This is a genomic window from Micromonospora sp. NPDC051006 (assembly GCF_044456245.1).
Taxonomy (GTDB): domain Bacteria; phylum Actinomycetota; class Actinomycetes; order Mycobacteriales; family Micromonosporaceae; genus Micromonospora.
In genome coordinates, this window is record NZ_JBITFP010000001.1 from 355,433 (window position 1) to 410,960 (window position 55,528).

At 73.1% G+C, this 55,528-nt stretch carries 57 protein-coding genes (2 of these 57 cut by a window edge); 27 read left to right on the forward strand and 30 right to left on the reverse strand.

The annotated features are described in order from the left end of the window. Both ACIBBA_RS01650 and ACIBBA_RS01655 read right to left on the reverse strand, forming a co-directional pair. On the reverse strand, nucleotides 1–837 hold the 5' portion of the coding sequence (locus ACIBBA_RS01650; protein ID WP_396692744.1) for a glutamyl-tRNA reductase. Its footprint begins 507 nt before the window's first position; only the first 837 of its 1,344 coding nucleotides appear in the window; its start codon is at nucleotides 835–837; the stop codon falls past the left edge of the window. After that, nucleotides 834–1,604 (reverse strand): redox-sensing transcriptional repressor Rex, encoded by a 771-nt coding sequence (locus tag ACIBBA_RS01655; protein ID WP_350875672.1) that lies wholly within the window; start codon nucleotides 1,602–1,604, stop codon nucleotides 834–836. The genes ACIBBA_RS01650 and ACIBBA_RS01655 overlap by 4 nt, the downstream gene beginning before the upstream one ends. Nucleotides 1,605–1,971: 367 nt before the next feature. Here ACIBBA_RS01655 and ACIBBA_RS01660 point away from each other — a divergent pair, with 367 nt between their 5' ends. Then, nucleotides 1,972–3,270, forward strand: a complete 1,299-nt coding sequence (locus ACIBBA_RS01660) for a sensor histidine kinase (RefSeq protein ID WP_396692746.1) — start codon at nucleotides 1,972–1,974, stop codon at nucleotides 3,268–3,270. A gap of 25 nt (nucleotides 3,271–3,295) precedes the next feature. Then, complete coding sequence (locus tag ACIBBA_RS01665) at nucleotides 3,296–3,949, forward strand: response regulator transcription factor (RefSeq protein ID WP_350875676.1); 654 nt, start codon at nucleotides 3,296–3,298, stop codon at nucleotides 3,947–3,949. 7 nt (nucleotides 3,950–3,956) lie between these two features. On the opposite strand, the gene ACIBBA_RS01670 is transcribed toward ACIBBA_RS01665, so the two are convergent. The 3 genes from ACIBBA_RS01670 to ACIBBA_RS01680 are packed head-to-tail and all read right to left on the reverse strand — an operon-like array spanning nucleotide 3,957 to nucleotide 6,493. Then, nucleotides 3,957–4,607 carry an HAD family hydrolase gene (locus ACIBBA_RS01670; RefSeq protein ID WP_396692749.1) on the reverse strand — a complete coding sequence of 217 codons (651 nt, stop codon included), beginning with the start codon at nucleotides 4,605–4,607 and terminating at the stop codon, nucleotides 3,957–3,959. A gap of 22 nt (nucleotides 4,608–4,629) precedes the next feature. Beyond that, nucleotides 4,630–4,884, reverse strand: coding sequence for a glutaredoxin family protein (locus ACIBBA_RS01675; protein WP_350875680.1), 255 nt, complete (start codon nucleotides 4,882–4,884; stop codon nucleotides 4,630–4,632). Beyond that, nucleotides 4,874–6,493: an AMP-binding protein gene (locus tag ACIBBA_RS01680; protein ID WP_396692751.1), complete on the reverse strand. Its 1,620-nt coding sequence runs from the start codon at nucleotides 6,491–6,493 to the stop codon at nucleotides 4,874–4,876. The genes ACIBBA_RS01675 and ACIBBA_RS01680 overlap by 11 nt, the downstream gene beginning before the upstream one ends. 580 nt (nucleotides 6,494–7,073) lie before the next feature. Between ACIBBA_RS01680 and ACIBBA_RS01685 the strand changes: the two genes are divergently transcribed. The 3 genes from ACIBBA_RS01685 to ACIBBA_RS01695 all read left to right on the forward strand — a co-directional run bounded on the left by ACIBBA_RS01685 (nucleotide 7,074) and on the right by ACIBBA_RS01695 (nucleotide 10,185). Further along, a complete protein-coding gene (locus ACIBBA_RS01685) occupies nucleotides 7,074–8,039 on the forward strand; it encodes an ECF subfamily RNA polymerase sigma factor, BldN family (protein WP_396692753.1) in 966 nt (321 codons plus the stop codon). 286 nt (nucleotides 8,040–8,325) lie between these two features. Then, on the forward strand, nucleotides 8,326–9,219 hold the full coding sequence (locus tag ACIBBA_RS01690) for a DUF5667 domain-containing protein (protein WP_396692755.1): 894 nt from the start codon (nucleotides 8,326–8,328) through the stop codon (nucleotides 9,217–9,219). A gap of 93 nt (nucleotides 9,220–9,312) precedes the next feature. After that, on the forward strand, nucleotides 9,313–10,185 hold the full coding sequence (locus tag ACIBBA_RS01695; RefSeq protein WP_396692757.1) for an HAD family hydrolase: 873 nt from the start codon (nucleotides 9,313–9,315) through the stop codon (nucleotides 10,183–10,185). Between the two features lie 6 nt (nucleotides 10,186–10,191). Here the strand turns inward: ACIBBA_RS01695 and ACIBBA_RS01700 are convergent, their stop codons facing one another. From ACIBBA_RS01700 to ACIBBA_RS01755, 12 genes are all read right to left on the reverse strand, one after another. Then, complete coding sequence (locus ACIBBA_RS01700) at nucleotides 10,192–11,049, reverse strand: lysophospholipid acyltransferase family protein (protein ID WP_350875831.1); 858 nt, start codon at nucleotides 11,047–11,049, stop codon at nucleotides 10,192–10,194. 152 nt (nucleotides 11,050–11,201) lie between these two features. Beyond that, the gene (locus ACIBBA_RS01705) at nucleotides 11,202–12,275 is read right to left on the reverse strand and encodes an NAD-dependent epimerase/dehydratase family protein (RefSeq protein ID WP_357056235.1); all 1,074 of its coding nucleotides are present in this window, start codon (nucleotides 12,273–12,275) and stop codon (nucleotides 11,202–11,204) included. A 120-nt stretch (nucleotides 12,276–12,395) separates the two neighbouring features. After that, complete coding sequence (locus ACIBBA_RS01710) at nucleotides 12,396–12,497, reverse strand: 30S ribosomal protein bS22 (RefSeq protein WP_007465623.1); 102 nt, start codon at nucleotides 12,495–12,497, stop codon at nucleotides 12,396–12,398. Nucleotides 12,498–12,803: 306 nt separating this feature from the next. After that, nucleotides 12,804–13,013, reverse strand: a complete 210-nt coding sequence (locus ACIBBA_RS01715) for a helix-turn-helix domain-containing protein (RefSeq protein WP_007465625.1) — start codon at nucleotides 13,011–13,013, stop codon at nucleotides 12,804–12,806. A 269-nt stretch (nucleotides 13,014–13,282) separates the two neighbouring features. Next, on the reverse strand, nucleotides 13,283–14,467 hold the full coding sequence (locus ACIBBA_RS01720; RefSeq protein ID WP_357056232.1) for an ABC transporter permease: 1,185 nt from the start codon (nucleotides 14,465–14,467) through the stop codon (nucleotides 13,283–13,285). After that, nucleotides 14,464–15,360 (reverse strand): ABC transporter ATP-binding protein, encoded by an 897-nt coding sequence (locus ACIBBA_RS01725; protein ID WP_396692758.1) that lies wholly within the window; start codon nucleotides 15,358–15,360, stop codon nucleotides 14,464–14,466. Before ACIBBA_RS01725 ends, ACIBBA_RS01720 begins: the two co-directional genes overlap by 4 nt. After that, entirely contained in the window at nucleotides 15,357–16,751 is a 1,395-nt protein-coding gene (locus tag ACIBBA_RS01730; RefSeq protein ID WP_396692759.1) for an efflux RND transporter periplasmic adaptor subunit, read from the reverse strand. Before ACIBBA_RS01730 ends, ACIBBA_RS01725 begins: the two co-directional genes overlap by 4 nt. A gap of 73 nt (nucleotides 16,752–16,824) precedes the next feature. Next, nucleotides 16,825–18,114: a hypothetical protein gene (locus tag ACIBBA_RS01735; RefSeq protein ID WP_396692761.1), complete on the reverse strand. Its 1,290-nt coding sequence runs from the start codon at nucleotides 18,112–18,114 to the stop codon at nucleotides 16,825–16,827. Between the two features lie 91 nt (nucleotides 18,115–18,205). Then, on the reverse strand, nucleotides 18,206–18,544 hold the full coding sequence (locus ACIBBA_RS01740; RefSeq protein WP_396692763.1) for a DUF2568 domain-containing protein: 339 nt from the start codon (nucleotides 18,542–18,544) through the stop codon (nucleotides 18,206–18,208). Further along, nucleotides 18,541–19,116, reverse strand: coding sequence for a TetR-like C-terminal domain-containing protein (locus ACIBBA_RS01745; protein ID WP_357056217.1), 576 nt, complete (start codon nucleotides 19,114–19,116; stop codon nucleotides 18,541–18,543). The genes ACIBBA_RS01740 and ACIBBA_RS01745 overlap by 4 nt, the downstream gene beginning before the upstream one ends. Further along, entirely contained in the window at nucleotides 19,109–19,903 is a 795-nt protein-coding gene (locus ACIBBA_RS01750) for an alpha/beta fold hydrolase (RefSeq protein WP_396692766.1), read from the reverse strand. Before ACIBBA_RS01750 ends, ACIBBA_RS01745 begins: the two co-directional genes overlap by 8 nt. A 106-nt stretch (nucleotides 19,904–20,009) precedes the next feature. Next, nucleotides 20,010–20,930: a proline dehydrogenase family protein gene (locus ACIBBA_RS01755; protein ID WP_396692768.1), complete on the reverse strand. Its 921-nt coding sequence runs from the start codon at nucleotides 20,928–20,930 to the stop codon at nucleotides 20,010–20,012. A 107-nt stretch (nucleotides 20,931–21,037) separates the two neighbouring features. Here ACIBBA_RS01755 and ACIBBA_RS01760 point away from each other — a divergent pair, with 107 nt between their 5' ends. From ACIBBA_RS01760 to ACIBBA_RS01770, 3 genes are read left to right on the forward strand one after another with little or no spacing between them, the layout of a single operon-like run. Further along, entirely contained in the window at nucleotides 21,038–21,310 is a 273-nt protein-coding gene (locus ACIBBA_RS01760) for a hypothetical protein (RefSeq protein ID WP_396692770.1), read from the forward strand. 1 nt (nucleotide 21,311) lies between these two features. Then, nucleotides 21,312–22,478, forward strand: a complete 1,167-nt coding sequence (locus ACIBBA_RS01765) for a glutathionylspermidine synthase family protein (RefSeq protein ID WP_396692772.1) — start codon at nucleotides 21,312–21,314, stop codon at nucleotides 22,476–22,478. A gap of 18 nt (nucleotides 22,479–22,496) precedes the next feature. Next, nucleotides 22,497–23,084, forward strand: a complete 588-nt coding sequence (locus ACIBBA_RS01770; RefSeq protein WP_350875709.1) for a CGNR zinc finger domain-containing protein — start codon at nucleotides 22,497–22,499, stop codon at nucleotides 23,082–23,084. A gap of 49 nt (nucleotides 23,085–23,133) precedes the next feature. On the opposite strand, the gene ACIBBA_RS01775 is transcribed toward ACIBBA_RS01770, so the two are convergent. Together ACIBBA_RS01775 and ACIBBA_RS01780 are read right to left on the reverse strand one after the other, a co-directional pair. Continuing rightward, nucleotides 23,134–23,940: a sugar phosphate isomerase/epimerase gene (locus ACIBBA_RS01775; RefSeq protein ID WP_350875710.1), complete on the reverse strand. Its 807-nt coding sequence runs from the start codon at nucleotides 23,938–23,940 to the stop codon at nucleotides 23,134–23,136. Between the two features lie 76 nt (nucleotides 23,941–24,016). Further along, nucleotides 24,017–24,961 (reverse strand): Ppx/GppA phosphatase family protein, encoded by a 945-nt coding sequence (locus ACIBBA_RS01780; protein ID WP_396692775.1) that lies wholly within the window; start codon nucleotides 24,959–24,961, stop codon nucleotides 24,017–24,019. A 79-nt stretch (nucleotides 24,962–25,040) separates the two neighbouring features. On the opposite strand from ACIBBA_RS01780, the gene ACIBBA_RS01785 reads away from it, so the two are divergent. Continuing rightward, a complete protein-coding gene (locus ACIBBA_RS01785; RefSeq protein WP_396693409.1) occupies nucleotides 25,041–25,838 on the forward strand; it encodes a hypothetical protein in 798 nt (265 codons plus the stop codon). Between the two features lie 421 nt (nucleotides 25,839–26,259). Here ACIBBA_RS01785 and ACIBBA_RS01790 read toward each other — a convergent pair whose 3' ends face one another. Together ACIBBA_RS01790 and ACIBBA_RS01795 are read right to left on the reverse strand one after the other, a co-directional pair. Further along, a complete protein-coding gene (locus ACIBBA_RS01790) occupies nucleotides 26,260–26,943 on the reverse strand; it encodes a response regulator transcription factor (protein ID WP_350875712.1) in 684 nt (227 codons plus the stop codon). Nucleotides 26,944–26,966: 23 nt separating this feature from the next. After that, nucleotides 26,967–28,250, reverse strand: a complete 1,284-nt coding sequence (locus tag ACIBBA_RS01795; RefSeq protein WP_396692778.1) for a sensor histidine kinase — start codon at nucleotides 28,248–28,250, stop codon at nucleotides 26,967–26,969. Nucleotides 28,251–28,452: 202 nt separating this feature from the next. Between ACIBBA_RS01795 and phoU the strand changes: the two genes are divergently transcribed. Next, a complete protein-coding gene (gene phoU, locus ACIBBA_RS01800; RefSeq protein ID WP_350875717.1) occupies nucleotides 28,453–29,106 on the forward strand; it encodes a phosphate signaling complex protein PhoU in 654 nt (217 codons plus the stop codon). A 52-nt stretch (nucleotides 29,107–29,158) separates the two neighbouring features. Here phoU and ACIBBA_RS01805 read toward each other — a convergent pair whose 3' ends face one another. Beyond that, complete coding sequence (locus ACIBBA_RS01805) at nucleotides 29,159–29,926, reverse strand: phosphoglyceromutase (protein ID WP_396692780.1); 768 nt, start codon at nucleotides 29,924–29,926, stop codon at nucleotides 29,159–29,161. Between the two features lie 149 nt (nucleotides 29,927–30,075). Here ACIBBA_RS01805 and ACIBBA_RS01810 point away from each other — a divergent pair, with 149 nt between their 5' ends. Then, nucleotides 30,076–31,413 (forward strand): MDR family MFS transporter, encoded by a 1,338-nt coding sequence (locus ACIBBA_RS01810; RefSeq protein WP_396692782.1) that lies wholly within the window; start codon nucleotides 30,076–30,078, stop codon nucleotides 31,411–31,413. A 100-nt stretch (nucleotides 31,414–31,513) separates the two neighbouring features. Next, entirely contained in the window at nucleotides 31,514–32,848 is a 1,335-nt protein-coding gene (locus tag ACIBBA_RS01815; protein WP_396692787.1) for an MFS transporter, read from the forward strand. 429 nt (nucleotides 32,849–33,277) lie between these two features. Here ACIBBA_RS01815 and ACIBBA_RS01820 read toward each other — a convergent pair whose 3' ends face one another. From ACIBBA_RS01820 to mshA, 3 genes are all read right to left on the reverse strand, one after another. Further along, nucleotides 33,278–34,078: a hypothetical protein gene (locus tag ACIBBA_RS01820; protein ID WP_396693411.1), complete on the reverse strand. Its 801-nt coding sequence runs from the start codon at nucleotides 34,076–34,078 to the stop codon at nucleotides 33,278–33,280. Nucleotides 34,079–34,544: 466 nt separating this feature from the next. Then, complete coding sequence (locus ACIBBA_RS01825; protein ID WP_396692788.1) at nucleotides 34,545–35,057, reverse strand: YbjN domain-containing protein; 513 nt, start codon at nucleotides 35,055–35,057, stop codon at nucleotides 34,545–34,547. Nucleotides 35,058–35,132: 75 nt separating this feature from the next. After that, nucleotides 35,133–36,497, reverse strand: a complete 1,365-nt coding sequence (mshA, locus tag ACIBBA_RS01830; protein ID WP_396692789.1) for a D-inositol-3-phosphate glycosyltransferase — start codon at nucleotides 36,495–36,497, stop codon at nucleotides 35,133–35,135. A gap of 190 nt (nucleotides 36,498–36,687) precedes the next feature. Here mshA and ACIBBA_RS01835 point away from each other — a divergent pair, with 190 nt between their 5' ends. Both ACIBBA_RS01835 and ACIBBA_RS01840 read left to right on the forward strand, forming a co-directional pair. After that, complete coding sequence (locus tag ACIBBA_RS01835; protein ID WP_396692791.1) at nucleotides 36,688–37,455, forward strand: SDR family oxidoreductase; 768 nt, start codon at nucleotides 36,688–36,690, stop codon at nucleotides 37,453–37,455. Nucleotides 37,456–37,462: 7 nt separating this feature from the next. Next, nucleotides 37,463–38,260, forward strand: a complete 798-nt coding sequence (locus ACIBBA_RS01840; protein WP_396692793.1) for a class I SAM-dependent methyltransferase — start codon at nucleotides 37,463–37,465, stop codon at nucleotides 38,258–38,260. 226 nt (nucleotides 38,261–38,486) lie between these two features. On the opposite strand, the gene ACIBBA_RS01845 is transcribed toward ACIBBA_RS01840, so the two are convergent. Continuing rightward, nucleotides 38,487–39,578 carry a UDP-N-acetylmuramate dehydrogenase gene (locus tag ACIBBA_RS01845; protein WP_396692795.1) on the reverse strand — a complete coding sequence of 364 codons (1,092 nt, stop codon included), beginning with the start codon at nucleotides 39,576–39,578 and terminating at the stop codon, nucleotides 38,487–38,489. Nucleotides 39,579–39,648: 70 nt separating this feature from the next. On the opposite strand from ACIBBA_RS01845, the gene ACIBBA_RS01850 reads away from it, so the two are divergent. From ACIBBA_RS01850 to ACIBBA_RS01875, 6 genes are all read left to right on the forward strand, one after another. After that, on the forward strand, nucleotides 39,649–40,410 hold the full coding sequence (locus ACIBBA_RS01850; RefSeq protein WP_396692797.1) for a maleylpyruvate isomerase family mycothiol-dependent enzyme: 762 nt from the start codon (nucleotides 39,649–39,651) through the stop codon (nucleotides 40,408–40,410). Between the two features lie 201 nt (nucleotides 40,411–40,611). After that, the gene (locus tag ACIBBA_RS01855) at nucleotides 40,612–41,916 is read left to right on the forward strand and encodes an ABC transporter substrate-binding protein (protein ID WP_396692799.1); all 1,305 of its coding nucleotides are present in this window, start codon (nucleotides 40,612–40,614) and stop codon (nucleotides 41,914–41,916) included. 70 nt (nucleotides 41,917–41,986) lie between these two features. Further along, on the forward strand, nucleotides 41,987–42,988 hold the full coding sequence (locus ACIBBA_RS01860; RefSeq protein ID WP_396692801.1) for a carbohydrate ABC transporter permease: 1,002 nt from the start codon (nucleotides 41,987–41,989) through the stop codon (nucleotides 42,986–42,988). Next, on the forward strand, nucleotides 42,985–43,818 hold the full coding sequence (locus tag ACIBBA_RS01865) for a carbohydrate ABC transporter permease (RefSeq protein ID WP_350875740.1): 834 nt from the start codon (nucleotides 42,985–42,987) through the stop codon (nucleotides 43,816–43,818). The genes ACIBBA_RS01860 and ACIBBA_RS01865 overlap by 4 nt, the downstream gene beginning before the upstream one ends. After that, a complete protein-coding gene (locus tag ACIBBA_RS01870) occupies nucleotides 43,815–45,200 on the forward strand; it encodes a GH1 family beta-glucosidase (RefSeq protein WP_396692803.1) in 1,386 nt (461 codons plus the stop codon). Before ACIBBA_RS01865 ends, ACIBBA_RS01870 begins: the two co-directional genes overlap by 4 nt. A 16-nt stretch (nucleotides 45,201–45,216) precedes the next feature. After that, entirely contained in the window at nucleotides 45,217–46,224 is a 1,008-nt protein-coding gene (locus ACIBBA_RS01875; RefSeq protein ID WP_396692805.1) for a LacI family DNA-binding transcriptional regulator, read from the forward strand. A gap of 125 nt (nucleotides 46,225–46,349) precedes the next feature. Here the strand turns inward: ACIBBA_RS01875 and ACIBBA_RS01880 are convergent, their stop codons facing one another. Further along, the gene (locus tag ACIBBA_RS01880) at nucleotides 46,350–47,432 is read right to left on the reverse strand and encodes a hypothetical protein (protein WP_396692807.1); all 1,083 of its coding nucleotides are present in this window, start codon (nucleotides 47,430–47,432) and stop codon (nucleotides 46,350–46,352) included. Between the two features lie 207 nt (nucleotides 47,433–47,639). Here ACIBBA_RS01880 and ACIBBA_RS01885 point away from each other — a divergent pair, with 207 nt between their 5' ends. Both ACIBBA_RS01885 and ACIBBA_RS01890 read left to right on the forward strand, forming a co-directional pair. Beyond that, a complete protein-coding gene (locus ACIBBA_RS01885) occupies nucleotides 47,640–48,050 on the forward strand; it encodes a RidA family protein (RefSeq protein ID WP_396692809.1) in 411 nt (136 codons plus the stop codon). Continuing rightward, nucleotides 48,043–48,948 (forward strand): GNAT family N-acetyltransferase, encoded by a 906-nt coding sequence (locus ACIBBA_RS01890; RefSeq protein WP_396692811.1) that lies wholly within the window; start codon nucleotides 48,043–48,045, stop codon nucleotides 48,946–48,948. Before ACIBBA_RS01885 ends, ACIBBA_RS01890 begins: the two co-directional genes overlap by 8 nt. A 24-nt stretch (nucleotides 48,949–48,972) precedes the next feature. Here the strand turns inward: ACIBBA_RS01890 and ACIBBA_RS01895 are convergent, their stop codons facing one another. Both ACIBBA_RS01895 and ACIBBA_RS01900 read right to left on the reverse strand, forming a co-directional pair. Further along, the gene (locus ACIBBA_RS01895) at nucleotides 48,973–49,485 is read right to left on the reverse strand and encodes an O-acetyl-ADP-ribose deacetylase (RefSeq protein ID WP_396692813.1); all 513 of its coding nucleotides are present in this window, start codon (nucleotides 49,483–49,485) and stop codon (nucleotides 48,973–48,975) included. 1 nt (nucleotide 49,486) lies between these two features. Beyond that, nucleotides 49,487–50,338 (reverse strand): EI24 domain-containing protein, encoded by an 852-nt coding sequence (locus tag ACIBBA_RS01900; protein WP_396692815.1) that lies wholly within the window; start codon nucleotides 50,336–50,338, stop codon nucleotides 49,487–49,489. A gap of 125 nt (nucleotides 50,339–50,463) precedes the next feature. On the opposite strand from ACIBBA_RS01900, the gene ACIBBA_RS01905 reads away from it, so the two are divergent. From ACIBBA_RS01905 to ACIBBA_RS01925, 5 genes are read left to right on the forward strand one after another with little or no spacing between them, the layout of a single operon-like run. After that, on the forward strand, nucleotides 50,464–51,372 hold the full coding sequence (locus ACIBBA_RS01905; RefSeq protein WP_396692817.1) for an ABC transporter ATP-binding protein: 909 nt from the start codon (nucleotides 50,464–50,466) through the stop codon (nucleotides 51,370–51,372). A gap of 13 nt (nucleotides 51,373–51,385) precedes the next feature. Then, nucleotides 51,386–52,120, forward strand: coding sequence for an ABC transporter permease (locus ACIBBA_RS01910; RefSeq protein WP_396692819.1), 735 nt, complete (start codon nucleotides 51,386–51,388; stop codon nucleotides 52,118–52,120). Between the two features lie 10 nt (nucleotides 52,121–52,130). Next, entirely contained in the window at nucleotides 52,131–53,402 is a 1,272-nt protein-coding gene (locus tag ACIBBA_RS01915; RefSeq protein WP_396692821.1) for a sensor histidine kinase, read from the forward strand. After that, a complete protein-coding gene (locus ACIBBA_RS01920) occupies nucleotides 53,399–54,040 on the forward strand; it encodes a response regulator (protein ID WP_396692823.1) in 642 nt (213 codons plus the stop codon). Before ACIBBA_RS01915 ends, ACIBBA_RS01920 begins: the two co-directional genes overlap by 4 nt. A gap of 18 nt (nucleotides 54,041–54,058) precedes the next feature. Further along, nucleotides 54,059–55,066, forward strand: coding sequence for a helix-turn-helix transcriptional regulator (locus tag ACIBBA_RS01925; protein ID WP_396692825.1), 1,008 nt, complete (start codon nucleotides 54,059–54,061; stop codon nucleotides 55,064–55,066). Here ACIBBA_RS01925 and ACIBBA_RS01930 read toward each other — a convergent pair. Beyond that, a protein-coding gene (locus ACIBBA_RS01930; RefSeq protein WP_396692826.1) for an SDR family oxidoreductase crosses the window boundary here: on the reverse strand, nucleotides 55,057–55,528 show its 3' portion. The gene runs 443 nt beyond the window's last position; only the last 472 of its 915 coding nucleotides appear in the window; its start codon lies beyond the right edge, outside the window; its stop codon occupies nucleotides 55,057–55,059. The genes ACIBBA_RS01925 and ACIBBA_RS01930 overlap by 10 nt on opposite strands.

Consider the following 55,528-nt stretch of genomic DNA (forward strand, 5'->3'; position numbering starts at 1 on the left):
CAGGACCAGCGGCCCTCGGGCCGGGTCCCGGTCGGCGAGCGCCCGGGCCACCACCGGTCGGGTGAGGACCGGTTCGGTGGCGGCGGTGGCGGCCACTACGATGTCCACTGTGGAGAGCGCGGCGGTCAGCTCGGCCATCGGGACGGCGCTGGCCCCGTACGACTCGGCCAGCCGGACGGCCCGGTCGGCCCCCCGGTTGGTCACGGTGAGCGGCCCGGCGCCGAGCCGGGACAGCGTCGCGACTCCGAGTGAGCCCATCGCGCCGGCCCCGATCACCAGGGCGGGCCGGCCGGTCAGGTCGCCGTCGAGGTGACCGGCGGCCAGCTCCAGCGCGGCGGTGACCACGCTCTGGCCGGCGCGGTCGATGCCGGTCTCGGCGTGCGCCCGCTTGCCGACCCGCAGCGCCTGCTGCATCAGCTCGTGCAGCAGCCGGCTGGCCGAGTCGGCGCCGGTGGCCCAGTGGTACGCGTCACGGAGCTGGCCGAGGATCTGCGCCTCGCCGACCACCATCGAGTCGAGACCGGTGGCGACCCGGAAGACGTGGTCCACCGCCGCGGCGTCGTAGTGCACGTAGAGGTGGTTGGCGAGCGCCGCCGGCGCGCAGCCGGCCTGCTCGGCCAGGACGGCGCAGACGTCGCCGAGACCGCCGTGGAAACCGGACACGGCGGCGTAGACCTCGACCCGGTTGCAGGTGGAGACGAGCACGGCCTCGCTCACGTAGGGCTGGGCGACCAGGCGGTCCAGGGTCCGGGTGAGCTCGGCGGTGGGCACCGCCAGCTGCTCCAGCGTGGCTACCGGGGCGGTGCGGTAGGACGCGCCGACGACGAGCAGTTTCACGTGCCGATCGCCTCCTGGGTGTCGGTGGCCGCGAGCCCACCGGGCAGAGCGGTGAGGGCGGACCCGCCGGTGGCGGGCAGCGCGGTCAGCGACGCCTTGCGGTGCTCGTGGAAGGACAGGATCTGCAGCTCGATGGCGAGGTCGACCTTGCGCACGTCGACCCCCTCCGGAACCGAGAGTACGCACGGCGCGAAGTTCAGAATGCTGGTCACGCCGACCGCGACCAGTTGGTCGGCCACCCCCTGGGCGGCGCCGGCCGGGGTGGCGATCACGCCGATGGCGATGGACTCCTCGGCGACGACCTGGGGCAGCTCGTCGACGTGCCGGACGATCATGCCGTTGATCTCCTCGCCGACCCGGGCCGGATCGGCGTCGAGGAGCGCGGCGATCCGGAATCCGCGGCTGGCGAAGCCGTCGTAGCCGGCCAGGGCGTGACCGAGATTACCCACGCCGACCAGGGCTACGGCCCGGCGCTGGGTGAGCCCGAGCACGTACTCGATCTGCTCGATCAGCAGCGCCACGTCGTAGCCGACCCCGCGGGTGCCGTACGAGCCGAGGTGGGAGAGGTCCTTGCGCAGCTTGGCCGAGTTGACCCCGGCGGCGCTGGCCAGCCCCTCGCTGGAGACCGTCTCGTGGCCGCTGTCGGCGACGTTGTGCAGCGCGCGCAGGTATTCCGGGAGCCGCGCGACGGTCGCCTCGGGCAGGTCCGGGAGCGCCGGTACGGCACCGGCGCGGCCGGGCGCGCCAGGGTGACGATGCTGACTCATGAGACTCCGTGCGGTGCGATCCTCGGCCAACTCCGCTGGTCGGCCGCTTCGGGACTCCCGCTGGCGACCGAGATTGCCGGCTGTGCTAGCAGGGCGCGTCGGAATCACAGAGTAGGCGCTTGTGAAGACGTGCACAAATCGCGATCTTGTCAGCTCGCGACGCGGCTTCACCTGGCCCTCCATTCCGCAAGATCGATCCGGCGGCCTTCGCCGGCGCCGCCCGGCAATTATTGCTCAATCCCGACTTCTCTGACCAATCCCGCGCCGGTGGCCAAGACGGGTACGGGCGGCGGTAGGGCCAGCCCTACGGCGGAGAGGCTGGCCGACGGGATGGGGCGACAGTTCCCCGCTGCCTAGCCTTTGAGGCATGACCGCCGTTCCCGCCGCCGCCGGCCACCCGACCCTGGCGCCGAGCATCCCCCGCCAGCTCTTCCTCGACTCCGGCTACGTGCTGCTCGGATTTCCCCTGGCGCTGACCAGCTTCGTCGTCCTGCTGGTCGGCCTCTCGCTCGGCGTCGGGCTGGTGGTGACGGTGATCGGGCTGCCCATCCTCAGCGGCACCCTCTACGCCGCCCGGGGCTTCGCCGACATCGAACGGCTGCGGCTGCCGGCCGTGCTGCGCCAGCCGCGGGTCCGCCCGCGCTACCGGCTGGCCGAGCCGGGGGCCAGCGCCTGGCGGCGGATCTTCATCCCGATGGGCGACGCGCAGTCCTGGCTCGACCTGGCGCACGGCGTCCTCAGGCTGATCGTGGCCGTGGTCACCTTCGTCCTGACGCTGTCCTGGTGGGCGGGGGCGATCACCGGCACGCTCTACTGGGCGTACGACTGGGCGCTGCCGCGCGGTGGCGACGACAGCGATTTGGCGCAGCTGCTCGGCCTGGGCGACTCGGCCCTGGCCCGGGTCGGCCTGAACACCGCCATCGGGCTCTTCTTCCTGATCACCCTGCCGATCGTGGCCCGGGGCTGCGCGCTGCTCCAGGCCAGCTTCGGTCGGGCGATGCTGACCGGGGTGGCCGAGATGCGCAACCGGATCACCGTGCTGGAGGAGCAGAAGCGGGCCGCGGTCTCCGCCGAGGCGGCCGCGCTGCGCCGACTCGAGCGGGACATCCACGACGGTCCGCAGCAGCGGCTGGTCCGGTTGGCGATGGACCTCAGCCGGGCGCGCCAGCAGCTCGCCACCGACCCCGAGGCGGCCGGGCGGACGCTGGACGAGGCGGTCACCCAGACCCGGGACACCCTGGCCGAGCTGCGCTCGCTCTCCCGCGGCATCGCCCCGCCGATCCTGGTCGACCGCGGCCTGCCCAGCGCCCTGGCCGCGCTGGCCGGGCGGGGGCTGATCCCGATCGAGCTGCGGGTGGACCCCGAGCTGGGCACCCCGGACGGCCGGCTCGACGCGGCGGTGGAGAGCACCGCCTACTTCGTCGTCGCCGAGGCGCTGACCAACGTGGCGAAGCACAGCCGGGCGACCGCGTGCCAGGTCAGCGTCCTCCAGTCGGAGCGGCGACTGGCGGTGAGCGTGGGCGACGACGGCCAGGGCGGCGCGCACCTGGCGAAGGGACACGGGCTGGTGGGCATCGCCGACCGGGTCCGGGCCGCCGGCGGCGAACTGGCGGTGGTCAGCCCGCCCGGCGGGCCCACCGAGATCCGTGCCGACCTCCCGCTCTGAGGTCGACGTGGTAGACAACACCATCATGCAGATCGTCATCGCGGACGACGCCGTCCTGCTCCGGGAGGGGCTGGTCCGGCTACTGACCGAACACGGGCACCAGGTGGTGGCCGTGGTCGGGGACGGCGACGCGCTGGTCGAGGCGGTGGTGGCCCACCGGCCGGACGTCTCGATCGTCGACGTGCGGATGCCGCCGTCGCACACCGACGAGGGGCTGCGGGCGGCGGTGGAGGCCCGGCGCCTCGTGCCGCGCAGCCCGATCCTGGTCCTCTCCCAGTACGTCGAGGTCTCGTACGCCGACGACCTGTTGGCCACCACCGGCGGCGCCGGCGGCGGGATCGGCTACCTGCTCAAGGACCGGGTGGCGGCGATCGACGAGTTCCTCGACGCGCTGGCCCGGGTGGCCGCCGGGGGCACCGTGCTCGACCCGGAGGTGGTCGGCCAGCTCTTCGCCCGACGCCGCCGGGACGACCCGCTGCGCGAGCTGACCCCGCGCGAGCGGGAGGTGCTCGCCCTGATGGCCGAGGGGCGCTCCAACACGGCCATCGCACGCACCCTGGTGGTCAGCGACGGCGCGGTGGAGAAGCACGTCCGCAACATCTTCACCAAGCTCAACCTGCCGCCCGACACCGAGCAGCACCGCCGGGTCCTCGCCGTGCTCGCCTACCTGCGCAACTGACCCCGGCTCAGAAGAGGGTCCAGGCGAGGGTGACGGCCTCGGTGAGGGTGTCGGCGACCGGGTGGCCGGAGGCGCGCAGCCGGGTCGGGTCGGTGAAGCCGCCGGTGTAGAGCACGGCCCGGCCGCCCACCGCGGCGGCGGCGTCGGCGTCGTCGATCGAGTCGCCGATCAGCACCACCGAGCCGCCGTCCACGCCCAGCTCGGCGAGGTGCAGCCGGAGGGACTCCGCCTTCCGGTCGCCGCCGACCGTGCCGCGCAGCCCGTCCACCCGTACGAAGTGCCCGGTGAGGCCGTAGGTGTGCACGGTCGGCACCAGCTCCTCGTGGAACCACATGGAGAGCAGGGACTGCTCCCCCGGCCACGCCGCCATCGCGTCGCGCGCGTCGGCGGCCAGCTCGCAGGTGGTCAGCCCGCTGCGGTACGCGTCGTGGAAGATCCGGTCCAGCTTGCCGAACTGCTCGTCGTCGACGGCCTGCCCGAGCACCTCGGCGTAGTACTCGGCGACCGGCCGGCGGAACCGCACCCGGTGCTCGTCGGCGGTGACCGTCGGGCCGCCGACGGTGGCGAAGACGGCGTTGGTGGAGGCCACCACGAGGCTGAGGTCGTTGAGCAGCGTGCCGTTCCAGTCCCACACCAGGTGCGGTCGTACAGGGGTCATCGCCGCACCTTATCGCCCCCGCTCAGAGCTGCGGCGTGGTCAGGTCGCGCAGCAGCCGGTCCTCCTCGACCCGCCAGTAGCCGTGCTCCTTGCCGTCCAGCAGCACCACCGGGAGCCGGTCGCCGTACTCGCGCTCCAGCTCCAGGTCGTCGGTGACGTCCCACTCGACCCACTGGTCGCCGGTGACCGCGACCACCCGCCCCAGCGCGTCCCGCGCCTCGTCGCAGAGGTGGCAACCGGGCCGGGTGATGAGGGTGAGCCGAGGGTCAGTGGACATCGGGTACCTCCGTGCGCGGGTCGATCGGGGCGGTCGCCGGGCGGAGCTGGGTCTTGCGGACCTTGCCGATCACCGAGTGTGGCAGGGCGTCGACGAACTCGACGCCGGTGGGGCACTTGAACCGGGCCAGGTTCCGCGCGCAGTGGGCGAGCAGGTCCTCCGCGGTCACCGGCTCACCGGGCGTCCGCACCACGTACGCCCGGACAGTCTCGCCGGTCCGCGGGTGCGGCACACCCAGTACCGCCGACTCGGCCACCCCCGGGTGCGCCCCGAGCGCCAGCTCCACCTCGTGCGGATAGACGTTGAAGCCGTTGACCAGGATCAACTCGCCGAGCCGGTCGACCAGGAAGAGATCGCCGTCGTCGTCGGCGTAGGCCACGTCGCCGGTCGCCCACCAGCCGGCCGCGTCCGGGCCGCCCCGGCCGTCCGGCCAGTAGCCGGCGAACAGGTTCGCGCCCCGGACCACGATCTGCCCCGGGTCGGTGCCCGGCGCGACGTCGCTGAGATCCAGCTCGTCCGGGTCGTCGTCGGGCTCCACCGCGCCGTCGCGCCACAGGTCCGTGCCGTCCGCCCCGACCAGGCGCAGTTCCACGCCGGGCAGCGGCCGGCCGATCGAGCCGGTCTTGGGCACCCCACCGACCAGGGTGGAGGTGAGCACCGGCGCGGTCTCGGTGAGGCCGTAGCCGACGTGCACCGGCCGGCCGGCGATCTCGGCGAAGCGGGCCGCGACGGCGGGCTCCAGCGGCGCCGCGCCGCAGACCACCATCCGGACCGACGCCATCGCCGCGGCGAGCGCGTCGGCGTCCGCCGCGCACCAGGCCAGCACCATCGACGGTACGCCGACCAGCACGCTCGCCCGGTGCCGGGCGATCTCGGCGAGCCCGGCGTCTGGGCCGAGGTCGTCCACGAGCACACCGGTCGCGCCATGGTGGACCACCGCACCGAGCCCCGAGTTGAGCCCGTACGCGTGAAAGAGCGGCAGCGCCAGCAGCACGGTGTCGGCCGGCCCGACCACCGGCGGGTCGATCCGGCCGATCTGCTCGTGGTTGGCCAGCAGCACGGCGTGCGAGAGCATCGCCCCCTTGGGCCGGCCCTCGGTGCCCGAGGTGTAGAGCAGTACGGCCAGGTCGTCGCCGCCCCGGGCGGGGAACCCGGCGGCGTCGGGCACCGCGACGGTCGGCGGTCTGCCGTGTACGGCGGTGAGCGCGGGCAGCTCTGCGGCCACCGCGGCGACCAGGTCACGGACCCGGTCGGTGGCGATCAGCACCGACGCGCCCGAGTCGGCGAGCACGTGCCGTAGCTCGGGGGTGGTGAAGCCGGGGTTGACGGGCACCGCGATCAGTCCGGCGCGCAGGGCGCCGAGGTAGCTGACCACGAAGTCGGGCGAGTTGGGCAGGGCGATTGCCACCCGCGCCGGATGGCCGGCGGCATCCGGGGCCGGCGTGGCGGCGGCCAGGGCAGCCGCCACCGCAGTCACCGTTTCGTCCAGTTCGGACCAGTCGATCGTGCGGTCCCGCCAGTGCAGCGCGGGTCGGTCGCCGTGGGCGACGGCCGCCGCGCGTACCCGGTCGGCGAGGTTCGGCGCGGGGCTGCTCGCTGCGTCCTGCACGGTCGCTGAGTCTGGCACAGCGGACGGCCGACGGCCATGCCCCGCCGTCGGCCGTCGTCCGGCGGAAGGGTCCCGTACACGGGACACATTGGTGTGCCGCCGGTGGTGCAATCAGGTCTCATCGATGGGACGTGCGACACGCCGGGGGACGGCCCTCTCCAGTGCTGTCGGCTAGCTGACCGAGCCGCCCCGGCCACACCCGCCATCGCGGCACTGACCTGGCGTTCCATTGCAGACCACCGGAACCGTCGAAAGTCAACCACCCGCGACGGACAACCGGTCCGCCATCGGTGCGACACAGCGGGAAATACTTCCGCCCTGTGTAACGGACTTGCCACGCGCGGGTGACGTTGGCCCTATCATCACTCGGGTCGGCTCACCCCATTTTGCCGTGAGTCGACACCCCTCAGCCCGAGGAGGCCCCCGTGCCCGTGAGCGCATTGGACCAGCACCTCAAGGGGAAATGCCGCCCGTCGGCATACCCCGGAACCGCCCTGCCCGACCGCGGCCCAGCCGCTCGGGCCGCCCGCGCGGCGTGTCGACCGGCTCGGCCGGCGACCAGCGGGACGGAGGCGGCGCGGTGACCACCTTCGGCTACGCGGAACGACCGCTCGGCCTGACCGGACCGACGGTTCGCGCCACGGTCAACGAACGACCGGCGCCGGAAGACCCGGGCGGCACCGCCGTACGGAGCGACGCGGGCAAGCGCCTCCGCAGCCGGCCCCACCACAACGAGCCGCCCGCCCGCCCCGCGGTGCCCGGCGGGAACGCGATGCCGACCGGCGGACGGGTGGCGGTGCCGGCTCGGCCGACGATGCCGGCCCAGAGTCGCCGGGTCGGCGACTCACCAGCCGTGACCGACCCGTCCGCGAGCGAGACCGCCGTGCTGCCCGCAGTGCCGGCCGCCGCCGCGCCGGTGGCCGCCACGCCCGCCGGGACCGGCAGCACCACCGGCTACCCGAGCCGCCCCGACCCGTCCGACCCGGCGACCGAGGTCTGGGGGCTGGTCGAACGTGCCCAGGCCGGCGAGGCCGAGGCGTTCGGCCTGATCTACGACCGGTATGTCGACACCGTCTTCCGGTTCGTCTACTTCCGGGTCGGCAACCGGCAACTGGCCGAGGACCTGACCTCCGACACCTTCCTGCGGGCGCTCAAGCGGATCGGCAGCTTCACCTGGCAGGGCCGCGACCTGGGGGCCTGGCTGGTCACCATCGCCCGCAACCTGGTCGCCGACCACTTCAAGTCCGGCCGGTACCGGCTGGAGGTGACCACCGGCGACGTGCTCGACGCCGACCGCGAGGATCGCGGTCCGGAGGGCAGCCCGGAAGCCGCGGTGGTCGAGCACATCACCAACGTCGCCCTGCTCACCGCCGTCAAGCAGCTCAACCCGGAACAGCAGGAGTGCATCGTGCTCCGGTTCCTGCAGGGCTTCTCGGTCGCCGAGACGGCGCGGGCGATGGGCAAGAACGAGGGCGCGATCAAGGCGCTGCAGTACCGCGCGGTCCGGGCGCTGGCCCGCCTCCTGCCTGACGGTTTCCAACCGTAGTCCCGTTGCCGGGACCGGTGACGAGGCCCGATTCTGCGAAATCGCAGGTCAGGCTCTGTCACGCGGGGTGACGCCGGTCACTTTCTGTGATTTCCGCCCCGCCGGCCCCGTAACCCGTGCCCGGCACGAACCGTTTCTCCGGGTGCGACCGGTGGTTGCCCCGGCATCCCCCCGGGCTCCCGAGGTCGACGGCGCACCCGCGCCGCGACCTCGCCTCCCGCGGCGTCACGTTGCCGCCGGTCGCTGGCTACGACGGCGGCCGACCGGCCGTGACCAGCGAGAGGAGGTGCCCGCGGTGGATAACATCCTCTTCTCCCGCCGGCGCGCCGAGCGCTTCGCACAGCTGCTCGACGAGGCCAACGGCGGCCGGCGGCATCATGTCCGGTCCCGGGTCGACGACCAGCTCGCACCGCTCGTCGCGGTCGGGCAGCGGCTCAGCGCCGAGCGCCCCAGCGTCGAGGTGGACCCGGAGTTCCGCACCGGCCTACGGGCGATGCTCCTGGCCACCGCGGAGCGCGAGGGCCTCGGCACACCGGCGGCCAGCACGGCGGCCGACCCGGACGGCAAGCGCACCACGGGGAGCACCCGTGGCTCGTTGCTGCCCGCGGTCACCGCGCGTCGGGCCCGGGCCCGGGGCGCCATCCTGGTCGGCATCGCGGCCGGCGCCGTCGCGGTCTCCGGCATCTCCGCGGCCAGCGAGAACGCGGTGCCGGGCGACGCCCTCTACGGGATGAAGCGCTCCACCGAGCGCGCCCAGCTCGCCCTGGCCAGCTCGGACATCAGCCGCGGCCAGCTCTTCCTCGACTTCGCCCGGACCCGCCTCGGCGAGGCCGCCGAACTGCGCGGCGACCAGGTCGGGTTCAGTGCCGTGCTCGACGACATGGACGCCGACACCCGCCAGGGCGTACGACTGCTGACCACCACGGCCGTGCAGCGCTCCGACGCGGCCGGCCTGGACGCGGTCAACACCTTCGTCACCGGGCAGCGCCGTGCGGTGAGCGATCTGCTCGACGGCGCCGGCCGGGCCGACCGGGAACGCACCCGCCGCTCGCTGACCCTGCTCGACGCGGTCCGCGAACGCTCCGACGCGCTGCGCGCCGCCATCGGCTGCGGCCTCCCCGCGCCGGTGGCCAGCGACACCCTGGGTCCGGCCCCGGCCAGCTGCCCCGCCGACCGCTGATCCGCCGGCTCGCCCGGACTTCCCGCTCCCTCGGCGAGGTGCGGCTACCCTCGATCGAGGCGCACGTCGCGCCGGTCGAGGAAGGGTGGTCGCGTGGCCCGCAGCCGCAAGGTGACGGTGAGCACCGACGCCCACGGTCACACCGCCGGCTGGGCCGAGGCCGGGCCGGCGGCGACACCGCCGGAGCCCGACCCGACCGCGGCGGCCTTCTTCGACGTGGACAACACGATGATGCGGGGCGCCTCGATCTACTGGTTCGCCCGCGGACTCGCCGCCCGCGACTACTTCACCACCGGCGACCTGGCCCGGTTCGGCTGGCAGCAGCTCCGGTTCCGCCTGCTGGCGCGGGAGCACGCCGGCGACATGTCACAGGCCAAGCAGGCCGCGCTCGCCTTCATCGAGGGTTGGCGGGTGGACGACGTGGAGCGGCTCGCCGAGGAGATCTTCGACGAGTTGATGGCGCCACGGATCTGGGCCGGCACCCGTGGGCTCGCCCAACGCCACCTCGACTCCGGTGAGCGGGTCTGGCTGGTCAGCGCCGCCCCGGTGGAGATCGGCCGGGTGATCGCGACGCGGCTCGGGCTGACCGGCGCGATCGGCACGGTCGCGGAGATCGTCGACGGCGCCTACACCGGCCGGCTGGTCGGCGATCTCATGCACGGGCCGGCGAAGGCCGAAGCGGTGACCCAACTCGCCGCGGTGGAAGGGCTCGACCTTGCCCGGTGCGCCGCCTACAGCGACTCCGCCAACGATTTGCCGCTGCTCTCCACCGTCGGCCGCGCGGTCGCGGTGAACCCCGACGGCGTGCTGCTGCGACGGGCCCGGGAGCACGGCTGGGAGGTACGCGACTTCCGCACCGGGCGGCGGGCGGTCAAGGTCGCCGTCCCGTCGACCGCGGCGGCCGGGCTGCTGGCCGGTGCGGTCAGCGCCGGACTGGCGCTGCACCGCCGTCGTCGCGCCGACTGAGCCGGCTCACGGGCCGAACGGGTCCGGGCGCCGCTCCAGCAGCCGGTGCAGCGTCTGCTGGATGGTCTCCCGCACCTGGTCGGCGAGGTTGAACACGACCAGCGGGTCGTCGGCGGAGTCGGTCAGGTGCGCCGTCGGGATCGGCGGGCAGAACTCGATCAGCCATTTGCTCGGCAGCGGGACCATGCCCAGCGGCCCGAGCCAGGGGAAGGTCGGGGTGACCGGGAAGTAGGGCAGCTTCAGCAGCCGCGCGAGGGGCTTGATGTCGGCGAGCATCGGATAGATCTCCTCGCCCCCGACGATCGCCACCGGCACGATCGGGGTGCCGGTACGCAGCGCGGCCGAGACGAACCCGCCCCGGCCGAAGCGTTGCAGCTTGTAGCGCTCGGAGTAGAGCTTGCCGATGCCCTTGAAGCCCTCGGGGAAGACGCCGACCAGCTCGCCGGTGCCGAGCAGGCGCTCGGCGTCGGGGTTGCAGGCCACCGTGCCACCCGACTTGCGGGCCAGCTCGGAGACGATCGGCATCCGGAAGACCAGGTCCGCGCCGAGCAGCCGGAGGAAGCGGTGCGCGGGGTGCTGGTCGTGCAGGGCGGCCGAGAGGATCAGCGCGTCCAGCGCCACGGTGCCCGAGTGGTTGCCGACGATCAGGCCGGCGCCGTCGGCGGGCACATGTTCGATGCCGGTCACCTCCGTGCGGAACCAGTCCCGGTAGAGCAGCCGCAGCACGGGGTGGAAGACGGACTCGGTCAGCTCCGGGTCGAAGCCGAACTCGTCGACCTCGTAGTCGCCGGCGAGCCGGCGGCGCAGGAACGCCAGGCCGCTCGCCACCTTGCGGTCCCAGGGGTCCCCCGGCCGGTCGGCCACCGCCGGCCCGTCCGGCCGCGACGCCGCGCCGGGGGCGGCCGGGCCGGCGTGCCGGTGCCCGTTGCGCCGCGCCGGCTCCGCGTCCGGGCCGGGCGGGTCCGGTGGTACGTCGAACCGGCCGCCCAGCTCGGCGCCGTCGCGCCCCAGCCCGTTCACGGCCGCTCCCGTACGGCGGCCCGCACCTGCCGGATGCCGTCCAGCACCAGTTGCTCGGCGACGGCCAGGTGGCCGCGGGTCACCACCGCGCCGCCGTGGTGCGCCCGGATGAAGTCGTCGAACGCGGCGGCGGTGGAGCGTGGGGTGAAGCCGTACTCGCGCTCCAGCCGGCTGGTGTCGACCACCCGGCCGTGCACGAAGAGGTCGACCTGGTCGAGGCCGTAGCGGCCGAAGCCGAGGTTGCGGGCGAGCGCGGCGGCCCCGGAGAGACCGGGCTCCAGCACCGGCAGGGTCACCCGGCCGGCCCGCCGGATCGCCTGGGTGAGGTTGAGGACACCCGGGCCGGCCACGTTGTAGGTGCCCGGATGCTCCTCGACGACCGACCGGTGCAGCACCTCGAGCGCGTCGTCGAAGTGCAGGAACTGCAGCCGCGGATCACGGCCGAAGACGGTGGGCACCACCGGCTGGGAGAAGTAGCGGGTCAGCGTGGTGTCGGCGGTCGAGCCGATGAACGGCGCGAAGCGCAGCACCGTCGCGGTGACGTCGGGCCGGCGCCGGCGAAAGCCGCGGACGTACCCCTCGATGTCGAGGATGTCGCGGCCAAAGCCGCCGCGCGGCACCTCGCGCGGCTCGGTCTCCTCCGTGAAGACGGCCGGGTCGCGGAAGGACGCCCCGTACGCGGCGGTCGAGGAGCGGACGACCAGCTTGCGCAGCCGGGGCGCGCGCTGACAGGCGGCGAGCAGCTGCATGGTGCCGATGACGTTCTGGTCCTTCATGGCGGACCGGCCACCGTGCTGCTGGTCGGGGGCGGTGACCAGCGCGAGGTGCACCACCGCGTCGACCTCGAGGTCGGCGAGGAGGCCGCCGAGCGAGCCGGGGTCGATCCGGATCCGCTCGACCCCGTCGAGCAGCTCGGCGAACTCGTTGCCGGACTCCGCCGGGTCGATGCCGATCACCCGCTCGATCCGCTCGTCGCCGGCGAGCCGGGCGGCCACGTGCGCGCCGAGGTAGCGGCCCACCCCGGTCACGACGACGACCCCCGGGGCACCTGGGGTGCCACCGGGGGTCATCCTTCGCACCTCCCCCGGCAGGCGTGATCGAGCCGGGACATCCGCGGCCTGATCACCTGAGCCTCCGAGGGTCGACAGTTGGCAAGTGACGCCGTTGCCGGGCCGCGGGCCCGGCGTGGGTCACTTGCCGAGACGGCGACGCTGGACGCGGGTCTTGCGCAGCAGCTTGCGGTGCTTCTTCTTAGCCATGCGCTTGCGGCGCTTCTTGACCACCGAGCCCATACGACAGCCTTTCGATACAACGTGCGGGGCGGACCGGGTGACGCCACGCGGGTGGCATCGGCGACCGCTTGCGGACAACGGACCGGACCAGGTCGGGCGGCAAGGCGCACGGGGTGCGGTCACGGTCGGGGTCCAGGGTAGCGGGAGAGCCTCATCAGGACCAACGCGCCCCCGTCGATGCACCCGCCGGGGCGATCCCGCGTTCAGGGCCGCGGGCCCGCGCGGTCACTCCTCGCGCTCACATGAGCTGGGCCGGCTCGCGACTGCGGGGCCCGTCAGGTTGGGGGCGAGGGGCTGTCCGGTGACTCAGGCGGTCTCCTGAAAGGCGCCCCGGAGATATTCGTGCACCGCGTGTTCGGGCACCCGGAACGACCGGCCGACCCGCACCGCGGTGAGTTCACCGCTGTGCACCAGGCGGTAGACCGTCATCTTCGACACCCGCATGACCGTCGCCACCTCGGCGACGGTCAGGAACTTGACCTCCGACAGCCGACCGTCGGACTGCGACCCGGCCATGGCTCACCGACCCATCCCATGCCCGGCGCGTGCCAATCCGACGGTTGCTCCCGCTCGCACCGGCGACGCGCGTGTTACCAGTACGGTAGCGGGGCCGCTGTTACCGGCGCGATCCCTTCGTACAACTGATCATGAATCGGGCCTCGGTTCACCCGTTCTGAGCTGCCGATACCTCCCTCCCTGCGTCGTGCGTCCCGTTGCCGGAACCGCTGGCCGGGCACACGGAGCGCGACCGGCGGGGGTCTCCCGCCCGACGTGGCTGGGACTTCTCACTCGGCGCGCAGCGCGACCACCGGGTCGAGCTTTCCGGCCCGCTGCGCCGGGACCACCCCGAAGATGATCCCCACCGCCGCGGACACCCCGAAGGCGAGCGCCAGCGACCACCAGGTGATCGCCGCCGGGATCGGCGACACGGCGTCCACCAGCAGCGCGGTGCCGACCCCGAGCGCCATGCCGGTGAGCCCGCCGATCGAGGTGAGCAGCACCGCCTCCAGCAGGAACTGCACGCCGATGTCCCGGGGTCGGGCGCCGACCGCCTTGCGCAGCCCGATCTCCCGGGTCCGTTCCCGGACGCCGACCAGCATGATGTTGGAGACGCCCACCCCGCCGACCAGCAGCGAGATGCCCGCGATGGCCGCCAGCACACCGGTCAGCACGCCGAGGATGTCGCCCAGCACGCCGAGGATCTGCTCCTGGGTGACCGCACTGAACTCGGTGCCCGGATGCCGGCGGGTCAGCTCGGCCACGATCCGGTCGCCCAGCTCGTCGATCCGCTCCCGGTCCGGCGCCTTCACCGCGATCCCGTCGACCCGCTGGGTGCCGTAGAGCCGCTGCGCCGCGGTCACCGGAATGTGCACCTCGTCGTCGCGGTCCACGCCGAGGCTCTGGCCGAGCGGCGCGAAGACGCCGACGACCCGGAACCGCACCCCGGCCACGGCGATCTGCTGGCCCAGCGGGTCCCGGTCGGGAAAGAGCGCGCCGGCCACGGCGGCACCGAGCACCGCCACCCGGCGGCCGGTGTCCACGTCGGATCCGCTCAGGTAGCGGCCCCGCGCCAGCTCCCGGGTGAAGACCTGCGGGGTGGTCTCCAGCACCCCCTGCACGGTGCTGAAGTCGGTGCGGTTCCCGGCTCGCACGGTGGCGCCGGAGGCGACGGTGACCGCGACCCGGTTCGGGTCGCCGACCACCCGGGTGACCGCGTCGACGTCGGCCAGGGTGAGCGGGGAGACCGCCGGGGCCGCGCCGACGTCCAGCCGGCCGGGAACCACCAGGAGCAGATTCGAGCCGAGCCCCTCGACCTGCCGCTCGACCTGCTCCTTCGTGCCGGTGCCGATGGCCACCAGCACCACCACCGAGGCGACGCCGATGATCACTCCGAGCATGGTGAGCGCACTGCGCAGCCGGTTCGCGCGCAGCGCGTCCAGCGCCACCCGCCACGCCTCGGCCAGCCTCACCCGGCGTCCCCGTCCGATGCGTCGGTCCCGGCGGCGGCCGGGCGCGGAAGGCGCCCGGTGGCTCCGGTGGCGCCACCGGAGCCACCGGGCGGGCACCCCGGGCCGCTTCCGGACGCGGACCGGGGCTCCGCGCTGGGAGCGGGGACCAGTGTCTCAGGTAGGCCGGAGCCGGCGGACAGCGGTGGATCATGAAGGTCGGATCGGGCACTGTCGGCGACCACCACGCCGTCGCGCAGGGTTATCCGTCGCCGGGCCCGGGCCGCGACCTCCTGGTCGTGGGTCACCATCACCAGGGCGACGCCGGAGTCGGCGTTCAGCTCCTCAAGCAACTCCAGCACCGCCGCGCCGGTCACGCTGTCCAGGTTGCCGGTCGGCTCGTCAGCGAGCAGCACGGCCGGGTCGGTGACCAGCGCCCGGGCGATGGCGACCCGCTGCTGCTCGCCGCCCGAGAGCTGGTTGGGCCGGTGGTCGAGCCGGTGCCCGAGCCCGACCCGGCCCAGCATCGCCGCCGCCCGCTGCCGCCGCTGCCGGGCACCGACGCCCCGGTAGACCAGCGGCAGCGCGACATTGTCCACCGCGGACGTCCGCGGCAGCAGGTGGAACGCCTGGAAGACGAAGCCGATGGTCTCGTTGCGCAGGGTGGCCAGCTCCGGCGCGCTGAGGCCGGCCACCTCCCGGCCGCCGATCGCCAAGCGGCCGCCGGTGGGCCGGTCCAACCCGCCGAGCAGGTGCATCAGCGTCGACTTGCCGGAACCGGACGGCCCCACCAGAGCCACGTAGTCGCCGGACGCGACGGTCAACGTCACCCCGCGCAGCGCGGGCACCGACACCCCGTCGAGCTGGTACGTCCGGGACACGTCGACCGCCTCGATCGCCGGCACCGTCGAGCTCACCCGACTTCCTGGCCCTCACGGACCTGGTCGGCGCCGCGGACCACGATCCGGTCGCCGGCCTGCACCCCGCTGACGATCTGCACGAGGTCCTGCCCCTGCACACCCACCGTCACCGCCGCCCGGTCGGCCCGGCCCTCCCGGACCACCCACACCGCGTCCCGGCCGTCCGCCGAGAAGACCGCCGAGGCGGGTACGGTCACCGCGTCGGTGGCCTCGCGGACCCGCAGGTGGACCACGGCGTTCATGCCGGGGCGGGGCGTCGGGGCGGCTTCGCCCTCGCCGAGCCGACCCGCGCCGAGGGCGAGCCGCACCCGGTAGGACACCCCGCCGCGCGCCGAGTTGGTGGGCAGGACGTCCACCGAGCGCACCGTCGCGTCGTACGTCGCACCGGTCACCGCGTCCAACTCGACCTCGGCGGTGAGCCCGGCCCGGACCAGCAGCACGTCGGTCTCGTCCACCTCGGCGAGCAGGCCCAGCTCGCCGACGTCCACCACGGTCAGGACGGGCGTGCCGGCGGTGACCCGCCCGCCGACGGGGACCGCGCCGTCCACGCCGGGCGGCGGCCCGGTCGGCGCGGGGGCGAGCGCCCCGGGGGCGAGGCCGGCCGGCACGCCACCGGCACCGAGCAGCCCGGCCAGCGCCTCGGCCGAGCTGCCCCCGCCGCTCGTCCCGCCGGGCTGCACCACGCCGCCGATCGGGGCGCGCAGGGTGAGCGCGTCGACGGTCGCCTTCGCCAGGTCGTACGCCTGCTGGGCTTGCAGCCGTTGCGCGGCGGAAAGTGCGCCGACCGCGGAGTTCAACCCGCTGATGCCCTGCTGCACCGCCCGGACCGCCTGGTCCGCGGTGCGCGCGGCGGCGGCGTACTGCCGCTGGGCGGCCTCGACCTGGCGCAGCAGCGCGTCGCGCAGACGCGGGTCGCCGACCTTTCCGGCGGCGGTCCGCGCCGCGTCGAACGCCTCGGCGGCGGCCCGGTCGGTGCCGCGGCGGCTGCCGCCCAGCTCGCCGACCCCGACGCCGCGCCCGGCCCGCTTCGCGGCGGTCAGTGCCGCCCGGGCCTGCCGGAGCCGGTCCTGAGCGGACGGGGAGCTGATGACGGCCAGCACCTGGCCCTTGCGGACCCGCTGGCCGGGCTGGACACGCAGGCTGGTGAGCGTGCCGTCGGCGGGCGCGGTGAGGGTGGCCGCCGCCCGTGCGGTGACGGTCGCCGGGGCATCCACCACCTCGGTGACGGCGGACCGGCCGACCGCGGCGAGCGCGAAGGGCGACGGATCGTCGCCGCAGGACGCGGCGGTGGTGCCGGTCAGGACGACCGTGGCGAGCAGGGCGACGAGCAGGCGGGGCCGCATGGCTGCGCGCAGCCGCGGCGGATCGGTGCGGCGCACGCGGCCCATGCTACGAGCCGAGGTCGACGCCCGCCGATGTGGCCGGCTCGGCGGGCGCCAGATGGGGCGGCAGGCCGCCGGATCAGGTGACGAGGGCCCGGATGTACGCGACGCACTCGTCGTGCAGGGCGGGCCAGGGCTCGCCGAGGGTTCGCTCGGCGGCCTGCTCCATCGGCCTGCCTTCGTGCACCACTGCGGCGAAGAAGGCGAGCACCCGCTGCTCACCGAACCGGTCGACGAGGTGCCGGACGGCCAGATAGCCCAGACCGTAGCTGCTGGCGACCCGCTCGGCGGACGCGTCGTCGGCGGGCGCAATCCCGTCCAGCTTCCCGTTCCAGCCGCTCCGGACCAGCTGCCGCACCTCGGTCAGCCCGCTGTACCGGCCGACCGGCTCGCCGTCCGCCCCGGCGTACTCGGCCAGCCCCTCCACCAGCCACCAGTCGTCCGCGCCCGGGTAGCCCCTCTCGGGCAGGGACGAGGCGTGGGTCAGCTCGTGCCGGAGGAGGTCGTCGGTGCCGGCGGGGGTCAGCCCGTCGGCGTTGAGCACCACCTCCTGGTGCCCGCCTCCGACGGTGACCGCGTACCCGCCCGTCCACTTCGGCCGGCCGCCGCCGTACCAGCTCTCCCACTCGGTCCGTCCGGCGTAGAAGATCCGGTAGCGGTCGGGGACCGCACCGGTCGGCGCGTACCGGTCGGCCACCTTCGCCGCCGCCTCGGCCTGGGCCAGCAGGTTCGGCAGCTTGCCGCGCAGCGCGGGTGTGGTGGCGACGATGGTGCGCGGTCCGGTCGCGACGGCCAGCTCGCTGATCTCCCACGGCCGGGTACCGGTCTGCGCCGACTTGGATTCCTCGACCGCGACCAGCCGGGGAACTCCTCCGGCGTCCCGCCAGCGGGTACCGGCCAGCACCGGGCTGGGCCGGCAGCCGGCCACCACGAAGCAGTACTGGAATCGCACCAGCAGCCGCCACTCGCCGGCCCGGTCGGGCGTCGGGGTGGGCAGGCCGGTCACCTCGGCCCGCCAGGTGGTCACCTTCAGCGCGCGAAGGGCGGCGAACCGGCGCTTCAGGTCGGCGTGTGCGGCCGGCTCGGCGACCGCGAGGAAGCCGGCCCGGTCGCCGGCCAGCAGGGCCGCGGACTGCCGGTCCAACTCGGCCGCTATCCGATCGGCGAGCTGACGCCCGGCCCGGGTCGCCGGATCGTCGGCCGTCGGGTCGGCCCGGCTCAGCACCGCCCGGTGGGTCCCATCGCGGAGCACCCCGACCACCAGCACCGCCGGCAGTCCGCAGGTGAGCAACAGCACGAGCACCCCGAGCACCGTCCACACCGGCCAGAGTCGGCGCGGGGGACGCGGCTCGTCCAAACCCTCAGTCACGGGCGAAGGGTAACGACCAACCGGCCGATCGGGCGAGGGGTCACCACCGATCGGTTCGCCCGGCCGCTACTCCGGGTCGCCGGAACGACACCTACGCGGGGCGGCCGGCGCGGCGGAGCAGGGTGACGGTGACGGCCCAGACGGCGACCAGCGCGACCCCGAGCAGCGGCCGGCCGAGCAGGGCGAGCAGGCCGCCACCCAGTACGAACCAGCCGGCCTGGAAGGTGTGCTTGGCCGGCGCCGACAGCGGCACCCGGGCCTTCGGCGAGCCGAAGACTCCCCAGAGCGCGGCGAGCAGCACCGGCACCGCGGCGGCGGCGAGCAGCCGGACCGGGGTGGCCGCGTCCAGCGCCCAGCCCCACCAAGCGCCGATTCCCAGCACGGCGAGCTCCAGCAGGAAGAGCAGGAGCAGCCCGAAGGCGCGGATCATCGCCGCCGCCCGGGCCACGCCTGAAAGGCGGTGTCCAGCGCGGCGATCAACTCGTCGTACGAGCGGTCGACGTCGCGGGGCAGGCCGAAGCCACCGGCCGCCTCCAACGCGACGAACCCGTGCAGCGCGCTGCGCAGCATCCGGGTGGCGTCGACCGCCTCGTCGCCGGTGAGCCCGTAGCCACGCAGCACCGCGTAGATGGCGCCGACCGCCCGCTCCCCCGCGGCCACGTGCTCCGGGTCGGCCGGGTCCGGCACCCGCTGGGCGGCGGGATAGCGGCCGGGGTGCCGGTGGGCGTACGCCCGGTAGGCGGTGGCGATGGCGCGCAGGGCGTCCACCCCGGCCCGGCCGACGGCGGCGCCGGTCAGCTCGGTGGCCAGCTCGGCGGTGGCCAGTGCGGAGAGCTTCTGGGTGAGCGCGTCGGCGCCCCGGATGTGCTTGTAGAGGCTGGGCAGGGCGACGCCGAGGCGGGCCGCCAACGCGGCGAGGGTGAGCTGCTGGTAGCCGACCTCGTCGGCCAGCCGGGCGGCCTCACGCACCACGGTCTGCTGGTTGAGGCCGACCCTAGGCACCGGAGCACACCGCCAGGAACGCCGTCAGCTGCTCGGCCGCGCGCGCCGGCTGGTCGGCGTGCGGGTAGTGACCGGAGTCGGCGATCATCCGGGCCTCGGCGGTGGCGAAGAGGCGGCGCGCGGCGCGCGCCTCGGCGCCCGGGTCCTTGAAATCCGGGTCGCGCGCGCCCATCAGCACCAGGACCGGCTGCCGGACCTCCCGGGCGCGGGTCGTCCAGTGCGGCTCGACCGGCTCGATGACCCCGCGCATGGCCGCCATCCGACCGGGCTCCCGCAGGTTGGCGACCATCGCGCGGCGGAACGCGGCGTCGTCTGCCGGCCGCGTGACCGGGAACAGGGTCTTGTGGAACATCCCGAAGAGGCTCGGGCTGCGCATCACGGCCACCAGGGCGAGCCGCAGGGCCGGGTTCAGCTTGGGCTGCGTCACGAACGCACCGATCTGCACGATGCCGGCGACCAGCTCGGGGGCCTCGGTCGCCGCGAAGACCACCGCCGCGGCGGCCGACGAACTGCCGACCAGCACGGCCGGGCCGCCGCCCAGGTCGCGGACCACCGCCAGCAGGTCGCCGCCGACCTCCGCCGGGGCGTACGTCGACCAGCCGACGCTGGACGCGCCGTGCCCCCGGACGTCCATCGACGCCACCCGGTAGCCGGCCGCGACGAGCAGCGGCACCATGTGCCGGTAGGAGCCACGGTTCTCACCCATGCCGTGGGCGAGGACCACCAGCGGCCCGGCACCGTGCACCTCGTAGGCGATCCGACCGCCGACCCGATCAACGTAGCTCATGTCCATAACCAAAAAGCTAACCCTATTAGCCGTCGGCGTCAAGTCGAAACGAAAGACGGGCCGGCGGGACGTCGTCCCACCGGCCCGTCCGGGCGATCGGTTGCGGCTACTTCTTGGAGACCAGGGCGCGGCCGAAGAAGACCAGGTTGGCCGGGCGCTCGGCGAGCCGGCGCATCAGGTAGCCGTACCACTCGTCGCCGTACGGGACGTAGGTGCGCACGGTGTAGCCCTCGGCGACCAGCCGGGCCTGCTCCTCCGGGCGGATGCCGTAGAGCATCTGGAACTCGAAGCGCTCCGGCCCCCGGTCGAACCAACGGGCCCGGTCCTCGCCGATGGCGATCAACCGCGGGTCGTGGGTGGCCAGCATCGGGTAGCCGTCGCCGGACATCAGCACGTTCATGCAGCGGACGTAGGACTTGTCCACCTCGCGGGCGGACTGGTAGGCCACCGACTCCGGCTCCTTGTACGCCCCCTTGCAGAGCCGCACCCGCGAACCGGCGGTGGCCAGCTCACGGCAGTCCGACTCGGTCCGTCGCAGGTACGCCTGGAGCACCGCGCCGGTCGACGGGAAATCCTTGCGGAGCTTGGCCAGGACGTCCAGGGTCGAGTCGGTGGTGGTGTGGTCCTCCATGTCCAGGGTGACCGTGGTGCCCGCCGCGTCCGCCGCCGCGCAGATCGCCCGGGCGTTGTCGTACGCCAACTGCTCGTCGAACTTCTGCCCGAGCGCGGAGAGCTTCACACTGACCTCGGCGGCCGGGGTGAGCCCCGCACCGGCGAGCAGCCGCAGCAGCCTCAGGTACTCGTCCCGGGTGGCGTTGGCCTGCTCGGGGGTGACGGTGTCCTCACCGAGGTTGTCGAGGGTGACCGCGAGACCGTCGTCGACGAGTGCGCGGGTGGCGCGCAGCGCGTCGTCGGTCTTGGCGCCGGCGACGAACCGGCGGACGACGTCCCGGGTGAACGGGGCAGTCGCGACGAGCCGCTCGACCTGGGATGACCGGGAGGCGGCGAGGATGACGGAACGGAGCATGAGCCGAGCGTAACGCCCGTGCACGGGCCCGCGCCGAGGGGCGGCGGCCTTGCCCGGGAGCCGCCCCGGGGCACACGGACATGGCACGGATCGGCTACAACGATGCCGTGGAACGACACCCCCGACGCCGGCTCCGGTCGGCCTCCGTGCAGCTCGGCGCGCTCACCGCCCTGGCTCTCGCCCTGTCCGGCTGCAACCTGACCTCCGACGACGACGATGACGACGACTGCGCGCTCGGGCCCGGGGGCGGCGGCGACACCGTGGCGCTGGCGATGCGGGTCGCCGGCCCGTCCACGGCGCGCAGCGCCCCCGAGCCGGTCGCCGCCGCCGTGCCCGATCGGGGCGGCTTCGGCACGCACCTCGCCTCCTGCGGCGGCTGAGGTGCGCCGGGAGTCGGTCACCCCCCGACCGGACTGGGACGCCACCATCCGCGCCCAGGGGCTGGTGTACGTGGACACCGAGCTGCCCGACGGCGGGGTCATGTCGTACTGGGACGAGACCGCCGCCTACGCCTTCGACCTCGCCGAGGTGCTGCGGCTGGAGGAGGCGACCGAGGAGCTGCACCGGATGTCGGTCGCCGCTGCCGAGCACGTGGTGGCGCGCGGGCGGTACGCCGAGTTCGGCATTCCGGCGTGGGCGGCCGAGGCGGTGGCCCGGTCGCTGCGCGAGGGGCCGCCGACCCTCTACGGCCGCTTCGACCTCGCCTACGACGGCAGCTGGCCCCCGAAGCTGCTGGAGTACAACGCCGACACCCCGACCTCGCTGGTCGAGGCGGCGATCGTGCAGTGGTACTGGCTGGAACAGACCCGCCCGGAGCTGGACCAGTGGAACAGCCTGCACGAGCGGCTGGTCGGGGCGTGGGCGGCGGTCGGCGCCGGGCTGCACGATCGCCGGGTGCACGTGGCCTGGTCGAGTGAGGAGGAGTCGGGCGAAGATCACATGACGGCCGGCTACCTGGCCGAGACCGCTCGCCAGGCCGGTCTGGGCGTCGAGCTGCTGCCGATCCAGGAGATCGGCTGGGACGGCCGGCGCTTCGTCGACGCGGCCGATCAGCCGGTCACCACCTGCTTCAAGCTCTATCCGTGGGAGTGGATGCTCGACGAGCCGTACGGCCGGCTCGCGCTCGAACCGGGCACGCCGACCACCTGGATCGAACCGGCCTGGAAGCTGCTGCTCTCCAACAAGGCGCTGCTGGCCGTGCTCTGGGAGCTCTACCCGGGGCACGAGTACCTGCTCCCCGCGTACCTCGACTCGCCGCGCGGGATGTCCGAGTACGTGGCCAAGCCGCTGCTCGGCCGGGAGGGCGGCTCGGTGCGGATCGTCACGCCCACCGAGGAGATCACCAACCCCGGGATCTACGGCGACGAGGGCTGGTGTTACCAGGAGTTCCGGCCGCTACCCGAGTTCGACGGCAACCGGACAGTGCTGGGGAGCTGGATCGTCGCCGGTGAGTCGGCCGGCGCCGGGGTACGGGAGAGCGTCAGTCTGATCACCGACGGTTACGCGAGGTTCCTGCCGCACTACATCGACGCGCCGCGTCCCGCCTGAGTCGTCTACCGTTGTGGGGTGAACTTCGACGCGTACGCGCGAACCGGCGTTGACCTCGTCAACGCCCGCCTGGACGACCTCGACGACCTGCGGGCCCTCTTCCCCGAGACCAGCGCCTGGATGCGCGAGGAAGCCGCGGAACGGGACCTGGCAATCTTCCGGCGGGCGCAGAAGCGCCTACGCGACGTCTTCGACTACGGCACCTCCGGGCGGGACGCCCAGGCGGTCGCCGAGCTCAACGCCCTGCTGGAGGCCTACCCGGTGCAGCCGCGCATCTCGGGTCACGACTCCAGCGACTGGCACATGCACGTCACCAGCCGGGGCGCCTCGGTGAGCGCGGAATACCTCGCCGGCGCGGTCTGGGGCCTCTCGGTCTGGCTCTGCGAATACGGCAGCGCCCGGTTCGGTGTCTGCGCCGACGAGCGCTGCGGCAACGTCTACCTGGACACCTCGTCCAACTGCTGCCGGCGGTTCTGCTCGGAGCGCTGCGCCACCCGCTCGCACGTGGCCGCCCACCGGGCGCGCAAGCGGGCGGCGGTCGGCGAGCAGGTTCCCGTCGCCGCCCAGCCGACGGCGACCACCGAGTCGCTCACCCCGGTCAGCTGACCCCACCGGCCCGGCCGGTCAGGCCGGCACCGGCCGTGCCGCGCAACGGTCAGGCGTCGACCGGCGACGGCGTGCTCAGGTGCTGGCGGGCGAAGTCCAGGGCGGCCCGAAGGTCCGCCTCGCGCACCGCGCGGCTCTTCGCGCCCCGGGTCGACACCTCCACCGCCACCGAGCCGGTGAAGCCGCGCCCGGCCAGCGACCGCAGCAGCTCGGCGCAGGGCTGGGTGCCCCGGCCCGGGACCAGGTGCTCGTCGCGACCCTCACCGGTGCCGTCGCCCAGGTGCACGTGCGCCAGCGCGTCGCCCATCCGGTCGGCCATCTCCAGCGAATCGGTGTGCGAGGCGGCGCAGTGTGAGAGGTCGAGCGTGTAGGCCGGGTAGCCGGTCTCGGTCGGATCCCAGCCGGGGACGTAGGGGACGAACTGCCGGCCGGCCATCCGAACCGGGTACATGTTCTCGACCGCGATGCGCAGCCCCGGGTACTGTCCCGCGATGGCGTCCAGCCCGTCACCGAAGGTCCGCGCGTAGTCGCGCTGCCAGGTGAACGGTGGGTGCACCACCACCGTGGGCGCCTCCAGCGTCTCGGCCAGCTCGGCCGAACGGCGCAGCCGCTCCCACGGGTCGGGGCTCCACACCCGCTGGGTGACCAGCAAGCAGGGCGCGTGCACGGAGAGCACCGGCACCCCGTAGTGCTGGGAGAGCCCGCGCAGCGCGCCGGCGTCCTGGCTGACCGCGTCCGTCCAGACCATCACCTCGACGCCGTCATAGCCGAGCGCCGCGGCCAGTTGAAATGCCGCCGCGGTCCGCTCGGGGAAGACCGAGGAGGTGGACAGGAGCACCGGGACGCGGGAAGTCACACCAGCCAGGGTAGCCCGGTCGCGCCGAAGCATCGTGACGAGAAGTCGTAAAGCGGCCGGAACCGCCCCCGCCGACTCAGCCGGGACCGAGCTGGTCGAGTCGGCTCAGGATCACGCCCTCCCGCAGCGCCCAGGGGCAGATGTCCAGCGCGTCCACGTCGAGCCGGCGCATCACCGCCTCGGCGACGACCGCGCCTGCCATCAGCTGGTGGGCCCGGCCCATGCTGACCCCCTCCAGCTCCGACAGGTGCCCGGGCGGGATGTGCCGGATGAAGCCGATCACCTGGCGCAGACCGGTGCGGGTGAGGCGGCGTCGGGCCCAGAGTCCCGCGCCGGACGGGGCCGCCCCGGCCAGCCTGGCGAGGGTGCGGAAGGTCTTCGAGGTGGCGACCGGCCTATCCCAGCCCACCTCGGTCATCTCCTTGACCACCGGGTCGAGCACCCCGTCGACGTACGCCCGCAGCTCGTCGACGGCTTCGGTGGTGGGGGGCGCGGCGTGGCCGGGCGCCACCCGCAGCCGCTCCCGGGTCAACCGGCCGGCACCGAGGGGCAGCGAGACGGCCAGGCTCGGGTCCTCGTCGATCCCGGCGGCGATCTCCAGCGAGCCGCCCCCGATGTCCAACACCAGCAGCCGCCCGGCGGACCAGCCGAACCAGCGTCGCACCGCGAGGAACGTCATCCGCGCCTCGTCCGCGCCGGAGAGCACCTCGAGGCGTACGCCGGTCTCCTCCCGGACGCGGGCCAGCACCTCGGCCGCGTTGGTGGCCTCCCGGACCGCGGAGGTGGCGAACGCGATCAGGTCGTCGGTGTCCAGGCCGGCGGCCGCCGCCTTGGCCATGCTGACCGCCTTGACCAGGCCGTCGGCGCCGGCCTCGGTGAGCGCGCCGTCCGGACCGAGCTGTTCGGCCAGTCGCAGCACCACCTTCTCCGAGTGCGCCGGCCAGGGGTGCGCGCCGTGGTGCGCGTCCACCACCAGCAGGTGCACCGTGTTGGAGCCGACGTCGAGGACACCCAGTCGCATGACCTGACCCTAGGGGCAACACGTTTGCGCGGCTCGGCGGCCCGCGCGGTGTCCCCCGCGTAGGCTGGGCCGGGTGACGATGGAGCTCCGCGTGCTGGTGGACGAGCCCGACGACCCGCGCAGTCGTGAGGTGCCGCTGGACTTCCCTCGGGAGTGGATTGAGTTCGCCGACCCGGCGGACGAGAACCACCAGATCCGCGCCGACCTGACCTGGCTGCTCTCCCGGTGGACCTGCATCTTCGGTCAGGGCTGCCACGGCATCATCGCCGGCCGGGCCGCCGACGGCTGCTGCTCGCACGGCGCCTTCTTCACCGATTCCGACGACGAGAAGCGGGTGCGCGCCGCCGCCAAGCGGCTCACCCCGTCGACCTGGCAGCACTTCCGCCGGGGTTTCAAGAACTGGACCGAGAATGACACCATCGACGGGAAGAACCCGGCCCGGCGGACCGCCACCCAGGACGTCGACGGCCCCTGTGTCTTCCTGAACGACGCCGACTTCCCCGGTGGCGGCGGCTGCGCGTTGCACGCCCAGGCGCTACGCGACGGCGTGCACCCGTTGGAATACAAGCCGGACGTCTGCTGGCAGTTGCCGATCCGGCGGGATCAGGACTGGGCCAAGCGGCCGGACAACACGAAGGTGCTGGTCTCCACGCTGTCGGAGTTCGACCGGCGCGGCTGGGGCGCCGGCGGGCACGACCTGCACTGGTGGTGCACCTCCTCGACGGACGCGCACGTCGGCACCGAGCCGATGTACATCTCGTACGGCCCGGAGCTGACCGCGCTGATCGGCGCGCCCGCGTACGCGAAGCTGGCCGAACTCTGCGCGGCCCGCGTCCGCCAGGGGCTGGTCGCCCCGCATCCCGCCGACGCCTCCTGACCCCGACCGGCCGGACAGCCGGGCTGGTCACGTACCGTCACGGCCGCTCCGACGGGCGGGGATCCTGGTTCCGTCCTTTGCTCTGCTTCACCACAGGAAACAGTCACCCTCCGCGTTCGGCGCTGAAACCCCCGAGCCGCGCCGCCCGGCGAAACCGCAGCTCACGTCGGTGTTGCCGATAGTGCAGCAGAGCAAAGGACGAAAACACCACCCGGGCGAGGCGAGGGCGAGTCGTCGCGCTGAGTGATTGGCACCGGGAGACGCCTCGTTACCGAACGTGATCCATGCGGCCGAGCGCCAGCACGCGGTCCCGGCGCCAGCAAGCACCGGGGCCGGCGATCCGCGGTGGGCCCGCGTCAGGCGGAGCAGTCGTGCCGACGAGGGCCCAGGCAGAGGCGTGGGCCCTCGTCGCGTCCGTCGATCACGGCTCGAACTTGTAGCCCAGGCCTCGGACGGTCACGATGTAGCGCGGCGCGGACGGCTCCGGCTCGATCTTGGAACGCAGCCGCTTGACGTGCACGTCCAGCGTCTTGGTGTCGCCGACGTAGTCGGCGCCCCAGACCCGGTCGATGAGCTGACCCCGGGTGAGCACCCGCCCGGCGTTGCGCAGCAGGAGCTCCAGCAGCTCGAACTCCTTCAGCGGCAGCTGCACGGCCCCGCCGTCGACGGTCACCACGTGCCGCTCGATGTCCATCCGGACCGGGCCGGCGGCCAGCGTCGGGGCACCCGACTCGGCCACCTCGGGGGTCTGCCGGCGCAGCACCGCCCGGATCCGGGCCACCAGCTCCCGCGGCGAGTACGGCTTGGTCACGTAGTCGTCGGCGCCGATCTCCAGGCCGACCACCTTGTCGATCTCACTGTCCCGCGCGGTGACCATGATGATCGGCACGTGCGAGCGCTGCCGGAGCTGCCGGCACACCTCGGTCCCCGACATTTCGGGCAGCATCAGGTCGAGCAGCACGATGTCGGCGCCGGTCCGGTCGAACTCGGTGAGGGCGGAGGGACCGGTCGCGGCGACCGAGACCTCGAAGCCCTCCTTGCGGAGCATGTACGACAGGGCGTCGGAGAACGACTCCTCGTCTTCGACCACCAGAACGCGGCTCAACGGAGATTTCCTTTCCATTGCTGTCAGACCTGCCGAAGCTCGGCCGGACCGGGCTCGATCCCAACCGGCGGCAGTGTCGCCAGGAGGTCGTCCGGGGGACGGGCAGGCAGCCGGATGGTGAACGTCGATCCACCACCAAGAGTGCTCGCGACATCGACCCGTCCGCCATGGTTGCTCGCGATGTGCTTCACGATGGCCAGACCGAGCCCGGTGCCGCCGGTCGCCCGCGAGCGCGCCTGGTCCGCGCGGTAGAACCGCTCGAAGATCCGGTCGACGTCGCTGGGGGCGATACCGATGCCCTGGTCGGTGACGGAGATCTCGACGTGCTCCTCGCCGCCGTGAGCGGTGACCCGTACCGTGGTGTCCTCGCCCGAGTAGTTGATGGCGTTCTCGACCAGGTTGGCCACCGCGGTCGCCAACTGGGTGTCACTGCCGTACGCGGTCAGACCGCGCTCCCCGGACACCACCACCTCGATCCCCCGGGCCGAGGCCGTGGTCCTGGTCCGGTCGACCACCTCGGCGACCACCCAGTCGATCGAGACCGGCTCCGGTGCCGGCTGCGGCTCGGCGCCCTGCAACCGGGTCAGCTCGAGCAGTTCCTGCACCAACCGGCCGAGCCGGGTCGACTCGTGCTGGATCCGCTCGGCGAAGCGGCGGGCGGCGACCAGGTCCTCGGAGAGGTCCGGGGCGACCTCGCTGGCCGGCTCGGTGGCGTCCAGCAACGCCTCCGCCAGCAGTTGCAGGGCGCCGATCGGGGTCTTCAGCTCGTGGCTGACGTTCGCCACGAAGTCGCGCCGCACCCGGGCCAGCCGGTGCGACTCGGTCACGTCGGCCGCCTCCACGGCGATGTAGCCGGCACCGACCCCCATCGCCCGCAGGTGCACGCCGAGCGGATTGTCCCCCGCGTTGTCGCGACCCCGGGGCAGGTCCAGCTCGATCTCGCGCCGGATGCCGGTCCGTCGGACCTGCCCGGCGAGGGTACGGATGAGGGGATGAGCGGCAATCGAGCCCGGGCTGGTCCCGGTGCGGAGCAGGCCCATCGCCCGGGCCGCCGGATTGACCAGTACGGGAACATCGTCGGGATCCAGCACCACCACGCCGGCCCGGAGCGAGTCGATCGTACGGCGGCCGAGCCCGACCTGCGGATCGTCGGCTATCGCGGGCCTCCCCATGTTCCAGAGGGAGCTGCCGCTCCCGGTCGACGCGACGCGACGGCGCAGCGCCGGCACGATCCGGGGCAGCATGAACCCGGCGACCACTCCGGTCGCCAGTGCTACGGCCACCACGACCGCCACCGCCCAATCCACCTGGCGATCGTAGGGTCATTGTTAACCTAGCTACCGCCCAGACCAGGACGAACCAGGCTCGCTTCCGGCAAAGTTCACCCGTGCGTCCGGCGTCGTTCACCGGGGTTCATGTCGGGGCCGTCCGTCCCGCCTACCGTGGTCGTCGCACCGCCCACCCGGCGCCGGCCCCCGGCCGGCGGCAATCCGACCACAGGACGTGACAATGCGCGACGAGTTCCGGGCCGACCTGCAGATCGTCAGCCAGCTGCTGGTGGACATGGCCGAGGGGATCCGGTCCGCCATGCGCCAGGCCACCCGCGCCCTGCTCACCGCCGACCGGCAGGCGGCCGAGACGGTGATCGAGCGGGACGCCGAGATCGACGACCTCTACCGGCACGTCGAGGAGCGGGTCTGCGACCTGCTGGCCCGGCAGGCGCCGGTCGCCTCCGACCTGCGTGCCATGATCACCGCCCTGCACGTCGCCGCCGACCTGGAGCGGATGGGCGATCTGGCCGACCACGTGGCGAAGACGGCACTGCGGCGGCACCCCTCGCCCGCGGTGCCGGCCGAGCTGCGTCAGATCTTCACCGACATGGCCGCCATCGCCGACCGGATGGCCGTGAAGATCGGCTCGGTGCTGGCCAAGCCCGACGCCGACCTCGCCGCCGAACTGGACCGCGACGACGACGCGATGGACGACCTGCACAAGACCCTGTTCAGCGTGCTGCTCGGCGACGACTGGCCGTACGGGGTGGAGACCGCGATCGACGCCACCCTGCTGGGCCGCTTCTACGAGCGCTTCGCCGACCACGCGGTGAACGCCGGCGAGCACGTGGTCTACCTGATCACCGGGGAGCAGGCGCCGAGCGCCAGCTGACCACCGCACGACGAAGGCCCCCGGTCCGCTGGACCGGGGGCCTTCGCGCAGGTCAGCGGCCCTGGTTGGCGACCGCGGCGGCGGCGGCCTTCGCGGCGGCCGGGTCGAGGTAGGTGCCACCCAGGGTGAGCGGGCGCAGGTGCGGGTCGAGGTCGTAGCGCAGCGGGATCCCGGTCGGGATGTTGAGCTTCGCGATCGCCTCGTCGGAGATCTGGTCGAGGTGCTTGACCAGCGCGCGCAGCGAGTTGCCGTGCGCGGCCACCAGCACGGTACGGCCGGCCAGGATGTCCGGCACGATCGAGTCGTACCAGTACGGCAGCATCCGCTCGACGACGTCCTTCAGGCACTCGGTGCGCGGCATCAGCTCGGTCGGCAGCAGCGCGTACCGGGAGTCGCCCACCTGGGACCACTCGTCGTTGTCGTCGATCGGCGGCGGAGGCGTGTCGTACGAGCGGCGCCAGAGCATGAACTGCTCCTCGCCGTACTCGTCGAGGGTCTGCTTCTTGTTCTTGCCCTGCAGGGCGCCGTAGTGGCGCTCGTTGAGCCGCCACGACCGGCGCACCGCGATCCAGTGCCGGTCGGCGGCGTTCAGCGCCAGCTCGGCGGTGCGGATCGCGCGGCGCAGCACGCTGGTGTGCACCACGTCCGGCATCAGGCTGTGCTCACGGAGCAGCTCGCCGCCGCGCCGCGCCTCCTCCTCGCCCTTGGCCGTCAGGTCGACGTCGACCCAGCCGGTGAAGAGGTTCTTCGCGTTCCAGTCGCTCTCGCCGTGCCGCAGCAGGACCAGCGTCCCGATGGTGGGCCCCTCGCTAGCAGTCATGCGGATCATCCTGCCGTACGGCGCAGCCGGACACGCGGTGACCCGTCGTGACGACCACCACGTGGAAAAGCTGATGACCGGCGTTCCGACGGACGACTAGGTTGTAAGGCGCTTGGGATAGACCGGTCATTACCAAACGGGGGCGGCGGATGCGGACGGTGCACGGCTGGTTGCAGGACACGGCGGGTGGACTGCCGCGGCGGTTCTGGTACCTCTGGGCCGGCACCCTGATCAACCGACTCGGCTCGTTCGTGCTGGTCTTCCTGGCCATCTACCTCACCCAGGAACGTGGCTTCTCCGCCTCGCAGGCCGGGCTGGTGATCGGGCTCTGGGGCGTCGGCGGCGCCGTCGGCACCACCGTCGGCGGCACCCTGACCGACCGCTGGGGACGCCGTCCCACACTGCTCGTCGCGCACCTCGGCGCGGCCACCATGATGCTGGCGCTCGGCCTGGCCCGACCGCTCTGGGCGGTCGCCCTCGGCGCGCTGCTGCTCGGCACGTTCGCCGAGGCCGCCCGGCCGGCGTTCGGCGCCATGATGATCGACGTGGTGCCGGAGAAGGACCGGCTGCGCGCCTTCTCGCTGAACTACTGGGCGATCAACCTCGGCTTCGCCTGCGCCGCCGTGCTCGCCGGCTTCGCCGCCCAGGCCGGCTACCTGCTGCTCTTCGTGGTCGACGCGATCACCACGCTGGTCACCGCGCTGATCATCTTCATCCGGGTGGGCGAGACCCGGCGGGCCGCCAGCCCCACCGCAAAGGGCGCGCCGGCACCGGCGGGAGCGCTGCGCACCATCCTCAGCGACCCGATCTACCTCGGCTTCGTCGCGCTCAACCTCTTCAGCGCGCTGGTCTTCCTCCAGCACATCTCGATGCTGCCGATCGCGATGGGCGACTCCGGGCTGACCCCCGCCACGTACGGCTCGGTGATCGCTCTCAACGGCGTACTGATCGTGGTGGGTCAACTCTTCGTCCCCCGGCTGATCCGAGGCCGGAGCCGGTCGCACGTGCTCGCGCTGGCCGCCGTGGTGATGGGCGTGGGCTTCGGGCTCACCGCGTTCGCCGAGGCCGCCTGGTTCTACGGGCTGACCGTGCTGATCTGGACGGTCGGCGAAATGCTCAACTCGCCCTCCAACGCCACTCTCGTCGCCGAACTCTCCCCCGCCGCGCTGCGCGGCCGCTACCAGGGCGTCTTCTCGCTCTCCTGGCAGATCGCCGGGGCCAGCGCGCCGATCCTCGGTGGGCTGGTGCGCGAACACATCGGCAACAGCGCGCTCTGGCTGGGCTGCGCCGCGATCGGTGGCTTGATGGCGGTGGCCCATCTGATCTCCGGACCGGCCCGGGAGCGCCGCGCCACCATGCTGCGCCGGCCCGCCGAGCCGGCCGTCCCGTTGACCGACGTCCGCCCGCCGGTGCCGCAGGCCGCCGAGCCCGCGGCGACCGCGCCGACCGAGCCGATCGGGACCGTCGAGCCGGCCCGGGCCAGCTGACCCGGGGCGGTCGGGGCGGGGTCCGCGCTCCCCACCCGCGCGAGGTCGGATAACGTCGGGATCGGTAACGGTTAACAAAGCGAACTGTCGGGAGGGGCGCTTGCGCGGCCTGCAGCGCTGGTGGCAGGAGACCGCGGGTGGGCTCCCCGCCACCTTCTGGTATCTCTGGGCCGGCATCCTGATCAACCGGGCCGGCGCCTTCGCGATGCTCTTCCTGTCGCTCTACCTGACCGATGCGCGGGGTGCCAGCGAAGCGCTCGCCGGCACGGTCGTCGGGGCGTACGGTGCCGGCGGGGCGGTCGGTGTGCTGCTCGGCGGGGTGTTGGCCGACCGGTGGGGGCGGCGGGCCACGCTGGTCACCGCCCATCTGATCGCCGGCGGCCTGATGGTGGCGCTGGCCCTGAGCCGGCATCTGGTGCTCATCGCGGCGCTCGCCGCGCTGGTCGGGGTGGTGCACTCGATGCCCGGCCCGGCATTCGTGGCGGCGATCGTCGACCTGGTGCCCGAGCAGCGCCGGTCGCGCGCCTTCAACCTCCAGTTCTGGGCCTTCAACCTGGGCATGGCGGTCGCCTCGCTGCTGGCCGGGGTGCTCGCCGAGGCGAGCTTCCTGGCCCTGTTCCTGGTCGACGCCGCCGCCACGCTGGCCACCGCGATAGTGATCGCGTGGAAGGTGCCGGAGACGCTGGGCCGGGCAACCACCCCACCGGTTGGCCGGGCCGAGGCGGGCGGGCGGCGGCCGGGGCTGCGCACGGCACTCACCGACCGGATCTTCCTGACCTTCGTCGCGCTCACCTTCGTGCTGGCCGTGCTGACCATGCAGACCTCGACGATCATGCCGCTGGCGATGCGCGCGGACGGTCTCGGGCCGTCGTCGTACGGTCTGGTGGTGGCGCTCGGCGGCGCGCTGATCGTGCTCGGCCAACTGTTCGTGCCACGGCTGATCGACGGCCACCGCAAGGACGTGGTGCTCGCCGCCTCCACCGCGCTGATGGCGCTCGGCTTCGGTGCGCTCGCGCTCGCCAACGGGCTGGCGGTCTACCTGGTCGCGGCGGTCGTCTGGACGGTCGGGTCGATGCTGGCCGCCCCACCCAACGCCCAGATCAACGCGGACCTGGCGCCACCCGCGCTGCGCGGTCGCTACCAGTCGGTGTTCTACCTGACCTTCCCGGCCGCGTCGTTCGTGGCGCCGACGCTGGGCGGGGTGAGTCTGCAGTACCTGGGCGCCGGGCACTGGCTGATCGTGGGTGCGCTCGGGTTGCTCGCCGCGGGGGCCCACCTGCTCGCCGGTCCGCCCCGGGAGCGCCGGGTGGCCGCGCTACGCCGGGCCACCGACGCCGCAACTTCCCGAGCGGTGTCGACCGTGGGGGCGGGGAGGTCCACCGAGGGACGGACCGCGGATCCAGCCGCCGCCGGCGAGCGGAGTTCCGCCAGCTGACCGCGTCGCGGCTCACAACTCGTGGGTGCCACCGCCGTGGACAAAACGGTCATAGGACGCAGATATGCGAAGTGCCCACCACGCCCCGAATGGCAGTGGTGGGCACCTCGCGCACTGTGGGGCCGGCGGCGGCGGGCAACACTCACCCCCGTAAGCGTCGCCCGCTCGCGCCGCCGGTCCAAACAGGTGGGCACCGTCCCCCAACGGTTGGTCCACCCGTCTCATCGCACCTCGCCCGGTGCGCGGATCTGATCGATCCGCCGCTCCCCCGAACGTTTCCGAGCGTGGTGCGGTGCAATAAAGTTAGTTCGCCCAGATTCCGGATTCAACCCGCATCGGCTGTCTCGCCGGTCACAGAAACCGGCCTCCCGCTACTCCGGGCCTCGGTCTTCCCAACACCGGCTACCCGCCGACGATTCCCGCAAACGGTCAGCCGTCCTCACGATCGGGTGACTCGGTCCGGAAGAAGTTGCTCTGCCGACCGTCGCGCATCTGCTCCTGGTAGATGAGGTTCAGTCGGCGCAGGTCGAAGGTGTGGAACCAGTCGTCCCAGGTGATCTCGCGGATCCGGCTGCTCTCCCGGTAGCCCGGGATGTTGAACGTGAGGACGCCGGCCCGACCTTCCCGCTCGGTGCCCGCGATCGTGGCCGGCCTGGCCCCGCGTTCCTGAGCCCACCGCTGGATCACCTCGTGGTTGCTGGTCACCAGGCTGCGGCCCGGCCGCTCCGGCCGGTCGGCGAGCGAGGAGATCATCTGGGACGACCGTGCCGACCGGGAGGTGCTGCGCCCGGTCCGCAACCCGCCGCCGGTCGGGGCCGCCGCCGTACCGCCGCGCGCCGCCGTCGGTCGGTTCGCCGGGGCGGTCTTCTTCGCCGCGGCGCTCGGCCGCGCCGACGTGGTCCTCTTCGCGGGAGCGGCCCGCTTCGCCGCCGTCGTCTTCCGGGCGGCCGTCGTGCGCTTGGCCGCGGTCGTAGTCCGGGCGGTCGTCGTCTTCCGGGCCGGCGCCGTCTTCCGCGCCGCAGCCGTCTTCTTGGCCGCGGCTGTCTTGCGGGCCGTAGTGGTCTTCCGGGCCGGCGTCGTCTTCCGGGCCGGCGTCGTCTTCCGGGCCGCGGTCGTCTTCTTGGCCGCCGTGGTCTTCTTGGCCGCCGTGGTCTTCTTCGCCGCGGTGGTCTTCTTCGCCGCGGTGGTCTTCTTCGCCGCGGTGGTCTTCTTCGCCGCCGCCTTCTTCACGGCCGCCTTCTTCGCCGGCGCGGTCTTGTTCGCCGGGACCGCCCTGGCCCGGCTCGGCGCGGCCTTGCCCGCCCGGCCGCCGGCGGCCTTCTTCGTGGCCGCGGCGCGGCCGGCCGTCCTGGTGCCGGTCGCCCGGCCGGCCGGCCCGGTGCTCGTCCGGGCGGCGCCGCCGCGGCGCAACGTCCGCACCAACTCCTTCACCAGGTCCGGCTTACGCAGCGCGGAAATGCCGGATACGCCGTACCGGCGAAGCTGCCCGCGGATGTCGTCCACCCGCATCCGGCCGATCTCGGTCTCCGAGATCCCCGGGGTGTTCGGGGTCCGGTTCCCCGCCTGCCGCCTGGTACTGGTCGCAGTCCCGCCGCGACCTGAGCTGTTCCGCTGAGCCATGGCACGCTCCTCGACAGTCCGTCCTCGGCGCGCGGCGGGTCCCCAAACTGCCGCACCGCGCGGGGCGGCATACCCGTCAGGACGGCTCCGAACCTCCGGACGGCTCAAAGAGGTGGGCGAACGCGGCAAGGTTCGCGGTCGACTCGCCGCGCTTGACCCGCCACTCCCACTCCCGCCGGATCGAGCTGCCGAAGCCGATCTCCAGCATCGTGTCGAAGGACTCGTCGGAGTACGACAGCACCGCGCCGAAGATGCGGTCCAGCTCCTCGGCGTCGACGCCGGCCGGGTTGACCCGGCCGGTCAGGTAGACGTCGCCGACCGCGTCGATGGAGAAGGACACCGCGTACATCCGGGCGTTGCGCTGCAACAGCCAGGCCCACAGCTCCTCGCGCCGCTCGTCGGGCTGACGCATGACGAACGCCTCGATCCGTAGCGCGTGTTCGCCGACGATCAGGTTGCAGATGGTCTTCAGCTTGTGGGTGCCGGGCAGGGTCACCGCGTAGGACTGCGGCCCGGTCCGCTCCCACGCCAGCTCTCGCTCGTCGCAGACCGACTCGATCAGGCTGCCAAGATCGCTCTTCCCGCTCACCGGACCCACTCTACGGTCGCTGCCGCCCGGCCACCGGATGGCGGCCGGGCGGGGGTGGGCCCCGTCAGAGCGGAGTCACCACGAGCAGGAGAGGGCGGGGTCGCCGGCGAGTTCGGCGGCGAGACGCTCCCGGTGCCCGACCATCGCCTCGCCGTACACGTTCAGCAGGCTGGCGACCGTGCGGTCCCAGGAGAAGCTGTGCGCGTGCCGCTCGGCGCCCCGGCCCAGCGTGGCGCGGCGCAGCCGGTCCGGCAGCAACTGGCCGAGCGTACGGGCCCAGTCGACCGGGTCGTGCCCGTCGATCAGCACGCCGCTCACCTGGTCGCGGACCGCGGTGACCAGACCGCCCACGGCGGCGGCCAGCACGGGCGTACCGCACGCCTGGGCCTCCAGCGCGACCAGGCCGAACGACTCGTTGTGCGACGGCACCGCGACGAGGTCGGCGGCCCGGTAGAGCGCCGGCAGGTCATCACCGGTCTGCGGCGGCAGGAAGCGCACCCGGTCGGCGACACCCAGCGAGGCAGCCAGCTCGATCAGGGCGGTGGGCCGGTCCAGCCCGCTGCCGCTCGGGCCACCGCAGATCACCACGGTCAGCTCCTCGGCCAGCGCCGGGTCGCGCTCACGAAGCGCGGCGACCGCTCGCACCAGCACGTCCGGCGCCTTCAACGGCTGGATCCGGCCGACGAACGCCACCACGTACCCCCGGGCGGGCAGGCCCAGCCGGCGACGGGCGGCCACGGTGGCGGCGGCCCGGTCCCCGGCGGCCGGGCGGAACCGGTCCAGGTCGACGCCGGGCTGCACGACCGCGACGCGGGCCTGGTCGGCCGCGTACCGCTCGATCAGGTCACGGGCCTCGACCCGGGTGTTGGCCACCAGCCGGTCGGCCTCGGCGACCACCTGCTCCTCGCCGATCACCCGCGCCTTCGGCTCCGGCCGGTCGCCAGCGGCGAGCTGGGCGTTCTTCACCTTGGCCAGCGTGTGGGCGGTGTGCACCAGCGGCACCCCCCATCGCTCCTTGGCCAGCCAGCCGACCTGGCCGGAGAGCCAGTAGTGCGAGTGGATCAGGTCGTAGTGGCCGGGCGGGCGGGCCGCCTCGGCGCGGAGCACCCCGGCGGTGAAGGCGCAGAGCTGACCCGGCAGCTCCTCCTTGGTCAGCCCCTCGAGTGGCCCGGAGGTGACGTGCCGGACCTGCACGCCGGGGGCCATCTCGACCACCGGGGGCAGGTCGCCCGAGGTGGCCCGGGTGAAGATCTCGACCTCGACGTTCGCCTCGGCGAGCCGCCGGGCGACCTCCAGGATGTAGACGTTCATGCCGCCGGCGTCGCCGGTGCCGGGCTGGTGCAGCGGTGAGGTGTGCACCGACAGGGTGGCGATCCGTCGGGGCCGCGGCCACGGTCGGGCACCTCGCTGACGACCCACGCCGGTGTGCAGTTCCGCCACGTCCGCTCCTTTTGTCACGGTTGATGCCGTCTGGCACGACCGGCGCTTCGGTCAACCTTTACGCCGGTTGACATCTTCCCCATCGGGCTTCGGAAATGCCTCGCGGCGGCCGACCGGCGTGACGGACCTCATCGTGGACGTCCACCCGCCCGCCCGGATCGACGGCACGGGCGGGGGTGACAATGGCCGGATGACCTCTGTCGCCATCGTCACCGGAGCGTCCAGCGGGATCGGCGCGGCCACCGCTCGCCGGCTCGCCGCCGAGGGTTTCCACGTGCTCGCCGCGGCCCGACGCACCGACCGGCTCACCGACCTGGTCACGGAAATCACCGCCGCGGGTGGCCAGGCCACCGCGGTGGCCTGCGACGTCACCTCGGACGAGTCGGTCGCCGCGCTGGCCGAGGCGGCCGCGGCCGCGCCGGGGCCGGTCACCCTGCTCGTGAACAACGCCGGCGGCGCGCGCGGGCTGGACCCGGTGGAGTCCGGGTCGCTCGGCGACTGGCAGTGGATGTACGACGTCAACGTGCTCGGCACGCTGCGGGTCACCCAGGCCCTGCTGCCCGCGCTGGAGGCGTCCGGGGCCGGCACCATCGTGATCGTCTCGTCCACCGCCGGATTCACCGTCTACGAGGGCGGCGGTGGCTACACCGCGGCCAAGCACGCGCAGACCGCGATCGCCGGGACGCTGCGGCTGGAGCTCAACGGGCGGCCCGTCCGGGTGATCGAGATCGACCCGGGGATGGTGAAGACCGACGAGTTCGGGCTGGTCCGCTTCGACGGCGACACCGAACGGGCGGCGGCGGTCTACGCCGGGGTGGCCGAGCCACTGGTCGCCGAGGACGTGGCTGACTGCATCGCCTGGTGCGCCACCCGCCCGCACCACGTCAACGTCGACCGGCTGGTGGTCCGCCCGCTCGCGCAGGCCGCCCAGCACAAGGTGCACCGGGTCGGCCAGTGAAGACCGGATGACCGGACCGACGCGGCGCCGGCCGTACGGCGTGGTCACCCGGGGCACCACCAACCCCAACCGGCTCCGCCGGGTGGACAACTGGATCGTGGCCAGCTGCGGCGACCTGCTCCGCGCCGCGGCCGACCCGCTGGTGGTGGACCTCGGCTACGGGGCGACCCCGGTCACCGCGGTGGAGTTGCGCGCCCGGCTCGCCACCGGGGTCCGCGCCGACGTCCGGCTGGTCGGGCTGGAGATCGATCCGGCCCGGGTGGCCGCCGCGGCGCCGGCCGCCGACCCGCCGGGGCTCACCTTCGCCCGGGGCGGGTTCGAGCTGGCCGGTCTGCGCCCGGTGCTGGTCCGCGCGCTCAACGTGCTCCGCCAGTACGACGAGAGCGAGGTGGCCGGGGCGTGGCGGACGATGACGGCCGCGCTGGCCCCCGGCGGGGTGCTGGTGGAGGGCACCTGCGACGAGCTGGGCCGGTTGGGCGGCTGGCTGCTGATCGACGCCGACGGGCCGCGTTCACTGACTCTGGCCGCCCGGCTCGCCACCCTGACCAGCCCGGCCGAGCTGGCCGAGCGGCTGCCCAAGGCGCTGATCCACCGCAACGTTCCCGGTGAGCCGGTGCACGACCTGATCCGTGCCCTGGACGACGCCTGGCAGACCGCAGCCGGTTACGCGACCTTCGGCCCCCGCCAACGCTGGCTGCACGCCGTCCAGTCCCTCAAGGACGCCGGCTGGCCCCTCCTGGACCGCCCCGCCCGCTGGCGCCTGGGCGAACTGACGCTCCCCTGGCCCGCCGTAACCCCCCGCTAACCCCCACCCCACCCCGCCCCGCCGCCGTTGATCATGCACTTGTGGTGCCGGGATCGCGGGCTTTCGAGGCTTTTGTCAACCACCACAACTGCATGATCGACGCGGGCCTGAGCGGGGTGTGCGGCGCGGGGTCCGCGCGGGAAGCGCGGGGGTGGGGGTGAGGGGGTGGGGGGTGCGGGGTGAGGGGTGCGGGGTGCGGGGTGCGGGGTGGAGGGTGGGGTGGGGGTTAGATGGTGCAGTTGATTAGGACGGGTTCGGGGTGGAGGGTGACGGCGAAGCGGGCGTGCACGCCGTCACGGATCTCGCGGGCCAGGGCGACCAGGTCGGCGGTGCTGGCCCGGCCGCTGCGGTTGGTCAACGCCAGCGTGTGCTTGCTGGAGATGGCGACGCCACCGGGACCCGGGTGGCCCTTGCCGAAGCCGGCCTTGTCGATCAGCCAGGCGGCGCTCACCTTGACCACGTCGCCGGCACCCGGCCAGGACGGCGGCTCGCCCAGGTCGGCGGCGCGCTCACGGAGCAGCTCGTACGCCGCGCGGTCCAGCACCGGGTTGGTGAAGAACGAGCCGACCGAGCGGGTGTCCGGGTCGGCCGGGTCGAGCACCATGCCCTTGCCGCCCCGCAGTCGCAGCACCGCCGCGCGGGCATCGGCCAGCGGCACCCGGTCGCCGACCTCGACGCCGAGCGCTCGGGCCAGTTCGGCGTAGCGCAGCGGGCCGGAGAGCGGCGAGCGGGTCAGCCGGAAGTCGACCGACAGCACCACCCAGCGGTCGCTGTACTTGAAGATGCTGCCCCGGTAGGCGAAGCCGCAGTCCGCGGCGGCGATCCGGCCGGTGGTCCCCTCGACCCGGTCGTGCACCTCGACGCCGGTGATCGTCTCGGCGACCTCTTGGCCGTACGCGCCGACGTTCTGGATCGGGGTGGCGCCGGTGGAGCCCGGGATGCCGGAGAGGCACTCCAACCCGGACCAGCCGTTGGCCACGGTCGCGGCGACCAGGTCGTCCCACGGTTCGCCGGCCTCGACCCGTACGGTCACCGTGTCGGCGTCCTCGGCGACCACCCGCAGCCCACGGGAGCGGACCAGCACCACCGTGCCGGGGAATCCGGCGTCGCCGATCACCACGTTGCTGCCCCCGGCGAGGATCAGCACCTGCTCGTCCCGACCGCCGGCCTCCCGGACCGCCCGTACGATCTCGTCGGCGCTGGTCGCCGGCACGATCCGGGCGGCCGGTCCGCCCGTCCGCAGGGTGGTGTAGCTGGCCAGGAGACTCACGTCGGCCGGGTCGGTTCCGGTTGTCGGCTGGGCGTAGACGTCTGACACACCTTTCACCCTAGGCTGAGGGGTAGCCGCGGCACCCACTGGTGGCCGGGTCACCCCCGGGAGGATGGCGATGAGCAGACTGCATGGCACGAAGGACTTCTGGATCGGCGCTCTCCGGGCGGAGGGCCCGTCGTTCGCTGCGGCGGTGGCCGAGGCCCCGGCCGAGACACCGGTGCTCTCCTGCCCTGGGTGGACCGTCGCCGACCTGACCCTGCACCTGGGTAGCTGCTACCACTGGGTGTCCTCGTTCGCCGGCTCCGGGTCGACGACCGCCCCAGCCAAGCGCCCCGAGCCGGTCGAGCCCGGCCCGGGCGTCACCCCGCTCGAGTACTGGCAGCGCGGATACGACCAGCTGATGACCCTGTTCGAGAGCCTCGACCCGGAGGCCCCGGCGTGGAACTGGGCGCCGCAGCCGAAGCGGGCCGGCTTCTGGCCACGTCGGATGGCGCACGAGACCGCAGTGCACCGCTGGGACGCCCAGCTTGCCATCGCCGCCGGTGAGCCGATCGAGGCGAAGCTCGCGGCCGACGGGGTGAGTGAGGTGCTGGACACCTGGCTCCCGGCGGGCCGGCGGCGCGCCGAGGGGCAGTGGCACGGGGTGGTGCAGCTCGCCGCGGTGGACGCGGCGCAGTCCTGGTATCTGCGGCTGCGCGGCGAGGGGGTGGCGCTGCTGGACACCGACACAATCCTCGACCACGACGACCACCACGCTCGGGCGCAGGTCACCGGCACGGCCAGCGACCTGCTGCTGGCGCTCTGGGGCCGGGTCAGCTTCGACACCCTGGACATCACCGGCGACCCCACCCTGCTGGACGGCCTCCGGCTCCGCTGACCCGGGCCCGATCCGGCAGCTTTCCGCGCAGCAGCGGCCATTCCCACCGGAATGGCCGCTGCTGTCGTCTTCGGGCTCCGGAACGGATCACTGAGAGCGCTCTCTTGACATGTGTTGCAGCGCACACCACCCTGTCGTGAGAGCGCTCTCTCGGATCTGTACCCACCACCACCCACCCGACCTGAGAGGGGTCCGATACTGATGGGTGTCATTGCGCGCCGCCGCCTCGCGGCGGTGGCCCTCGCCGCCACCACCGCCCTGGTCGTCACCGCCGGCTGCGGCGGCGGCGACACCGCCGAGGACGGCCCGATCGCGCTCACCGTGGACGTGTTCGGCCAGTTCGGCTACGAACAGCTCTACCAGGAGTACATGGCCGCCCACCCGGACGTGAAGATCGTCGAGCGGGGCACCGGCGGCAACCTCGACGAGTACTCGCCGAAGCTCACCCAGTGGCTCGCCGCCGGCAAGGGCGCCGGCGACATCGTCGCCATCGAGGAGGGGCTGCTGGTCGAGTACAAGGCCAACCCGGACAACTTCGTCAACCTGCTCGACCACGGCGCGGCAGAGCTCAAGGGCAACTTCCTGGAGTGGAAGTGGAACCAGGGAATGACCGCCGACGGCAAGCAGTTGATCGGGCTCGGCACCGACGTCGGTGGCATCGCGATGTGCTACCGCAAGGATCTCTTCGCCAAGGCCGGCCTGCCGACCGAGCGTGACGCGGTGTCCAAGCTCTGGCCGACCTGGCAGGACTACATCGCCACCGGCGAGAAGTTCAAGGCCGCGAACACCGGGGCGTCGTTCCTGGACGGGGCCACCAACACCTTCAACACGATCCTGCTCCAGACCGCCGGCAACACCTCGGGCTACAGCTACTACGACACCAGCAACAACCTGGTCGTCGACAGCAACCCGGCGGTGAAGCAGGCCTACGACACCACGGTGGACATCATCGACTCCGGCCTCTCCGGCAAGTACGGCTCCTGGTCGGAGGAGTGGGTCTCCGCGTTCAAGCAGTCGAAGTTCGCCACCATCGCCTGCCCCGCCTGGATGACCGGGGTCATCGAGGGCAACTCCGGGCCGGCCGCCAAGGACAAATGGGACATCGCCAAGGTGCCCGGCAACGGCGGTAACTGGGGCGGATCGTTCCTCGCCGTGCCCAAGCAGAGCGAGCACCGGGCCGAGGCGATCGAGCTGGCCAAGTTCCTCACCAGCGCCAAGGGTCAGATCGGCGCGTTCAAGGCCAAGGGCCCGCTGCCTTCCTCGCCGCAGGCACTCGACGACCCGGCCATCGCGAACGCGACCAACGCGTACCTGTCCGGCGCACCGGTCGGGCAGATCTTCGCCGCCGGCGCGAAGAGCCTGAAGCCGGTCTACATGGGCCCCAAGAACCAGGCCGTGCGCACCGAGGTGGAGAACGCGGTGCGGACCGTCGACCTGGGCCAGCGCAGTCCCGAACAGGGCTGGACCGACGCGGTGACCAACGCGAAGAAGGCCGCCGACAAGTAGCCCGAGCCAGCGGGCGGGCGGGCTCCGGACGCCGGAGTCCCGCCCGCGCCGCGGAGAGGAGTCCCCGGGCATGACCGTCCAGCTCGACGCCCGCCCGCCGGCCGCGCCCGCGCCCGGCCCCCGGCACCGGTCGCGGGAAGGCCGGCTCAGCCGGCTCGACACGCGGTACTCGCCGTACCTCTACATCGCGCCGTTCTTCCTGCTCTTCGCGATCTTCGGGGTGTACCCGCTGGGCTACACCCTCTGGGTCTCGCTGCACGACTGGGACCTGCTCGGCAGCGACCACCCGTTCGTCGGAGCGGAGAACTACACCCGGCTGCTGGCCGATGCCGACTTCTGGCACGCGGTGGTCAACACCCTGGGCATCTTCGTCATCTCGACCGTTCCGCAGCTGCTCGCCGCGCTCTGGTTGGCCAACCTGCTCAACCGGCGGCTCCGGTTCCGCACCGGCTGGCGGATGGCGGTGCTGATCCCCAACGTCACCTCCACCGCCGCGGTGGCGATCGTGTTCGGAGTGCTCTTCGGCCGCGAGTTCGGCATGGTCAACTGGCTGCTCGACGTGGTGGGGCTGGACGCGGTGGACTGGAAGTCCAACCGGGTCGCCTCCTGGGTGGCCATCTCGGCCATGGTCGACTGGCGGTGGACCGGCTACAACGCGCTGATCTTCCTGGCCGCGATGCAGGCCATCCCACGCGACCTCTACGAGTCGGCGGCGATCGACGGGGCGAACCGGGCGCGGCAGTTCTGGTCGATCACCGTGCCGCTGCTGAAACCGACGATCATCTTCTGCGTCATCATCTCCACCATCGGCGGGTTGCAGCTCTTCACCGAGCCCCGGCTCTTCCACTCCGGGACCAACCCGATCCGGGGCGGACCACTGCGCGAATCACAGACGGTGACCATGTACATGTTCGAGAACGCCTTCGCGCCGCACTACAACTTCGGCTACGGCTCGGCGGTCGCCTGGCTGCTCTTCGCCCTGATCGCCGTCGTCGCGGCGATCAACGTACTGGTCATCCGGCGGCTCGGCGGAACGCCGGGCGCCCGAGCGACGAAGCGGGGCCTGCGATGAGCCGCCTCTGGCGGGCGAGCCCGCTGACGTACGGCGCCCTGATCCTCGCCGCGGTCATGTCGATCTTTCCGATCTACTGGATGTTCGTGGTGGCCAGCCGCTCCAGCGACGCCATGGGTCAGGTGCCACCACCGGTCACCCCCGGCGGCAACCTGGGCGCGAACATCGCCCGGCTCTTCGACAACACCGACGCGTACTTCCTGACCGGCCTGATCAACTCGACGATCGTGGCGACCACCGTCACCGTCTCGGTGGTCTTCTTCTCCAGCCTGGCCGGGTTCGCCTTCGCCAAGCTGCGCTTCCGCGGCCGCAACGCGCTGTTGCTGGTGATCATCGCGACCATGATGGTGCCGACCCAGCTCGGCGTCATTCCGCTCTACCTCCTGATGACCAAGCTGAACTGGAACGACCGGCTGCCGGCCGTGATCGTCCCCGCGCTGGTCACCGGGTTCGGGGTGTTCATGATGCGGCAGTACGCGGGCCAGGCGGTCAGCGACGAGCTGATCGAGGCGGCCCGGATGGACGGCTGCGGCACCGCCCGGATCTGGTGGAACGTGGTGGTGCCGGCGCTTCGCCCGGCCGCCGCCGTGCTCGGGCTGCTCACCTTCATGACCACCTGGAACGACTTCCTCTGGCCGTACGCTGTGCTGAACGACCCGGAGAACCCGACCGTTCAGCTCTCCCTGCGGGCGCTCTCGGACGGGTACTACCAGGACATGTCGCAGGTCTTCACCGGGACGGCCCTCGCGACGCTGCCGCTGCTGCTGGTCTTCGTCCTGTTCGGCCGCCAGATCATCGGCGGGATCATGGAAGGTGCGGTCAAGGCGTGACTGAACTCCGATTTCCCGAGAACTTCCTCTGGGGCGCCGCCACCGCCGCGTACCAGATCGAGGGCGCGACCCGCGACGACGGTCGGGGCCCGTCCATCTGGGACACCTTCAGCCGCACCCCGGGGAAGGTGTATCAGGGGCACACCGGGGACGTCGCCTGCGACCACTACCACCGGTACGCCGACGACGTGGCGCTGATGGCCGAGCTGGGGCTGCGGGCGTACCGCTTCTCGGTGGCCTGGCCCCGGATCCAGCCCGACGGCACCGGCCCGGTCAACCCGCGCGGGCTGGACTTCTACGACCGGCTGGTGGACGCCCTGCTCGACCGGGGGATCGACCCGATCGTGACGCTCTACCACTGGGACCTGCCGCAGACCCTGGGTGACCGGGGTGGCTGGACCAACCGGGAGACCGCCGAACACTTCGCCACGTACGCCACCGCGATGTACGCGCGCCTGGGCGACCGGGTGGACGTCTGGACCACGCTCAACGAGCCGTGGTGCTCGGCGTACCTCGGATACGGCAGCGGTGTGCACGCCCCCGGCGAGCAGGACCCGGCTGCCGCCTTCACGGCCGTACACCACCTGCTGCTCGGGCACGGCCTGGCGGCCCGGGCGCTGCGCGCGGCCGGCGCGCGCACCGTCGGGATCACCCTCAATCCGGCCGACATACGCCCCGCGGACGAGGCCAGCGCCGCCGACGCCGCAGCGGTACGCCTGGTCGACGGGCTGCACAACCGGATCTTCCTGGATCCGCTGCTGGCCGGCGGCTACCCGGAGGACGTGCTGGAGCACCTGAGCCGGATCGTCGAGCCGACCTTCATCCGCGACGGCGACGAGAAGCTGATCGCCGCCCCGATCGACCTGCTCGGCATCAACTACTACCAGCCGACCTACGTCGCCGGTCGGCCGGACGGCGCCGGCGGCGGCGGTGGCACGTACCCGGGCACCGACGGCGCGGTGGAGTTCCTGCCGCCGGTCGGGCCGCTCACCGAGATGGGCTGGATGGTGGAGCCGGCCGGGCTGACCCGGCTGCTGGAGCGGATCGCCACCGACTACCCGGGCGTGCCGCTGCTGATCACCGAGAACGGCGCGGCGTACCCGGACAAGCCCGGCACCGACCCGACCGACGGCCCGGGCCAGGTCGCCGACACCGACCGGATCGCCTACCTCGACGGTCACCTGCGCGCGGCGCACGAGGCGATCTCCCGGGGCGTGGATCTCCGCGGTTATCTCGTATGGTCGTTCCTGGACAACTTCGAGTGGGCTGAGGGCTACCGCAAACGGTTCGGGATCGTGCACGTCGACTACCTGAGCCAGCGTCGCACACCGAAGTCCAGCGCCCGGTGGTACCAGGAGGTGATCTCCCGGAACGGGCTGTGACGGGGGGTTGGCGGCGATGACGACGGCGCAACGGCCGACGCTCGAAGAGGTGGCCCGGCGGGCCGGGGTGTCCCGGGCCACCGTTTCGCGGGTGGTGAACGGCTCCACCACGGTGGCCGAACCGATCCGGGAGGCGGTCCAGCGGGCGGTGGCCGAACTGGGCTACGTGCCGAACCTGGCAGCCCGCAGCCTGGTGACCCAGCGGACCGACTCGGTCGCCCTGGTCATGCCCGAGGCGGCCACCCGGGTCTTCTCCGACGACCAGGTCTTCCCCGGCATCATCCGGGGGGTCAGCCAGGAGCTGGAGGCGGCCGACAAGCAGCTGGTGCTGATGCTGGCCGGCTCCCCGGCCGGGCACGCCCGGGTGGAGCGCTACACCACCGGGCGGCACGTCGACGGGGTGCTCTTCGCCTCGCTGCACGGCGCCGACCCACTGCCCGGCACGCTCGCCCGGCTCGGCATCCCCGTGGTGTGCAGCGGTCGCCCGCTCGGCGACGTCCCGGTGCCGTACGTGGACGTCGACCACGTCGGCGGGGTCACCGCGGCGGTACAGCACCTGATCGACACCGGCCGGCGGCGGATCGCCACCATCGCCGGCCCGCAGGACATGGTGGCCGGCATCGAGCGGCTCGCCGGCTACCGGCAGGCGATGGCGGCGGCCGGGCTGCCGGAGCGGGTGGCAACCGGCGACTTCACCCGGGAGTCCGGGGCGGCGGCGATGCGCGAACTGCTCGCCGCCGACCCCGACCTGGACGCGGTCTTCGCCGCCTCCGACCTGATGGCGCACGCGGCGCTGCGTACGCTGCGCGAGGCTGGCCGGCGGGTGCCCCAGGACGTCGCGGTGATCGGCTTCGACGACATCGAGACCGCGGCCTACACCGAGCCGCCGCTGACCACCGTCCGGCAGCCGATCCAGGAAATCGGCCGGCAGATGACCCGGCAGCTGCTCCGGCTGGCGGCCGGCGGGACGATCGAGCCGGCCATGATGCTCCCCACTGAGCTGATCCTGCGCGACTCCGCGTAACCGACGAGCCGACGCCCGACTCCAGCGCGGCCCTCCGCCACCTTCCGGCACGGGCGGGGGCCCTCCTCAGCGAGGAGGGCCCCCACTACAGGGCGGTCGCTCTGGCTTCCGGTAGCCCCGGTCCGTCAGACCTCCGCGTCACGCCGACGGCGTACAGCGATGAGCGCGGCGCCGAGCGCAACCGTGCCGAGGCCGACGATCCCCATCGGGATCAGGCTTCCCGCGGACATGCCGGTGAGCGGCAGTTTGCTCTCGCTCGGAGCGACCGAGGGCGAGGTGGTGGACGTGGCCTCGGCCGACGGCTCGACGGTGGTCGGGACCCCCGCCGCCGGGTCGACCGGCAGCGGCACGGCGGTCGACGGCGCGACCGGCGACGGCACAGCGGCCGACGGGGCCTCCGCCGACGGTACGACCGGCGACGGCACAGCGGTCGACGGGGCCTCCGCCGACGGTACGACCGGCGACGGCACAGCGGTCGACGGGGCCTCCGCCGACGGTACGACCGGCGACGGCGCGACCGCCGACGGCACGACCGGCGACGGCACGGCGGTCGGCACGACGGGTGCTGGCGCCTCCGGCGACGGCACGGCACTCGACGGAATCTCCACCGCCGGGTCGACCGGCAGCGGCACGACCGGCGACGAAGCCTCCGCCGACGGCACGACCGGCGACGGCACGGCGGTCGGCACGACGGGTGCCGGCGCTTCCGCCGACGGCGCGACCGGCGACGGCGCGGTCGTCGGCTGGGTGCTGGCCGCACACGTACGGATGTGCATCGAGACGGCGGCCTCCCCCGTTATCACCGCGCTGGCGTCGGTCAGCGTCCACCCGGCGGGCAGCCGGATCCACGCTTTGCTGCTGCCCTGGTCGTTGACGATGGCCCCGCCGTCGGCCGGCATGGTCCGGGTCACCGTGCCTTCGTTCGGGCCGCTCCACGTGCCCGTCACGGTGACGAACTGGCCCGCAGTCGACATGCGCAACAGGTCGAAGACCCAGACGTCCTCGTCGGGGAACGGCCCGCCCCCGAGGTTGAGGTCACAGTCCTGGATGGAGCCGACCGCGGCGGTGGGCACGTAGCCGGGGCTGACGTCGATCGTGCCCAGTGCGGATGGCTCGACCGGCTGGGCCTGGGCGGCGCCCGCCGCGCCGACCAGAAACGAACCGGCGGTCGCCCCGGTAGCTATCAGCCTGACAAGTTCTGCTCTCACGATTCCCCCATGATCTTGAAGACACACCTGCTATCTCACGTTCGTACCAAAAATGAAAAATAATCCGCTTCGTGCAGAACATGTAGCTTTTACGGATTTTGGCCCTCGATGGGAACCATGGCCCGTCCGTCGCCGGCCCCCACCCTTCGGCCCCGCGGCGGCCGTAAATCGGTCGAACGGCTGTCGCGCCCGGGCTAGCGTCGGGCGGTGCCGACCCCCGCGAGCCTGATCCCCGTCCCCGCGCTCTCCGATACCGCCGAGTACGCCTACGCGGCCACCGTCGAGCCGCCAGCCCGGCTCGTCTTCACCGCTGGCGCCTGCCCGCTGGACGCCGACGGCGCCACCGTCGCCCCGGGCGACCACGCCGCCCAGGCCCGACAGGTGATGGCCAACCTGGAGACCGCCCTCGCGGCGGCCGGCGCACGGCTCACCGACGTGGTCAAGACCACCGTCTATGTGGCGTCGTCACGGCAGGCGGACCTGGTCACGGTCTGGCAGGTGGTCCGGGACGCGTTCGGCGACCACGAACCACCCAGCACCCTGCTCGGGGTGGCCGTGCTCGGCTACCCCGACCAGCTGGTCGAGGTCGAGGCGGTCGCGGCGGTGCGCAATGGCTGACTTTCGGATCCGGACCGCCACTCCCGACGACGCACCCGGCGTGGTCGCGCTGCGCACGCTGGTCCACCCGTACCTGGTGCGCGGGGTGGCGTCGACCCGGCTGATGATCGCCGAGCCCCCGCCCGGCGAGGAGTGGGCGGCGTTCGTCGCCGAAGTCGGCGACCGAGTGGTGGGCTGGGTGTCGGCGTACCGCAACATCCGGACGTCCGAGGCCGATTTCGGCGAACTCTCGCTGCTGCACGTCGACCCGGAGCAGCGGCGCCAGGGGGTCGGCGAGGCGCTGCTGGGCGAGGCGCTGGGCCACCTGCGCCACCTCGGGGTACGCCGGGTCCGCACCTGGGCGCAACCGGAGGCGCTGCCCTTCGCCCGCCGGCACGGCTTCACGCCCAGCCGGGAACTGCGCTACTCGGCGCTCGACCTGCGTCCCGCGCCGCCGATGCCGACGGCGCCCCCGGGCGTACGGCTGCTGCCGCTGGGCGAGGTGGACCCGCACCGGATGTACCGGGCCGAGATCGCCACGGCCGCCGACGAACCGGGCGACGTGGCCTCCGACGCGATCAGCTACGAGGTCTGGCAGTACGACGTCTGGCAGAACCTCGGCCTGGACAAGGCGGCCAGCACGGCCGTCGAGGTGGACGGCGAACTGGTGGCGTTCAGTGTGGTCAAGCGGGACGGCGACCGGATGTGGTCGGACTACACCGGCACCCTGCCCGAGCACCGCGGGCGTGGCCTCGCCCAGCTGGCCAAACAGGCGGCCCTGCACCGGGCCGCCGCCGGTGGGGTGCGGATGGCGTACACCTCGAACGACGAGGCGAACGCGCCGATGCTGGCGATCAACGCCCGGCTCGGCTACCGGCCGGTGGCCGCCCAGTGGTCCTGCCTCGCCGACCTGACCTGAGTTGACTCCGGTCAGCACCCGCCGTCAGCCGGCGAGCACCTGCTCGGCGATCCGGTGGGTTTCGGCGCCGAAGAGCACCAGCCGGGCCTGCGTGACGGTGGCCGGCGCGGCGGCCCGCAGCACCGTCAGCGCCTGCCGGACGGCGTCGTCCACCGGCCAGCCGTAGATGCCGGCGGAGACGAGCGGGAAGGCCACCGTCGCCGCCGCCAGCTCGTCGGCCACTCGCAGGCTGTTCGCGTAGCAGTCGCGCAGCAGCTCCGCGCGGTCCTCGGTGGCGGACCAGACCGGCCCGACGGTGTGGATCACCCAGCGGGCCGGCAGGTCGCCCGCCGTGGTGGCCACCGCCTGCCCGGTCGGCAGGCCGCGGCCGTACCGGGACGCACGTAGCGCCCGGCAATCGGCCAGGATGGCCGGCCCACCCCTGCGGTGGATCGCGCCGTCCACCCCGCCACCGCCGAGCAGCGAGGAGTTCGCGGCGTTCACGATCGCGTCCACCCGCTGGGTGGTGATGTCCCCCTCGACCAGGCTGATCTCCACGTCACCGCTCCTCGACCGGCTCGCCGGACGACCGCCGGTCCTCGATCGGCTGGCCGAGCGACCGCCGGGCCAGCAGGGTCGCGCCGGCCACCGCGGCCGGCATGATCAGTACGGCGCCCAGCGGGATCAGGAAGCAGAGGAAGACCGCCACCCCGAAGCCGAGCGCGGTCGGCCGGTCCGCCTTCAGCAGCGCGCGGCGCTGCGGCAGTCGCATCCCGCGCCGGTAAAAGGGCGCGCCGACCAGCTCGACGGCGAGGAACCAGCCGCCCACCGCGGCCCCGATCACCGGGACCACCGTCTGGCCGACCACCGGAATGAAACCGGCGACGAAGAGCGGGATGCCGACCAGGGCGGTGAGCGCCACCAGGCGTACCGAGTCGGCCATGCTGCGGCGGAGCGACGACCAGAACGGCACGTCGACCGCGCCGGGCGTGCCGCCGTACCGCTCCTCCACCCGCTCGGAGATCTTCTCGTAGAACGGGTCCCCGATCACCAGGGTGACCGCGGTGAAGGTGAGCACGCCGAGCAGCCCACCGAGCCCCAGGAAGGCCAGCCCGGCGATCACCCGGACCACGCTGCGCCGGGTGGTCGACCAGTCGTCGGCGAACGGGGTCACCAGCGCCGCCAGGTCGTCCACGAACCACACCAGGGCGGCGAGCGCGCCGAGGAAGAGCGCGCCGGAGATCAGCGCCGGCACGACGCCGAGCAGCATCAGGCCGGGGCTGCGCACGTAGAGACCGAGGCCGCGCAGGAGCAGTCCCGCTCCGGCGAGGAAGCGACCGAGGGCCCCGGTGACCGGGCGGGCGATGCTGCTGACGTCCACGATCGAAGAGCCTAGTTGCCCCCGGCACATCAACCGGTTGGTGGATCGCCGGGGTCAACCGCGGCCGCTGGAGATCACCAACGGCCGGTCGATCCTCCGCCGGCCCGCCGCCGCCACGCTGAAGAGGTACGGCTACGACGGCGAAAGGCGGCGCGATGGCGGTCATCGAGGTGACCAGTCTGCACAAGCGGTACGGCGACCTGGTGGCCGTGGACGACGTGTCGTTCACGGTGGCGACCGGGGAGATCTTCGGGGTGCTCGGCCCGAACGGCGCCGGCAAGACCACCACCGTGGAGTGTGTCGCCGGACTCCGCGTCCCTGACGGGGGCGGGGTGTCGGTCCTCGGGCTCGACCCCCGCCGGGACGCGACCCGGCTGCGCCAGCTGGTCGGGGTGCAGCTGCAGGAGAGTCAGCTGCCCGACCGGCTCCGGGTCGCCGAGGCGCTGGAGCTCTACGCGTCGTTCTACCGCGACCCGGCCGACCCGGCCCGGCTGATGGACGAGCTGGGCCTGGGCGAGAAGCGGAACACCCCGTACAAGAAGCTCTCCGGTGGTCAGAAGCAGCGGCTCTCCATCGCGCTGGCCCTGGTCGGCAACCCGAAGATCGCCATCCTGGACGAGCTGACCACCGGGCTGGATCCGCAGGCCCGGCGGGAGACCTGGGGCCTCATCGAACGGGTCCGGGACACCGGCGTGACGATCGTGCTGGTCACCCACTTCATGGAGGAGGCCGAGCGGCTCTGCGACCGCGTCGCGGTGATCGACCGCGGCCGGGTCGTCGCGCTGGACAGCCCCGCCGGCCTGGTGTCCACGGTGGTCCCGGAGCAGCGGGTCCGGTTCCGGCCGGCCACGCCGCTGGACGACGCGCTGCTGACCGACCTGGCCGAGGTGAGAGCCGTCACCCGTACCGGCAGTCAGGTGCTGGTGACCGGCACCGGCGACCTGCTGCACGCGGTCACCTCGGTGCTTGCCCGCAACCAGATCGTCGCCGCCGACCTGCGGCTGGAACAGTCCACCCTCGACGATGCCTTCGTCGAGCTGACCGGGCACCGCCCCGCCGACTGAAGAGGAAGCCAGCATGCACGCCTTCCGTCAGATCCTGCGGATCGAGACGCGGCTCTACCTGCGGGACCTGCCGACGCTGCTGACCACCGTCGGGCTGCCCACCCTGATCCTGGTGGTGCTCGGACTGATCCCCGCACTGCGGAAACCGGACCCGAACTTCGACGGGCAGACTTTCGTCAGCTACTTCGCCCCGTCGCTGCTGGTGGTCACGCTGGCGATGGTCGCGGTGAACGTCCTGCCCGCCGTGCTCGCCACCTACCGGGAACGGGGCGTGCTGCGCCGGCTGGCGACCACGCCGGCGAGCCCGGGGGCGCTGCTCGCGGCCCAGCTGGTGCTGGCGCTGGCCGGCATCCTGGTCAGCGCGCTGCTGGTCATCCTGGTCGCCCGGCTGGCCTTCGGGGTGCCGCTGCCCCGGCACCCTCTCGGCTTCAGCGTGGCCTTCGTCCTGGGCACGGCGGCCCTGCTGGCGCTGGGCCTGCTGATCGCCGCGGTCGCCCGGACTTCCAAGGCCGCCCAGGCCCTGGCGGTGCCGCTGTTCCTGGTCACGATGTTCTTCGGCGGGGTCTACCTGCCCCGGTTCCTGCTCCCGGACTTCCTCGCCCGGATCGGGGACTACACGCCACCCGGGGTGCAGGCGCTGCTCGACGCCTGGACCGGCACCCCGCCGCGCCCGCTGCACCTGGCGATAATGGCGGTGGTCGCGGTGGCCGCCGGTGCGACCGCCGCGAAACTCTTCCGCTGGGAGTGAGCGAAGACCGATGACCAGCACCGCGGAACAGGTCGACCGGCTGGCCGTGTGGGAGGCGCGCGAGGCGAGCCTCTACCGGGTCGTGCCCTACCTCGGGCTGCTCGTCGGGACGGTGCTGGCACGCTTCGCGCCGGCCCCGGGCAGCCTGCCGTTCCCGCCGACCCTGGCCGTCGCCGTGGCGGCCGGCTGCTGGGTCGCCTGGTTCATCACCCTGCACCCGCAGTGGATCCACCGGCAGGCGCTGATGGCGGTCTACTACGTCGGACTGCTCATCTCCAGCGCCGTGCTGGTGGTGGCCAGCCCGTGGTACGGCTTCTTCGCCTGGGTCGGTTTCGTGCACGCGTTCCTCCTGCTCCCCGGCCGGTGGCGGTTCGCCGGAGTGGCCGTGACCGGCGTGCTGGTCGCCACCGCGCAGAGCGCCGGCCCACCCACCTCGGCGTCGCACTGGCTGCTCTGGTCGGTGCTGGTGCTGTTCAACGCCGGGGCCGCCGGCGCGGTGAGCTGGTTCGGCACGGTCACCGAGCGGCAGAACGCCAACCGCAAGCTGCTGGTGGAGGAGTTGGCCGAGGCGAACCGGAGGCTCGCCGACACGGCCCGGGAGAACGTCGGGCTGCACGCCCAACTGCTCACCCAGGCCCGGGAGGCGGGCGTGCTGGACGAGCGGCAGCGGATGGCGCGGGAGATCCACGACACCCTGGCCCAGGGCCTGACCGGCATCATCACCCAGCTCGAGGCGGCCGAGCAGACCCGGGACCGCTCGGACGACTGGCGTCGGCACGTGGACAACGCGCTGGCCCTGGCCCGGGAGAGCCTCACCGAGGCCCGCCGTTCGGTGCGGGCGGTCCGCCCGGAATCGCTGGAGACCGCCCGGCTGCCGGACGCCCTCGCCGAGCTGGGCGGACGCTGGTCGGCCCTGCATCAGGTACCCGCCGAGGTCAGCACCACCGGCACGCCCCGCCCACTGCACCCGGAGGTCGAGGTCACCCTGCTGCGGGCCGCCCAGGAGGCGCTGGCCAACGTGGCCCGGCACGCCAAGGCCTCCCGGGTCGGGCTGACCCTGTCGTACATGACGGACGTGGTCACCCTCGACGTCCGCGACGACGGGACGGGCTTCGACGTCACCGACCGGCCGACGTCCCGGGAACCGGACGGCGGCTTCGGGCTGACCGCGATGCGGCAGCGGGTGACCCGAGTCGGCGGCGAGTTGGCCGTCGAGTCCGAGCCCGGTTTCGGCACCGCCGTCTCGGCGACCGTCCCCGCGCTCCCCGGAGGTGCCGGTTGACCGACCCCGTACGGCTGCTGATCGTCGACGACCATCCGGTGGTCCGGGACGGGCTGCGCGGCATGTTCACCGGCGACCCCGGGTTCGAGGTGGTCGGTGAGGCCGCGGACGGGGCCGAGGCGCTGGCCCTCGCCGCCGCGCTCCGCCCGGACGTGGTGCTGATGGACCTGCGGATGCCCGGGATGGACGGGGTGACCGCCATCGGCCGGCTGGCCCGCTCCGGCAGCATGTCCCGGGTGCTGGTGCTGACCACCTACGACACCGACGCCGACGTGCTGCCGGCGATCGAGGCCGGCGCCACCGGTTACCTGCTCAAGGACGCACCCCGTGAGGAGCTGGTCCGGGCGGTGCGGGCCGCCGCCCGGGGCGAGTCGGTGCTCTCGCCGAGCGTGGCCGGCCGGCTGATGGGGCGGCTGCGTTCGCCGGCCGAGGAGCCGCTCAGCCAGCGCGAGCTGGAGGTGCTCACCCTGGTGGCCCGCGGCTCTTCGAACCGGGAGACCGCCGCCCGGCTCTTCATCAGCGAGGCAACCGTCAAGACGCACCTGCTGCACGTGTACGCCAAGCTCGGGGTCAACGACCGGGCCGCGGCGGTGGCCGCCGCGTACGACCGGGGCCTGCTCACCCCCGGCGGGCGGTGACCGGGGCAGGATGGACCGGTGCGGGCGTCCCGGTTGATCTCGTTGGTGCTGCTCCTCCAGTCTCGGGAGACGATGACCGCGGCCGAGCTGGCCCGGGAGCTGGAAGTCTCCGAGCGGACCGTCTACCGGGACGTGCTCGCGCTCTCCGCCGCCGGGGTGCCGGTCTACGCCGACCGGGGGCGGGCCGGCGGCTACCGGCTGCTCGGCGGCTACCGGACCCGGCTGACCGGGCTGACCCGGGACGAGGCGGAGGCGCTCTTCCTCGCCGGGCTGCCCGGGCCGGCCGGCGACATGGGGCTGACCGACGCACTCGCCGCCGCCGAGCTGAAGGTGCTGGCCGCCCTGCCGCCCGCGCTGCGGGACGCGCCGGCCCGCGCCGGTCAGCGGTTCCACCTGGACGTGCCCGGCTGGTTCCGGGAGGCCGGGCCGCCGCCGTGGCTCAGCGAGCTGGCCGGCGCGGTCTGGCGGGACCGGGTGGTCGAGCTGCGCTACCGGCGGGGCGACCGCGAGGTCGACCGCACGGTCCGGCCGTACGGGCTCGTGCTCAAGAGCGGGGTCTGGTATCTGGTCGGCCGGATCGGCGACGACGCGCGCACCTACCGGGTGGACCGGGTGACCGGGGTCGAGGTGAGCACCGAGGGCTTCGACCGGGACGAAGGCTTCGACCTGGCCCGGTACTGGCGGGAGCAGGCCGGGGCGTTCCTGCGCACCATGCTGCGCGACCAGGTCACCGTCCGGCTCGGGCCCGCCGGGCTGCGTCAGCTCCGGCACCTGGTGGACGCCCCCTTCGTGTACGAGGAGGCGGTGGCCGCCGCCGAGGGGCCCGACGGGCAGGGCCGGCTGGTGCTGCGCCTGCCCGTCGAGTCCGTGCAGGTGGCATACCACCAACTGCTCTCGCTCGGCCCGGAGGTGGAGGTGCTCGACCCGCCCGAGCTGCGGGAGCTGATGGCCGGGGCCGCCGAGCGGATGGGCCGGCTCTACGCCGACCCGGGCCCGGCCGACCCCGGCCCGCCGGATCAGCGGTAACCGGTGTCGTCGGCCGCCTTGCCGACCGCGACCACCTCGTCGTGATAGCGCGCCCACTCGGGTCGGGTGCCGTCGAGGTCGGTGAAGCCGTACACCTGGGACAGCCCGCCGCTGTCCACGGACTGGCCGTGCCAGCGGGCCCGGTCCGGGTCGGCGGCGAGGGCCGCGACCGCGCGACCGACGAAGGCCGGCGTCTCCGACATGACGAAGTGCGGTTCCTTCGCCGCGCCGGCACGCCAGTTCTCCTCGGTGACCCCGAAGTGCTCGAGCATCGCCTCCGATCGCAGCCAGCCAGGGGTGAGTGCGACCGACGTGCCACCGTGCGGCGCCAGCTCGTGCGCCCAGATGAACCCGAGCCGGTTGACCGAGACCTTGGCCAGGTCGTAGAAGACCGAGAGCCGGTACGTCTGGTCGTTGTACGCCTTCGTGCCGTCGCCGATCTCCACCACCAGACCGCCGGGC

Excerpts from the sequence above, each read along its gene's own strand:
- ACIBBA_RS01655 (WP_350875672.1), bottom strand. The coding sequence starts at position 1,604 with ATGAGTCAGCATCGTCACCCTGGCGCGCCCGGCCGCGCCGGTGCCGTA.
- ACIBBA_RS01660 (WP_396692746.1), top strand. The coding sequence starts at position 1,972 with ATGACCGCCGTTCCCGCCGCCGCCGGCCACCCGACCCTGGCGCCGAGC.
- ACIBBA_RS01665 (WP_350875676.1), top strand. The coding sequence starts at position 3,296 with ATGCAGATCGTCATCGCGGACGACGCCGTCCTGCTCCGGGAGGGGCTG.
- ACIBBA_RS01670 (WP_396692749.1), bottom strand. The coding sequence starts at position 4,607 with ATGACCCCTGTACGACCGCACCTGGTGTGGGACTGGAACGGCACGCTG.
- ACIBBA_RS01675 (WP_350875680.1), bottom strand. The coding sequence starts at position 4,884 with ATGTCCACTGACCCTCGGCTCACCCTCATCACCCGGCCCGGTTGCCAC.
- ACIBBA_RS01705 (WP_357056235.1), bottom strand. The coding sequence starts at position 12,275 with ATGACCCCCGGTGGCACCCCAGGTGCCCCGGGGGTCGTCGTCGTGACC.
- ACIBBA_RS01710 (WP_007465623.1), bottom strand. The coding sequence starts at position 12,497 with ATGGGCTCGGTGGTCAAGAAGCGCCGCAAGCGCATGGCTAAGAAGAAG.
- ACIBBA_RS01715 (WP_007465625.1), bottom strand. The coding sequence starts at position 13,013 with ATGGCCGGGTCGCAGTCCGACGGTCGGCTGTCGGAGGTCAAGTTCCTG.
- ACIBBA_RS01730 (WP_396692759.1), bottom strand. The coding sequence starts at position 16,751 with ATGGGCCGCGTGCGCCGCACCGATCCGCCGCGGCTGCGCGCAGCCATG.
- ACIBBA_RS01740 (WP_396692763.1), bottom strand. The coding sequence starts at position 18,544 with ATGATCCGCGCCTTCGGGCTGCTCCTGCTCTTCCTGCTGGAGCTCGCC.
- ACIBBA_RS01750 (WP_396692766.1), bottom strand. The coding sequence starts at position 19,903 with ATGAGCTACGTTGATCGGGTCGGCGGTCGGATCGCCTACGAGGTGCAC.
- ACIBBA_RS01755 (WP_396692768.1), bottom strand. The coding sequence starts at position 20,930 with ATGCTCCGTTCCGTCATCCTCGCCGCCTCCCGGTCATCCCAGGTCGAG.
- ACIBBA_RS01780 (WP_396692775.1), bottom strand. The coding sequence starts at position 24,961 with ATGCGACTGGGTGTCCTCGACGTCGGCTCCAACACGGTGCACCTGCTG.
- ACIBBA_RS01785 (WP_396693409.1), top strand. The coding sequence starts at position 25,041 with ATGGAGCTCCGCGTGCTGGTGGACGAGCCCGACGACCCGCGCAGTCGT.
- phoU (WP_350875717.1), top strand. The coding sequence starts at position 28,453 with ATGCGCGACGAGTTCCGGGCCGACCTGCAGATCGTCAGCCAGCTGCTG.
- ACIBBA_RS01805 (WP_396692780.1), bottom strand. The coding sequence starts at position 29,926 with ATGACTGCTAGCGAGGGGCCCACCATCGGGACGCTGGTCCTGCTGCGG.
- ACIBBA_RS01810 (WP_396692782.1), top strand. The coding sequence starts at position 30,076 with ATGCGGACGGTGCACGGCTGGTTGCAGGACACGGCGGGTGGACTGCCG.
- ACIBBA_RS01835 (WP_396692791.1), top strand. The coding sequence starts at position 36,688 with ATGACCTCTGTCGCCATCGTCACCGGAGCGTCCAGCGGGATCGGCGCG.
- ACIBBA_RS01840 (WP_396692793.1), top strand. The coding sequence starts at position 37,463 with ATGACCGGACCGACGCGGCGCCGGCCGTACGGCGTGGTCACCCGGGGC.
- ACIBBA_RS01850 (WP_396692797.1), top strand. The coding sequence starts at position 39,649 with ATGAGCAGACTGCATGGCACGAAGGACTTCTGGATCGGCGCTCTCCGG.
- ACIBBA_RS01855 (WP_396692799.1), top strand. The coding sequence starts at position 40,612 with ATGGGTGTCATTGCGCGCCGCCGCCTCGCGGCGGTGGCCCTCGCCGCC.
- ACIBBA_RS01860 (WP_396692801.1), top strand. The coding sequence starts at position 41,987 with ATGACCGTCCAGCTCGACGCCCGCCCGCCGGCCGCGCCCGCGCCCGGC.
- ACIBBA_RS01865 (WP_350875740.1), top strand. The coding sequence starts at position 42,985 with ATGAGCCGCCTCTGGCGGGCGAGCCCGCTGACGTACGGCGCCCTGATC.
- ACIBBA_RS01875 (WP_396692805.1), top strand. The coding sequence starts at position 45,217 with ATGACGACGGCGCAACGGCCGACGCTCGAAGAGGTGGCCCGGCGGGCC.
- ACIBBA_RS01890 (WP_396692811.1), top strand. The coding sequence starts at position 48,043 with ATGGCTGACTTTCGGATCCGGACCGCCACTCCCGACGACGCACCCGGC.
- ACIBBA_RS01900 (WP_396692815.1), bottom strand. The coding sequence starts at position 50,338 with ATGTGCCGGGGGCAACTAGGCTCTTCGATCGTGGACGTCAGCAGCATC.
- ACIBBA_RS01905 (WP_396692817.1), top strand. The coding sequence starts at position 50,464 with ATGGCGGTCATCGAGGTGACCAGTCTGCACAAGCGGTACGGCGACCTG.
- ACIBBA_RS01910 (WP_396692819.1), top strand. The coding sequence starts at position 51,386 with ATGCACGCCTTCCGTCAGATCCTGCGGATCGAGACGCGGCTCTACCTG.
- ACIBBA_RS01915 (WP_396692821.1), top strand. The coding sequence starts at position 52,131 with ATGACCAGCACCGCGGAACAGGTCGACCGGCTGGCCGTGTGGGAGGCG.